General features: G+C 51.0%; 33 protein-coding genes, 2 tRNA genes and 1 pseudogene. 20 read left to right on the top strand and 16 right to left on the bottom strand.

Annotation, left to right across the window (positions count from 1 at the left end; all coding sequences use genetic code 11):
- Positions 1–745: 745 nt before the first annotated feature.
- Positions 746–997 (top strand): zinc ribbon domain-containing protein, encoded by a 252-nt coding sequence (locus BUC02_RS11765; RefSeq protein WP_073322810.1) that lies wholly within the window; start codon positions 746–748, stop codon positions 995–997.
- 49 nt (positions 998–1,046) lie between these two features.
- On the opposite strand, the gene BUC02_RS11760 is transcribed toward BUC02_RS11765, so the two are convergent.
- Both BUC02_RS11760 and BUC02_RS11755 read right to left on the bottom strand, forming a co-directional pair.
- Positions 1,047–5,018 carry a response regulator gene (locus BUC02_RS11760; protein ID WP_073322808.1) on the bottom strand — a complete coding sequence of 1,324 codons (3,972 nt, stop codon included), beginning with the start codon at positions 5,016–5,018 and terminating at the stop codon, positions 1,047–1,049.
- A gap of 12 nt (positions 5,019–5,030) precedes the next feature.
- On the bottom strand, positions 5,031–6,098 hold the full coding sequence (locus BUC02_RS11755; protein WP_073322806.1) for an HD-GYP domain-containing protein: 1,068 nt from the start codon (positions 6,096–6,098) through the stop codon (positions 5,031–5,033).
- Between the two features lie 262 nt (positions 6,099–6,360).
- Here BUC02_RS11755 and BUC02_RS11745 point away from each other — a divergent pair, with 262 nt between their 5' ends.
- Positions 6,361–8,157 (top strand): glycoside hydrolase family 43 protein, encoded by a 1,797-nt coding sequence (locus BUC02_RS11745; protein ID WP_073322803.1) that lies wholly within the window; start codon positions 6,361–6,363, stop codon positions 8,155–8,157.
- A 72-nt stretch (positions 8,158–8,229) separates the two neighbouring features.
- Here BUC02_RS11745 and BUC02_RS11740 read toward each other — a convergent pair whose 3' ends face one another.
- Complete coding sequence (locus BUC02_RS11740; protein ID WP_073322801.1) at positions 8,230–8,850, bottom strand: thiamine phosphate synthase; 621 nt, start codon at positions 8,848–8,850, stop codon at positions 8,230–8,232.
- Positions 8,851–9,028: 178 nt separating this feature from the next.
- Here BUC02_RS11740 and nifJ point away from each other — a divergent pair, with 178 nt between their 5' ends.
- The 3 genes from nifJ (at position 9,029) to BUC02_RS11725 (ending at position 15,637) form a co-directional block, all read left to right on the top strand.
- The gene (gene nifJ, locus BUC02_RS11735) at positions 9,029–12,598 is read left to right on the top strand and encodes a pyruvate:ferredoxin (flavodoxin) oxidoreductase (protein ID WP_073322799.1); all 3,570 of its coding nucleotides are present in this window, start codon (positions 9,029–9,031) and stop codon (positions 12,596–12,598) included.
- Positions 12,599–12,835: 237 nt separating this feature from the next.
- A tRNA-Asp gene (locus BUC02_RS11730) sits at positions 12,836–12,911 on the top strand.
- Between the two features lie 98 nt (positions 12,912–13,009).
- Positions 13,010–15,637: an FISUMP domain-containing protein gene (locus BUC02_RS11725; RefSeq protein WP_073322797.1), complete on the top strand. Its 2,628-nt coding sequence runs from the start codon at positions 13,010–13,012 to the stop codon at positions 15,635–15,637.
- A gap of 60 nt (positions 15,638–15,697) precedes the next feature.
- On the opposite strand, the gene BUC02_RS11720 is transcribed toward BUC02_RS11725, so the two are convergent.
- The 4 genes from BUC02_RS11720 to BUC02_RS11705 all read right to left on the bottom strand — a co-directional run bounded on the left by BUC02_RS11720 (position 15,698) and on the right by BUC02_RS11705 (position 18,241).
- Positions 15,698–16,621 (bottom strand): sugar phosphate nucleotidyltransferase, encoded by a 924-nt coding sequence (locus tag BUC02_RS11720; RefSeq protein ID WP_073322795.1) that lies wholly within the window; start codon positions 16,619–16,621, stop codon positions 15,698–15,700.
- 143 nt (positions 16,622–16,764) lie between these two features.
- Positions 16,765–16,837 (bottom strand) — tRNA-Lys (locus BUC02_RS11715).
- 108 nt (positions 16,838–16,945) lie between these two features.
- Entirely contained in the window at positions 16,946–17,407 is a 462-nt protein-coding gene (locus tag BUC02_RS11710) for a 23S rRNA (pseudouridine(1915)-N(3))-methyltransferase RlmH (protein WP_073322793.1), read from the bottom strand.
- Positions 17,408–17,512: 105 nt separating this feature from the next.
- On the bottom strand, positions 17,513–18,241 hold the full coding sequence (locus BUC02_RS11705) for a metallophosphoesterase family protein (protein ID WP_073322791.1): 729 nt from the start codon (positions 18,239–18,241) through the stop codon (positions 17,513–17,515).
- Positions 18,242–18,461: 220 nt separating this feature from the next.
- Here BUC02_RS11705 and BUC02_RS11700 point away from each other — a divergent pair, with 220 nt between their 5' ends.
- The 5 genes from BUC02_RS11700 (at position 18,462) to rpiA (ending at position 22,231) form a co-directional block, all read left to right on the top strand.
- Entirely contained in the window at positions 18,462–18,707 is a 246-nt protein-coding gene (locus tag BUC02_RS11700) for a DUF4160 domain-containing protein (protein ID WP_073322789.1), read from the top strand.
- Between the two features lie 2 nt (positions 18,708–18,709).
- Positions 18,710–19,111: a DUF2442 domain-containing protein gene (locus tag BUC02_RS11695; RefSeq protein ID WP_073322787.1), complete on the top strand. Its 402-nt coding sequence runs from the start codon at positions 18,710–18,712 to the stop codon at positions 19,109–19,111.
- A 64-nt stretch (positions 19,112–19,175) separates the two neighbouring features.
- Positions 19,176–20,378 carry an FISUMP domain-containing protein gene (locus BUC02_RS11690; RefSeq protein WP_175549859.1) on the top strand — a complete coding sequence of 401 codons (1,203 nt, stop codon included), beginning with the start codon at positions 19,176–19,178 and terminating at the stop codon, positions 20,376–20,378.
- 534 nt (positions 20,379–20,912) lie between these two features.
- Positions 20,913–21,542, top strand: a complete 630-nt coding sequence (locus BUC02_RS11685; protein ID WP_073322820.1) for an FKBP-type peptidyl-prolyl cis-trans isomerase — start codon at positions 20,913–20,915, stop codon at positions 21,540–21,542.
- Positions 21,542–22,231, top strand: a complete 690-nt coding sequence (gene rpiA, locus BUC02_RS11680) for a ribose-5-phosphate isomerase RpiA (protein ID WP_254794208.1) — start codon at positions 21,542–21,544, stop codon at positions 22,229–22,231. The genes BUC02_RS11685 and rpiA overlap by 1 nt, the downstream gene beginning before the upstream one ends.
- A gap of 130 nt (positions 22,232–22,361) precedes the next feature.
- On the opposite strand, the gene BUC02_RS11675 is transcribed toward rpiA, so the two are convergent.
- Both BUC02_RS11675 and BUC02_RS11670 read right to left on the bottom strand, forming a co-directional pair.
- Positions 22,362–23,000 (bottom strand): hypothetical protein, encoded by a 639-nt coding sequence (locus BUC02_RS11675; RefSeq protein WP_073322781.1) that lies wholly within the window; start codon positions 22,998–23,000, stop codon positions 22,362–22,364.
- Between the two features lie 330 nt (positions 23,001–23,330).
- Positions 23,331–23,555, bottom strand: a complete 225-nt coding sequence (locus BUC02_RS11670; protein ID WP_073322779.1) for a short coiled-coil protein — start codon at positions 23,553–23,555, stop codon at positions 23,331–23,333.
- A gap of 95 nt (positions 23,556–23,650) precedes the next feature.
- On the opposite strand from BUC02_RS11670, the gene BUC02_RS11665 reads away from it, so the two are divergent.
- Entirely contained in the window at positions 23,651–26,227 is a 2,577-nt protein-coding gene (locus BUC02_RS11665; protein WP_073322777.1) for a U32 family peptidase, read from the top strand.
- A 221-nt stretch (positions 26,228–26,448) separates the two neighbouring features.
- Here BUC02_RS11665 and BUC02_RS11660 read toward each other — a convergent pair whose 3' ends face one another.
- On the bottom strand, positions 26,449–27,033 hold the full coding sequence (locus tag BUC02_RS11660) for a ribonuclease H1 domain-containing protein (protein WP_073322775.1): 585 nt from the start codon (positions 27,031–27,033) through the stop codon (positions 26,449–26,451).
- Between the two features lie 45 nt (positions 27,034–27,078).
- On the opposite strand from BUC02_RS11660, the gene BUC02_RS11655 reads away from it, so the two are divergent.
- From BUC02_RS11655 to BUC02_RS11645, 3 genes are all read left to right on the top strand, one after another.
- The gene (locus BUC02_RS11655) at positions 27,079–27,627 is read left to right on the top strand and encodes a hypothetical protein (RefSeq protein WP_073322773.1); all 549 of its coding nucleotides are present in this window, start codon (positions 27,079–27,081) and stop codon (positions 27,625–27,627) included.
- Positions 27,627–28,499: a PHP domain-containing protein gene (locus BUC02_RS11650; protein WP_073322771.1), complete on the top strand. Its 873-nt coding sequence runs from the start codon at positions 27,627–27,629 to the stop codon at positions 28,497–28,499. Before BUC02_RS11655 ends, BUC02_RS11650 begins: the two co-directional genes overlap by 1 nt.
- Positions 28,500–28,633: 134 nt before the next feature.
- A complete protein-coding gene (locus BUC02_RS11645; protein WP_073322769.1) occupies positions 28,634–30,688 on the top strand; it encodes a hypothetical protein in 2,055 nt (684 codons plus the stop codon).
- Positions 30,689–30,731: 43 nt separating this feature from the next.
- On the opposite strand, the gene BUC02_RS11640 is transcribed toward BUC02_RS11645, so the two are convergent.
- The gene (locus BUC02_RS11640) at positions 30,732–31,490 is read right to left on the bottom strand and encodes a glutaminyl-peptide cyclotransferase (RefSeq protein WP_073322767.1); all 759 of its coding nucleotides are present in this window, start codon (positions 31,488–31,490) and stop codon (positions 30,732–30,734) included.
- Positions 31,491–31,537: 47 nt separating this feature from the next.
- Between BUC02_RS11640 and BUC02_RS11635 the strand changes: the two genes are divergently transcribed.
- From BUC02_RS11635 to BUC02_RS11625, 3 genes are read left to right on the top strand one after another with little or no spacing between them, the layout of a single operon-like run.
- The gene (locus BUC02_RS11635; RefSeq protein WP_073322765.1) at positions 31,538–32,104 is read left to right on the top strand and encodes a DUF4416 family protein; all 567 of its coding nucleotides are present in this window, start codon (positions 31,538–31,540) and stop codon (positions 32,102–32,104) included.
- 45 nt (positions 32,105–32,149) lie between these two features.
- A complete protein-coding gene (locus BUC02_RS11630) occupies positions 32,150–32,521 on the top strand; it encodes a DMT family protein (protein WP_072978379.1) in 372 nt (123 codons plus the stop codon).
- Between the two features lie 31 nt (positions 32,522–32,552).
- Positions 32,553–33,536: a M23 family metallopeptidase gene (locus BUC02_RS11625; protein WP_073322763.1), complete on the top strand. Its 984-nt coding sequence runs from the start codon at positions 32,553–32,555 to the stop codon at positions 33,534–33,536.
- Positions 33,537–33,606: 70 nt separating this feature from the next.
- Here the strand turns inward: BUC02_RS11625 and thiE are convergent, their stop codons facing one another.
- From thiE to BUC02_RS11605, 4 genes are all read right to left on the bottom strand, one after another.
- The gene (thiE, locus tag BUC02_RS11620) at positions 33,607–34,245 is read right to left on the bottom strand and encodes a thiamine phosphate synthase (RefSeq protein WP_073322761.1); all 639 of its coding nucleotides are present in this window, start codon (positions 34,243–34,245) and stop codon (positions 33,607–33,609) included.
- Between the two features lie 68 nt (positions 34,246–34,313).
- Positions 34,314–35,009, bottom strand: coding sequence for a hypothetical protein (locus BUC02_RS11615; protein WP_254794206.1), 696 nt, complete (start codon positions 35,007–35,009; stop codon positions 34,314–34,316).
- A gap of 286 nt (positions 35,010–35,295) precedes the next feature.
- Entirely contained in the window at positions 35,296–37,818 is a 2,523-nt protein-coding gene (locus BUC02_RS11610) for a glycoside hydrolase family 94 protein (RefSeq protein ID WP_073322757.1), read from the bottom strand.
- Positions 37,819–37,871: 53 nt separating this feature from the next.
- The gene (locus BUC02_RS11605; protein WP_073054279.1) at positions 37,872–38,468 is read right to left on the bottom strand and encodes a PadR family transcriptional regulator; all 597 of its coding nucleotides are present in this window, start codon (positions 38,466–38,468) and stop codon (positions 37,872–37,874) included.
- A 388-nt stretch (positions 38,469–38,856) separates the two neighbouring features.
- Here BUC02_RS11605 and BUC02_RS16765 point away from each other — a divergent pair.
- From BUC02_RS16765 to BUC02_RS11595, 3 genes and pseudogenes are all read left to right on the top strand, one after another.
- Positions 38,857–38,961 (top strand): annotated as a pseudogene (locus tag BUC02_RS16765) (prepilin-type N-terminal cleavage/methylation domain-containing protein); the annotation flags it as partial.
- Positions 38,962–38,970: 9 nt separating this feature from the next.
- Complete coding sequence (locus BUC02_RS11600; RefSeq protein WP_254794205.1) at positions 38,971–39,237, top strand: hypothetical protein; 267 nt, start codon at positions 38,971–38,973, stop codon at positions 39,235–39,237.
- Positions 39,234–39,581, top strand: a complete 348-nt coding sequence (locus tag BUC02_RS11595) for a type II secretion system protein (protein ID WP_175549858.1) — start codon at positions 39,234–39,236, stop codon at positions 39,579–39,581. Before BUC02_RS11600 ends, BUC02_RS11595 begins: the two co-directional genes overlap by 4 nt.
- Positions 39,582–39,749: 168 nt before the next feature.
- On the opposite strand, the gene BUC02_RS11590 is transcribed toward BUC02_RS11595, so the two are convergent.
- Positions 39,750–40,313 (bottom strand): hypothetical protein, encoded by a 564-nt coding sequence (locus tag BUC02_RS11590; protein ID WP_073322751.1) that lies wholly within the window; start codon positions 40,311–40,313, stop codon positions 39,750–39,752.
- Between the last annotated feature and the right edge of the window lie 102 nt (positions 40,314–40,415).

Here is a 40,415-nt window from a genome sequence, read left to right as displayed (position 1 = left end):
ACTCCTTAAACAACCTCGCTCCAATGGAGTATCGGTTGATGAGAACAGGGTGATTTTGTATACTTTAAACCAGTCCTAAAAATGGGTAGCTGACAATTTAAGTGAAGAACTAAAAAATTCTTCTTATTCAGAACTATTGGAAATGTTTTTCAGAAACGATTCTCTTATTGATTCAAGAACTGTAAACTATAATACTGATTCTTCAAGAACAGAAGAAAGATTCTATGTTGCGGATCTAGATGATAATTATAAATGTGAACTATACGATGAAGAAAATAATCTTCTATCTACTTTTTTATACAAGCCCGGCGAAAATGGATTCTCTATAATACAATCTAAAGGGGATAATTATACTGAAACCTATTTTATAAATGTAAAACAAAACACAACCACCCTCCACAAAACAGTCAAGCCCGTCAAAATCTCCCCCAAGGCCCGCTACTTCGACCTCCTCGGCCGTTATAAGTTCAGCAAATAAATCCTGGATCCTTCTCCCCGCAAGGGGGATCATGGATCACTAAGGGCTGAAGCCCAAGTGACCAAAGAGACTCCGTTACACTCTCCCCAAAGAGGATAACTCAACTTGAGAACTAAAGTTCTTAGTTTCGTATAGCTCAGGATGACACTTCACCACAAATTCATTACACACTCCACATTACACATCTCACACCCCATACCCCAAAGGGCCGCAGGCCCGACCCCATAGCCCACACCCCACATTTCACACCCCACATCACACATCTCCATGCTCTGCCCTCACTGCCATTCCGAACTCAAAGACAACGCCACATTCTGCCCGCATTGCGGAAGCGACGCCAATACCGGCTGGAAAGACGGCGCAGAATTTACCGACCTCGAAACGCCTGATTACGATGAAATTTTAGAAAATGAATTCGGGACGGACGAATTCGGCGAAAAGAAGAAAAAGGCGAACCCGTTCGCCATCGCGGCGGCAGTGATTGTAGCACTCGCGTTTATCGCGGCAATGCTTTTCTAAACTTGGCAATTAAAGATTGCTTCGACTCTGCGAGTCTCGCAATGACGTTTTAAGCTAAAGTCTTTTCGAGAGATTCCAGGATTTCGGACGCTTCGCTAAAGTCATAATCGTCCAGCAATTCCTTCAACTTATGAAGCAAAACTTCCTGGTTCGGCTCAAACGCAATATTTTCAATTCCATCCAGAATACGCTTGCACTGGGTCGAAGAACATGTATCCACAGCATCCTTTAACGCCTTGACCGCAGCCGAAAGCTTTTGCGCAGCTTCGGGGTCATGCGACTTTTGCACCGTCGTATTTTGTTCCGAGGCAATGTCGGTAAGCACAATCTGCAAATCTTCGATTAGCGCATGCAGTTTTTCTTCGAACACATTGTAATTGCCAAAATTACACTGTTTCTGTTCAAGTTCTGCTTCGAGCGAGGCCGCTAGATTCTGCACATGGGTAGCCCCAATCGTTCCGCAAAGGCCCTTGATGGTATGCACAATGCGGGTCGCTTCCTCGTAATGGAATTCTTCGATAAGCGAGCGCAAGTTGAAAGATTTTCCACCATAGTCGCGCACAAATCCCTGCAAAATCTTGAGGAACATGTTGCGGTTATTGTTGGCATGGTAAAGTCCCATTTCAGCATCAAAGTCACGCACTTTCTGGAAATACAAGATGAAATTCTTGTCGTCTTGCGACAAATCAGAATCATGTCCGTTGCTTGCGTGTGGCGTCTCGGCGGCCACCGGCAAAAATTTCGCCATTTCCTCGTACAAGACCGTCGGATCAATCGGCTTTACAATGTGTGCGTTCATGCCGGCATCTAGGCATTCCTCTGTATCTTTCTGGAAGGCGCGGGCGCTCATGGCCAGAATCGGCACCTTCTTGAAGTATTCATCTTCGCGGGCACGGATTTCCCTAGTGGCGGTAAGGCCATCCATAATCGGCATCTGGATATCCATGAGCACCATGTCGAAAGCGTCTTTCTTGAGCATGTCCAGCGCTTCTTTACCGTTATTTGCAATCATCGCGGTAAGGCCGACGCTATTCAGGAGCGACACCGCCAATTCCTGGTTCATCTGGTTATCTTCGACCAGCAGGATTTTGGCTTCTTTAAAGTAAATCTTGCCCTTTTCCTTCTTTTCGACCTTCTTGTAGGTCAGCGGGTAACCGAACGCTTCTTGCAGGGCGCTCAGGAGCGTGCTAATCTGGAGCGGCTTAGACACGTTGCTGTTAAAGCCCAGACTCTTGGCCGTATTCAGTTCGTTTTCGTCGAAATGAATCGGGTGCATCAACACCTTCGGAATCGACTTCATGTTTTCGGTCAAGCCATGCACAAAGTCAAAGCCATTCAAAATCGGCATGCCGTAATCAACCAGGAACAAATCGTACGGAGCCTCGCCCGCTTCTTCATGCGCCTGAATCAAATCCAGAGCTTCGTCTACGGAACTCGCTTCCTCGACCACGCAACGCAACTTGTTCAGGTAATGTCTTAAAATAACGCGTAGATTCGCGCAGTCATCTACCAAAAGCACATTCTTATTGGTAAAGCGATCTTCGTTTTTCCACTTGGGCTCCTCGCCCGCCTGCGGTGCAATCGGGAGCGTAATCGTAAAGAAGAATTGCGAACCTTCGCCCGCCACGCTCGAAACCTGGAGTTGCCCGCCCATGAGTTCCACCAACGACTTTGAAATCACAAGCCCGAGACCCGTGCCGCCGTACTTGCGCGTGGTAGAACCGTCAGCCTGCGTAAAGGCGCTGAACAGGCGCGAGAGCTGTTCCGGCGTCATACCGATACCCGTATCCTTGACACAGATATACAGCTTGACCATATTGTTCGCCTGCTGCAAAAGCTTGACACTCAGGGTAATGTCGCCCTTTTCGGTAAACTTGGTCGCATTGTTAATCAGGTTCGTGAAAATCTGCGAAAGCCTGAGCGGGTCACCCATCAAGATTTCAGGAATATCCGGGTCCACATCCACAATCAATTCTATCGGACGGCCAGCAATACGCACCTCGGCAAGAGCCGCCACTTCGCCAATCACATCTTGCAGCACAAGCTGCGTGATTTCCAAATCCTGCTTTTTCGCCTCAATCTTCGAGAAGTCTAGAATATTGTTGATAATTCCGAGCAAAGACTTTGCCGCATGGCTGATTCGGTCTACAAATCCTCGCTGGTGGTTATCCAGGTTCGTTTCCGAAATCAAGTGCGCCATACCGATAATGGCATTCATCGGCGTGCGAATTTCATGGCTCATGTTGGCCAAGAATTCACTCTTCGCCTGGGTCGCCTGTTCAGCAATTTCGCGGGCAGCCACCACTTCCGAAATATCAATCATCGAAAGCATGTAGCCCACAACAGTCTCTTGCACCTTCAAGGTACAACCTTCGCCACGGAACCAGGTTTCTTCGGTGCCGTTTTCGGGCTTGAGCATCAAGGAATCCTTCCAGACTTCGTCATTCTGGTAAGACTTGATCATGGCCTGAATCATCGATTCCGGGAGGCCCATGTCTTTCAGTTCATTAATCGAAATTCCGACAAACGAGCGCCATTCCTTGCCCAAGAATTCCGCCAGTTGGCGTGACATATATTTAATATGCAGGTTCTTGTCGAAAATAATCAAGATCGAATGATCGCCCGAAAGCATGATCGTATCCAAAATCGTATCTTTCTGGATTCCGCTCGTTTCATCGTTGATCATGATCAGGAATCGTGTTGCTCCATTGTCTTCGACAAGCGCCTGGAACGACATGCCCCACCATGCGACTTCCCCGGCAGCATTCTGTACCCGCACAATCGTCTTGCGTTCGCTAGCCAACATCTGACCGCCCATCGCCACGCGGTGCGCGAACTTATTGAACGCATCCGAAGGGAAGAACTTGAACAGGCTCTCTTCTTTCATGTCTTCGCCATTGTTCAAGAAATCAACCACATAGGCGCTGGCGTGCAAAATGTCAAAGTTTTCGTTGGTTAAAATGATGGTAAAGTTGTCACCTTTCCACAAAAGCGTATCGAAAAGCGTACTGGAATTCACGCTGTCATTCAAGTCTCGCTGAATATAGCGACGGAACAGCAAGTGCGAGGCTATGGCCGCAAGCGCGATCAACGCAAAGACAAAGACCGCTACGACGCCAAGAACCGTCGAGGCATTGTTGTCGATACTGGCAGCAATCTTGTTATGCTGACTCACGTGGATAATATAGAACGGCAACTGATCCAAAGGAGTCACCATGAAAATCAACTGCTGGTGGTGTTCATTTGTCTTTTCAAAGCGCAATATTCGCCCACTCATCAAGGTGTCCGAATTGAACTTGTCAGAAACTAGTTGCAACAAGCCTTCGACACTGTCCTGCAAGACTTTTCCGCGATTCGTTTCGTACGGGAAATACGTGAGGAGGTTATCGTTTTCGGTACCCACCAGCATGGTAACGCCGCCTTCTTCCTTGGCAAGCGCACCCATGGCCAGTCTCACCTTGTGAAGATTGATATCTTCGCCGACGGCTCCCTTGAATTTGTGATTGTTGTCCCAAATGGGGTAAGAAAGCGAAATGACTTGGCGGTTGAGGTTCTTGCGAATAGTCGGCCCCGTATAGGCAAGTCCCCTTTTGCGCGATGCCTCTAGATACCAGCTCTTGGTACGAAATTCCGTCTGGTCGCTTTCAAGCTTGATTCCCCGGCCCGAAATAAAGTCGCCGACAGTCGTCCCGTAATAAACGTCTACAATGCCGTCTGCACTTTGAGTCTGCTTGTACAAAATCGGCCTGATTGATTTTTCTTTCGTTACCCCCTGCACGCGCTTGACCGTTGTCAGGAACTTTTCTTCACGCACCTTCAAAAAGGCTTCGACTTCGGTCTGCACGCGTTCACGGAGGGCGGTTTCCGTATTCGCGACGGCAGAATCCACCAGCATGGAACGCACCGCATGCGAAAAAATAATGACCATCGCCACTGCCGCAAGCAATGTCGGTAGCATGTAAACCATAGAAATGCGGTTACGTAAACGGCGACGTTGGGCGTTCAGCGGGTTACGGGACAAGACCACTCCTTTTTAAGGATTTTCCTTAAAATGATCGTAAATCTCGGGCAACTTGGATTCAAGCGACATAAAGGCGTCAACGACATCGGGGTCAAACTGAGTACCCCTACCACCAAGAATTTCTTTAACAGCAACCTCATGTGGGAACGCTTCTTTATACGGGCGCTTCGAAACAAGGGCGTCGTACACGTCGGCTACCGACATCAAACGCGCACCCACGGGAATATCGTCCCCCTTGAGCTTGTTCGGGTAACCGCCTCCATCAAAGCGCTCATGGTGGTTCAGAATAATATCGGCACAAATCTTGACCAACGGATGGTCCTTGAGTTCACGCGTGGCATTCACCAGCACATCGTAACCCTTTTGGGCATGCGTACTCATGACCGCCCATTCTTCTTCGTCCAGGCGGGCCGGCTTGCGCAATATTTCGTCGGGAATGCCGACTTTGCCAATATCATGTAGCGGAGCTGCCGTCGCATAGTAATCGATATATTCATTGTTCGGAATCGCATCCTTAAAACGCGGATGGTCTCGCAAGGTTTCGGCAAGCATCTGTACCAGCACCTGCGTACGCTTAATGTGGGCTCCCGTTTCGGGGTCGCGGTATTCGGCCAGCGCACCGAGACTCGTCAGCATCACCTTGAGCGTTTTACGCAAATCCAGGGTCTTTTCTTCTACCAGTTCCTGCAAATGGTCACGCTGGTGCTTGAATTCCAACTGATTTTTAATGCGCAATTGCACCAAATTCGGGTGGAACGGTTTGGTAATGTAATCGACTGCACCCAAGTCAAGGCCAGTCTGCTCGCTCTTGGAATCGGCTTTCGCTGTCAAAAACAGCACCGGAGTATTTTCGACCAGCTTTTTTTCGTTCATCTGGCGGAGCGTTTCGTAGCCATCCATTTCTGGCATCATCACGTCAAGCAAAATCAGGTCCGGTTTGACTTTTTCGGTCAAAAACAGGCCTTTTTTGCCATCCAGGGCAACAAAAACGTCATACTCGCCGGATAAAATTCCTTCGAGTACTTCGATATTCGTCTTCGTGTCGTCAATTACCAAAATCTTTGCGCGCTTCCGTTCCATATAACCCTAATATAATGTTTAGTGGTCCAAATAGACCAACTCAACTTATTCCAACTTGGAATATGCCATTTTTTTTGAGAAAAAGCCCTTTTGCAACATTTTTATATGTTTCCCCCCTTACAACATGTGATATAATGTACAAAAGGGGTATGGAAAAAAAGTCAACATTCTTATTAAAATTGATAAAACGCCCTCTAAAAGTGGAATTATATTTATGGATGGTCATTAGCCTATACTTTTACAGGTTTGGAGATTTTTTGAGATGAAGCAAATTATACCGCTGGCAATCGCTTTAGCAGGGGCTGTTTTTGCACAAGAACCCGTAATAGCCCCGTTTTGGCAAACAGTCTTCTACTATGAAGTCGATTCCAACGCCAACGACCTCTACAACGACTTGAACCTCCCCGATACCATCAGGCAGTATACCCGAGTCCCTGCCACCTGGGAAAGCAGCGATACGCTATTCCTCGGACACGACGGAAAAATCAAGGGCCGTCTCCTTGGCGAAAACAAGGAAGTCACCCTGACGGCGACCATGAAGAACCTTGAATCAGCCTCCGGACAAACCGAAAAGAAGGAATTCACCATCTCAATCCATGGGTTCGAACCGTATTCCAACTATCTTTTCGTGTATTTCCCGGCAAACGACAACGAGAACATCTACTACGCGCTGAGCAACGACGGATTCAACTATACGGCGATGAACGGGGGCAAGCGCGTTGTGGCCGCCGATACGGTGAGCGTCAAGAAGGGACTCCGCGACCCGCACGTGATGCGCGGCCCCGACGGCTGGTTCTACATGGTGAATACCGACATGAAGAGCGCCGAGGGCTGGGCAAGCAACCGCGGCATCGTCATGATGAAGTCCAAGGACCTCATCAACTGGAAGCACAGCACGGTGCATTTCCCGGACCGCTACAAGGGCAAGAACTTCGCGAACGTGACCCGCGTTTGGGCCCCCGAGACCATCTGGGACTACGATCACGAGAACAAGGACGGAAGCAAGGGCCGCCCCCTCGTGTATTTCTCGCTTTTGACCAACGACGGGACCATTGAATTCGATCAGGTGTACTTTGCCTATGCGAACGAGGACTTTACCGACCTCGAGAGCGACCCCATCTTCTACTTCAGCCGCGGAAAATCCACCATCGACATGGACATTGTCTACAACCCGGCCGACAAGTACTACCACGCCTTCTACAAGAACGAGGGCGACGGCGGCATCAGCAAGGTCAGGGCGCTGGAACTCACCAAGGCGAACGGCACTAAGCCTGCCAACTGGTACCGGAAAAAGGACGGCCTGCAGCAAACAACCGAGGCCGTGGAAGGGGCTGGCATCTTCAAACTGATCAACCAGGGAACCTGGATTTTGATGTACGACTGCTACATGAACGGACATTACCAATTCACCAGCAGCACCGACCTCGAAAATTTCACTTTCGTCCAGAATACCGAAATGAAGGGCGCATTCACGCCCCGCCATGGAACGGTCATCCCCATTACGGCGGCAGAAACAGCTGCCCTCATGAAGGCCTTCCCCACTCCGGATTTCGAGCCGAGAGTCATCGAGGAGCCTGATTCTATCGGCGTTTGCGATGGCAAGAAGGTCGTTGCCCCGTGCAGCGGCACCAAGATTATCCCCTACAGCAAAGTCAATGACGGCGGCTGGAACGAAACGCTTGACCTGAAGGTCGCGAAGGGCGCTACGGTGCAGTTCGGCCCGCACCCGTGGGACGGTAAAATCTGGAATTGGGAAGGCCCGAACGGATTCAAGTCCACCACCCGCGAGAACACGCTCAAGAATGTGGATGGCGACTTTAGCGGTTACTACACCGTAACCTACACGAACGAGACCGGCTGCAAGAGCCAAGCCAAAATCAAGATAGTCGTAGACGATCCGGACAAACCGTACAAGGAAGACACGACGACAACCTTCATTTCAAAGGATTTACGCAACAACCGCGCTAATATGCGCTTGAACCGTAATCCGGTTTACTTTGACTTATTGGGCAATAGACTCAAGGCCAAGCCAAGAAACGCGGTTTATATCCAACGATAAAAAAGATGTGTAATGTGTGATGTGTGATGTGTGATGTTAATTAGTCATTTCACATTCCACATTTCACATTAGTCACATTGCTCTGCTGAGCTTGATAAAAGCGTTTACCGGGTCGGCATAATTCCAAATGCCGCCGAGAACAGAGACTCCCTGCACCGGGAGTTTTTTGATTTCGTCTAGCGTTTCGTGATCGATGCCGCCGAACGCGATAATCTGGGGAATTTTAGCGGAATCAGACGACGCAATTGTCGTTAATTTATTTGCAAGCGTTTCGACTCCGTGAGTTTTTACCGGTTCATACACCGACTGAGGCTGAAATACCGGCCCGACAAGCGCCCCGGCCACCCACTGCGGCAACTTTTCCAGCTGGTCCAGACTACGACAAAAGGCGACTGTATTCACGCGTTTCCAGCTTTCAGGCACATCTCCCAGCAAGGAGCCCGCCTCGGCAACGCACCCGCGCACGTCCAGGCGCTCCGCCAAATCGGGAGTGCCCCGCACCCAGATGCGGTCGCGGCAATCCATCGGGAGTGCCATGAGCCAGCGTTCGTAATCGCTTTCGGTGGCGTAAGGAGAGCCCCCTCGTCCGCGTTTCTGTAAAATCAGGCGCGTAAGCCCGCGCGAAAATATTTGCTCGATATCGTCAAATTCCGAAGCAAAATCGTCAGGAGATGTCGTAAGCCAAAGCCGCATGGAGCAAATATACAATAAAGAAACACCCCTAGATTTACGCAATTTTTCAAAAAATCCTTGTTCAATTCCCTTTAATCTTTATATTTTTCATCTTGGATTTTACGCTTTTGGCTCCAAATGGGCCGAAAGTGCACTTAAATCAGATTTTTTCGAAAAAACCTAAAAATTGGAGACACACATGGCAAAAAAGATGATTGCGTGTGATGGTAACGAGGCCACCGCTAGCGTAGCGTTTGCTGTTAGCGAAGTTGCGGCTATCTACCCGATTACACCGTCTAGTCCTATGGCTGAGCACGCCGACAACTGGAGTGCTGCAGGCAAGAAGAATATTTGGGGACAGGTTCCCCGCGTGTTTGAAATGCAGTCCGAAGGTGGCGCTGCCGGTACCGTTCACGGAGCGCTCCAGGCCGGTGCTTTGACCACGACCTTCACCGCTTCCCAGGGTCTTCTGTTGATGATCCCGAACATGTACAAGATTGCGGGCGAACTGACCCCCACGGTCTTCCATGTGACTGCCCGTGCCCTTGCCATGCAGGGCCTTTCTATTTTCGGTGACCATTCCGACGTGATGGCCTGCCGCCAGACCGGCTTTGCCATGCTCGCCTCCAGCTGCGTGCAGGAATGCCAGGACCTCGCTCTCGTGGCCCACGCTTCCACTCTCGAAAGCCGCGTTCCGTTTATGCACTTCTTCGACGGTTTCCGTACCTCTCACGAAGTGATGAAGATCGAAGCTCTCGAAGACGGCGTTATCCGTAACGTCATCGACGAAAAGTACGTGAAGGCATGCCGACAGCGCTGCCTCACTCCGGACCGCCCGACCATGCGCGGTACCGCACAGAACCCGGACGTTTACTTCCAGGGCCGCGAAACGGTGAACCCGTTCTACGCCAAGGTTCCGGAAATTGTCCAGAAGTACATGGACAAGGTCGCGAGCTACACTGGCCGCCAGTACCACATTGTCGATTACGTCGGTGCACCCGACGCCGAACGCGTGATTATTTCCATGGGTTCTTCGACCTGCACCATCGGTGACACCGTCAAGTACCTCAATTCCAAGGGCGAAAAGGTCGGTCTCGTGAACATCCGCCTGTACCGCCCGTTCCCGATGGAAGCCGTGGTTGCAGCCCTCCCGAAGACTGTCAAGAAGATTGCCGTCCTCGACCGCTGCAAGGAACCGGGTTCCGCTGGCGAACCGCTCTTCCAGGATGCCCTGACCGCAATCAGCGAAGCCGTGATGGCTGGCAAGATGGCTATGCCGAAGATGATCGGCGGCCGCTACGGTCTTTCCTCCAAGGAATTCACCCCGGCCATGGTCAAGGCCATCTACGACGAACTTGCCAAGGCCGACCCGAAGGCACGCTTCACCGTCGGTATCAACGACGACGTGTGCCACACGAGCCTCACCATCGACCCGAACTTCAAGCTGGAAAGCGACTTCTTCCAGGCCATGTTCTTCGGTCTGGGTTCCGACGGTACCGTGGGTGCCAACAAGAACTCCATCAAGATTATCGGTAACGAAACCGACAACTACGCCCAGGGCTACTTCGTTTACGACTCCAAGAAGTCCGGCTCCATGACCACCTCTCACCTCCGTTTCGGTAAGAGCATCATCGACGCCCCGTACCTGATTGGCGAAAACGAAGCCGACTTCGTGGCATGCCACCACACTCCGCACCTGGAATCCGTGAACATGCTGAAGTACGCGAAGGATGGCGCGACCTTCCTCGTGAATACCCCGCATTCCGCCGACACCGTGTGGGATACCTTCCCGCGTCCGGTGCAGGAAGCCATCATCAAGAAGCACCTCAAGGTGTACGTGATCGACGCCTACGCCGTTGCCGCGAAGACCGGCATGGGCCGCCGCATCAACACCGTGATGCAGACCTGCTTCTTCTCTAAGCTCGGTAACGTGCTCGATGCCGAAACCGCCATCAAGTACATCAAGAAGTACGCCGAAAAGACCTACGCCAAGAAGGGTCAGGAAGTGGTCCAGAAGAACTGGGACGCTATCGACGCCTCTCTTGCTAACCTGTTCGAAGTCAAGGTTCCTGCTACTGTCACCAGCACCAAGGAATTCCGTGCTCCGATCCACGGCAACGCTCCGAAGTTCGTGAACGAAGTCACCGCAGAAATCATCAAGGGCAACGGCGAACTTCTCCCCGTCTCCAAGATGCCTTGCGACGGCGTGTTCCCGACCGGTACCACCAAGTACGAAAAGCGCGACCTCGCCCTCAACATCCCGAGTTGGAATCCGGACGCTTGCGTGCAGTGCGGCAAGTGCGCCATGGTCTGCCCGCATGCAGCCATCCGCGTGAAGGTCGTTGACGAATCCGCAGTGAAGAACGCTCCGGAAGGCTTCAAGTACACTCCGGCCAAGGGCTTCAAGCTCGAAGGTTCCGAAAAGCCGGTATTCGCGATTTCCGTGTCCAGCTACGACTGTACGGGTTGCGGCGTCTGTACGCAGGCCTGTATCGGTAAGGACAAGACCGACGAGACCAAGAAGGCCATCAACATGGTGCCGCAGGAACCCATCAAGGTCCAGGAAGGCAAGTGCTGGGACTTCTTCGTCGATCTCCCGGAATTCGACCGCACCAAGGTCAACAAGAGCCTCGTCAAGCAGGCCATGCTCCTCGAACCTCTGTTCGAATTCTCTGGCTCCTGCGCAGGCTGCGGCGAAACCGCTTACGTGCGTCTCGTCAGCCAGCTGTTCGGTGACCGCATGGTTGTCGCGAACGCTACGGGTTGCTCCTCCATTTACGGCGGTAACCTCCCGACCACTCCGTGGGCAAAGAACAAGGAAGGCCGCGGTCCCGCTTGGGCCAACAGCCTGTTCGAAGACAACGCTGAATTCGGTCTCGGTATGCGCCTCGCTATCACGAAGCATGCCAAGCAGGCTTTGAGCCTCCTCGAAGCCGTGAACGTTCCTGCCGAACTCAAGGAAAAGCTCACGACCCAGAAGCAGGACGATGAAGCCGGCATCAAGGCCCAGCGTGAAAACGTTGCCGCCCTGAAGGCAGCCCTCGCCGGTGCTACCGACGAAGCATCCGTCAGCCTCCGCGACGAATTTGCCGATTACCTCGTGAAGAAGTCCGTGTGGATTTTCGGTGGTGACGGTTGGGCATACGACATCGGTTACGGTGGTCTCGACCACGTGATGGCCACGGGCGAAAACGTGAACATCTGCGTCCTCGATACCGAAGTGTACTCCAACACCGGTGGACAGGCTTCCAAGGCCACGAACCGTGGCGCAGTCGCCCTCTTCGCCGCCGCCGGTAAGCGCGCCGGCAAGAAGGACCTCGGCCTTATCGCCATGAGCTACAAGAACGTTTACGTGGGCCGTATCGCCCTCGGCGCAAACGACGCTCAGGCCCTGAAGGTTCTCCAGGAAGCGGAAGCACACAATGGTCCGTCGCTGATCATCTGCTACTGCCCCTGCATCAACCACGGTTTCGATCTCAACAGCCAGCTTCAGCACCAGAAGATGGCCGTGGATTCCGGTTACTGGACTCTGCTCCGCTACAATCCGGCTCTCGCCGCCGAAGGAAAGGCTCCGCTTATCCTCGACTCCAAGAAGCCGACAATCCCGGTCGCAGAATACATCTACACCGAAAACCGCTACAAGCAGCTCACCCGTAGCAATCCGGAAGTGGCCAAGAAGCTCGCCGACGACCTCCAGAAGGAAGTTGACGCCCGCTATGCATTCTACGACGCCATGTCTAAGGATACTGAAGGGCTGATCAGCCTGTAAGCCGCCTTCGGCGAGTAGACAGTAGGAAGTAGGCAGTAGACAGGGTTCGTCCAATCCAGTCCTGCACTTCCCTACCGGATACGAAAAATTTAAGACGAGAGTCAAGAGAAATCTTAGCTCTCGTTTTTTTTTTTGCATTTTTTCGTCTTTTTTCGCCAATATCCCTTGACAAAGCTGAACGTTCTTTTTATATTTGGCTCGTTCGGTTAGGAAACTGACTGAACGAAACAAACCACTGGGGTGGTAGCTCAATTTTGGTTAGAGCACCGGCCTGTCACGCCGGAGGTTGCGAGTTCAAGCCTCGTCTATCCCGCGAAAAAAGACCTTCTTTTCGGAAGGTCTTTTTCGTTTTTGTTCTCCCTCCCAAAAGTAATGTAAATATTCTATTATTTATTCAGTTACGGAGGATTTATGCGCAAAATTATACGCAAAAACAATTCCCTATTTTTTTTCATAAAGACAGCCCTTGTTTGTGCCGCTTTTTTTTCTGGAATAAGCCTGATTTCGTCATGCAGCGGCTACGGTTCAGAGTACAACGCCGAAAAAGATTATTCCGACCTATTTGACGACTACTATTCCTCCTCCAGTTATGACAGGTATAGTTCCTCAAACAACAGGTACTCCAGTTCCTCCGCCCGCTACAGCAGCAGCGAATTCGAGGTAATCCTCCCCTCGAGCAGCAGCTACTTCGACTCCACCACCATGGTGAAAACGATTGCCGATCTGGATTCCACTTGTACCGACGGCGAAAAGAAAACCGTATTGAAGGACTCCAGCTTGTACCGCTGCACATTCGGGGTTTGGTTCAAAGAAGTCAAGAACGTTCCCGAATGCACCAAGAAGAACGAAAACGAAACCTTCTACAAGAACGCCGCCTATGTCTGCCACAACGAGAACTGGCGCGAGCTGACCGCAATCGAAGCCAAGCTCGGTGTTTGCACCAAGGCTCTTGCCGGTAAGACAAAGGTCACCGACAACAAGACCTACAAGTGCGACAGCACTCTTTGGCATGTTTTGACCCTTTCTGAAGCTACGGGCGAATGCTCCTCCGCAAACAACGGCAAGACTGCATCTTACGGCGACACGAGCTACATTTGCCGTGGCACGACTTGGCAAAAGATGGTTCAAATCGAACTTGACTCGGGCGTGTGCAGCAAGGACCGTTTTGGCGAAATTCTACGCATAAAGCCCAGATCATCTTACTACGACACCACGTATTACATTTGCAACGATTACTCCTGGACAGCCACCACCGATCCTGAATACATCGTCGGCGCATGCGACACGTCCAAGACAGACAGCATTTACAAGGTGGCAGGCTATTCTTACGTTTGCGAAAACAAGGCCTGGCGTAAAACGACCAGCATCGAAAACAGCTACGGGCTTTGCAACAACAAAATGCAAGGGACACTGAAAAGCACGTACATTTGCGACAAAGGAGAATGGCGTACACCTACCGCCGAAGAATACTACGGCGCCTGCACCGATTCTCTCAAAGACGTCCTCTACACCTACAATTCCAAGACCTACGCCTGTTTCAACCTAAAATGGATTGAACTTCCAGCCCCTCCGGTCAGCAGCATGTCAATCTGCACCAAGAAAAATGCCGGCTCCATGTATAGGACCACCACTACCCCCAGGGCCTACTACCATTGCCAAGACTACGTATGGCAAAAAATAGATTCGCTCTCTTACACATACGGGATGTGCAGCAAGGATAGCCTCGGAGTCAGAAAAATCCCGCACAAAGATTCTCTCGGATACGAATGCAAGGAAACCGTTGCCGGATACAGCTGGACAAGGCTTTCGATTAACGACTATGCCGCCTGCACCGCGGCAACTCAAGACAGTTTATTGAAGGGTTACGTATGCGACAACGGCACATGGCGTCTACAAACCACACTTGAAAAGAGCATCGGCCTATGCACCACTAAAAACAACGGTGAAAGAAAAAAGTCAGGAACTAGTTACTACGAATGCTCTTCTGGTAGTTGGAAAGCCATTACCGAAGAACAATACAGCCTCGGCGAATGCACTACAGAAAACGACAGCGCTATTGCCGTTTACAAGAACGTCCAATACCTTTGCGCAAACCAAAAATGGATTACGCCAAATGAAGAAAACTACATTGCCACATGTCCTAGTGCGGTAGCCGGATGGCTGGTATCTTACAAGAACAGAATTCATCAATGCACTCCTGCTGATGGAGATCCTGCTAATGGAAATTACGCCTGGCGATATATTGGAGATATCGCAATCCAAGAAGGTCTATGCAGAGCCCAAAACCAAGGCAAAGTAGCGCTTTTGGACAGCACCTATTACATATGCAAAACAAATTGGTGGTCAATAGCGTCATTAGACGAAATCGCTCAAGCGACATCCTGTAGCGAAACATTCATATATAATCACATAAAATTCACCTGTTCCGGTGATGAATGGACTCCAGTCTACGAAACGGTAAAGGATTCCCGAGACGGGCAAAGCTACAAAGCCCTCCAGCTGGGCGAACAAACCTGGATGGTCGAAAACCTGAACTACAAAACAACGAACAGTTGGTGTTTCCAGAATATAGACCGCAATTGCGATACTTACGGAAAACTCTATACATGGAATGCGGCACAAACGGCGTGTCCTACAGGCTGGCACCTTCCCGATGCCTACGAGTATCGCGACATGCTGAAAAGCTTAAAATCCACCGAAATAAGAGACTCCAAGTACTGGCAAGAAAATTCATACGGCTATCGGGGCGAAACCAGTTTATTCAAACTCAGGGGCACAGGCATACGCACGGACAACGGTTCATTCGATTACGATCGCCGCATGGCGGGACTCTGGTACAAAGACTCTTCGCTTACGAACGCAGACACCGCTTACGGCTATATCAACGTAGTTACATCGGCGGTTCCATATGAGTATTACTCCTCCAGCTACTACCACCACTTCGAAATATCCGGAAACGTAGTCGTATCGGGATCCCCATCAGGGTACCGTTTTACAAAGGGAACCGGCCTAAACGTCCGCTGCGTAAAAGACGAATAGTCACACAAATGAAAAGCCGCTCCGTGAACCGGGGCGGGCTTCTTAAATGATTTAGTAAAATTACTCGTGCAGAATCACGTTGTCAAGCGTCTGGCCACAGACCTTGACGGAATCCCATAGCACGGCGTTGCTGATCGTGCTGTTCTCGATGACGCAGTCGTCGCCTACCGACACGTTCGGGCCGATGGTACTATTCGCAATCTTCACACCCTTGCCGATGTAGCACGGAGCGATCACCTTCACGCCAGGGAGATTTACCGAAGCGGAATTATCGATGCGCTTGAGCACATGGGCGTTGGTTTCGAGCAAGGTTTCTGCCAGGCCGCAGTCCAGCCACTTTTGCACCGGAGCCGTACGGAAATGGCAGCCCTTTTCGAGCATCATCTGCAGGGCATCCGTCAACTGGAATTCGTTCTTGGTGCGGATATTGTTATCCATCAGGTACTTGAGACACTGCTTGAGCACCTTGGAATCCTTGATGTAGTAGATACCCACAATGGCTTCGTCACTCACGAATTCCTGCGGCTTTTCGACCAAGCGGGTAATACGACCGGTACTGTCGGTCACGGCCACGCCAAAACGACGCGGGTCCTCGACCTTGTAGGTATAAAGAATATTTTCGTCCACATTATGGAGAATGGAAAGGTCCGCTTCAAAAAGGGTGTCGCCCAGAATAATCAGGACCGGTTCGTCATCATCCACGTAAGGCAGTGCGAGGCTGACCGCTTCGCCCAAACCCTGCGGGTTGGACTGGACCACAGCACGGGTCTTACCCCAAGCAGGACGTTTTTCCAAAAAGGAGTCTACAGCCTCGGCCTTGTAGCCGGTAATAAAAATCGTTTCAGCGGGCTTTAAGCTCAAAGAATCTTCAACAATCCAATCCAAAATCGTCTTGCCCGCTACAGGAAGCAGGCATTTCGGCACATTTTCGGTGTAAGGACGCAGACGCAGTCCGTTACCGGCGACGGGCAGAACAATCTTCATTAAATCCAATTCCTCAAAAACAAAACTTTTCACTCGCAATATAGCATTTTATATGGAACAAGGTTATGGGAAAATAATAATAATGTTGTAAACTAGTCCATAATACCAAAAAAGAAAAACCTCTCCGTGAGGAGAGGTCTTCGTGGATGATGCAGGGGTCGAACCTGCGACCCGCTGATTAAGAGTCAGCTGCTCTACCAACTGAGCTAATCATCCATAGTCGCTTAGGACGCGCACAATAATAGAATTAAAAAGGTCCGCTGTCAAGGGGTGAAAACGCAATTTTTCAAAAAAAATTTGGTTTGGGCGCGGGCGGTCATCAACTCACCTATGATGATACGGGTGGTTCTGCATGACCATCTGAACACGGTACAGTTGTTCGGCGAAAAGTACGCGGGCGTGGTCATGGGTAAAAGTCAGCGGCGAAAGCGACAGGAGCAAGTCGGCGGTCTTCTTCAAGTTTTCGTCGATGCCATAAGCCGACCCAATCAAAAACACGATGTTTCCCGGAAAACGGTCACGCAAGGTGTCCGAGAGCTTGACCGTGTCCATCAGCTTGCCTTCTTCAGACAAAATAACGCGCTTGTATTCCGACTTCGGGAATTTCTTGTCGAACAGGGCCGCCTCTTGGGCCAGCGCCTGCATGCGGTCGTCTATCTTGGATTCCTTGAGTTCCACGACTTCGAGCGGGAACACTCCCCCACGCAAACGCTTCACGTACTTGTCGACCTCGTCGGCAATAAACGGCGAACCCGCCTTACCAAAAACTGCTAGAACCCATTTCATTGTTTAGTAGGAAGTTAGAAGTAGGAAGTTGGAAGTTGGAAGTTTTATGTTTAAGAGTAAAAGTAGGAAGATCCTGTCTACCGTCTACTTCCTACTGTCTACTATTTACCTTCCCACGCTTAAACGATCTATGAGGAAACTCGGCATGCCGGCTTTTTTCATGCGTTCCTGCGTCTGGTACACGTCGTAGTCCACGCGAATCAGGCGAACACACTTGGTCTCGGTATCAAGCAGGCACCAGCAAGAACGCGGGTCACGGTCTCGGGGCTGGCCTACGCTGCCCACGTTCACCAGCAGGCGTTCCGTATCCTCGATTTTGTATTCATATTCGTCAAGAATCTTCGGAATGGCGTTCGGGCGGCTTGCGACAATCACCGGACTGTGCGTATGGCCCACAAAGCAGTAGCGGCCCTTGAAATGTTCAAAAGCGTCGAGGGCGTCTTCGAGCTCGGTCACGTACACCCAGTCCGCGGGCGAAAGCGGAGAGGCATGCACAAAGCAAATATCATTTTCTTCGCAAATGTACGGGAGCGTCCTCAAGAACGAGACGGATTCGTCAGACAAATGATTCTGGGTCCATTCAATCGCCTGCTTGGCATACGGGTTGAACCCGGCGCTGGATTCATGCTTGATCGCCACACTGTCGTGGTTACCGATAATGCAAATGTCCATATTTTCGCGAGCAAGACGAACGCATTCGTTCGGATCGGCACCATAACCCACTAAATCACCAAGGCAAACTTTCCTATCGACGTTGTTGTCTTTCATAGAAGCTATAACCGCTTCAAAGGCAACCGCATTCGAATGGATATCAGAACAAATTCCGTAAAGCATGGCTGTAATATAGTAATAAAACGAGTTTTGCTTTCATAGAAAAATAATATCAAGCGCCCTACTCCCCCAATCACGCACCTCCGCCCCGTTATAAAAATTTTACAAGTAGGAATGGTATCCAAAAGCGTCAAATAAGCGTGTATAGAAGAGGGACTCCCCCTATAAAAATGTTTAACCATTGCAGGATATAAAAATATATCCTATATTTAAAGGAGGCTACATGCCCAATTTGCTCACTATTTTCGGCCTAAGGTTTTTCTTCTATTCTCGAGAACACGAACCCGTTCATGTCCATGTAGAAAGCAACGAAGGTCTTGCAAAGTTTGAAATTCAAGGAGGAATTGTTAAACTTGTAGACAGCAAGGGAATGAGACACAATGAATTGAAACTCGCAGAATCGATTGTAGAAGAAAACAAGGAACATTTTGAAAATGAATGGGTCAAGTATTTTAAAAATCTGGAGTAACAATGTACCGTGAAGACATTGAAAAAATTGAACCGGTAAACGAAGGGCTACGCCTTACCGCAAAAGACGGGCGTACTGCAACACTATTTTTTGCAATGTTCGACCGTTTAAAACAGGCTTCTCCCGAACAGAGGCTTGATTTTAGAATGTCCTTTGGCGGACTCCGATGGGAATCCCTTGACGAGGATATTTCTTACGACTCCATTTTCGAACCTGAAAATTTTCCGCTTAGACTATCTACCGCACTAAGGCCCTTAAACATGTCAGAAGTCGCCCGCAGACTAGGGATTCAGCAATCCCTTATGGCCGCATATATGAACGGTTCAAAGCACCCATCACCAGAACGTCAAAAAATGATTTGTGACGAAATCCATAAAATCGGTCGAGAACTGCTAGAAGTCTAGATTAGATTGTCTATATTTGCACATGAATTTAGTTTGGTGGGATTTTTATAACCGGAGGTCTTCTGTGAAGATTTTTAACGCATTGCGCAAGCGCATAACAGCATCAGCTCAGCCATGTCAGTCTGCAAGCAGCCTGCCGCGGCATTCGCTTCGCATGTTATTGGCTCTGTCCATTCTCCTAGCCCTGCTTGCTGCATGTGGCGATGAATCCTCTTCTTCTGTTTCGCCGGAACCCCGCCAGTGCGAGGAACAGAGCGATGACTGCGATGACGTAAGTTCTAGCAGTGAAAAAATTTCCAAAAATTCTTCTAGCTCGCAAAAGAGCGCCGATAAGGGCAAGTCTTCTTCTAGCGAGAAGAATGCGAAGGAATCTAGCTCCTCGGCAACAACCAAGAATTCTTCTAGCTCCGTTGGTGGCGACAAGAGCAGTTCTTCAGTCAAAAAAGAAGATTCCAGCAGTAGCGTGGAGATTGCCTCTTCCTCTAGTGTAACGCCGGAGTCGAGTAGCACGGTAACCTCTTCTGCGGCGGTGGCTTCGAGCAGCAGCGTTGCGGTGCAGTCTAGTAGCAGCGAGTATGAGCCGTATAATCACTATGCTGATTTGGGATCCACTGTTGTTTCAAAAAGTGAATATAAGCAGTTTACGGACTCCCGTAATGGACGTTCCTACTATTATTTGACAATTGATGGCGTAGATAAGGATGGAAATCCTGCTTCTGTCACGGTTTTTGCTGAAAACTTGAACATTGGTGTGATGGTTGATGGTGACAAGGACCAAACGAACGATTTGGAAATTGAACGCTATTGTTATGACAACGACACTACCAACTGTGACAAGTATGGCGGCCTTTATCAATGGGCCGAAATGATGAAATTGTCTAGCGAATGCAACACAAAAAGCTGTGCCAATTTGATTAAGCCGAACCATCAGGGCATATGTCCGGATGGATGGCGACTGTTGACAGAAGATGATTTTTATATAGTCATGCACGCCAACGAAAATGATGCTGGTGCAAAAGGTGTTCGTGCCACTAGTTTTGGAGGCCTTAATTATAGCGGATATAGCTTGCTTGGGGCTGGATATAACTGGGCTTATGAGTTTGATAATATTGATGATGGTATTTATTGGCATTATCCTGAGCAGGCTGAAAAGAATCCTGATATAGGCTCTGTTGCTGGATCTACAGCTCGTTCATTGAATACCGCTTCTAGTAAGGTTGCCTATAAAACACATGGCTTCTCCGTTCGCTGTGTAATGGTCGAGTAGCCGTCCACACTTAACTGTAAAATTTTAATAAAAAACAAATAAATTAGGCCTTTCGTAAGAAAGGCTACTGGGAGTTATTATGTCCAAGAAAAGCGACGGCGAATGACTGGCCGCTAAGCGGACAGTAAAGGCCGAAGGCCGTAATGTGTCCGCGTGCGGAGCAGGCTGAGTCGGAGCGTTGCTTGCTAAGCGTTTTCTCGGATGGAAAGGTGACCCCGGAACAAGTCCGGGGTGACATCCGGGGTTTTTAAGGGGTGTCCCCTTAGGCGAGGGGGTGCTGGAAGACTTGCCTTGGATTCTATCGCTTCGCTCCAGAATAACAGGCTGCGCTCCAGGGTGACAACAAGGCAAGGCTGCAAGCAGGGGGACCCCTCCCCCACCCGTAATTAGGTTGAAAATCTCTCGTCTTTCGTCTCTCGTCTCTCGTCTAATTTCTATCTTGGCACTCCTTCGGAGTGCATATAGTACGGCTCGGATATGAAAACATGCGAGCACGTTTTCGCATCGCTCGCCTTTTGCTATATTTGGGCGCGTATGGAAATGATTCAAGACAAGCTGAAGGTCAGCATTGCCTATTCCTTGAAGGAACGCACCGGAAAGATTCTCGAAGAAGTGCCCGCGAGCTACCCGTTCGTGTACATTCACGGGGCAAACAACATTATTCCGGGGCTTGAAGACGCGCTGGAAGGCCGTCACTTGAATGAAAGTTTTAGTGTGGATATTCCGTTTGAACAGGGCTACGGCCCCTACCGTCCCGACTTGGTGATGGAGGTCCCGAAGGACGAACTCCGCGAGGTGGGCGAAATCTGGCTCGGAATGGAGCTCGAGATGTACATGGACGAGGACGTGCGCGAATTCCAGCTGCCGGAGACGGCAGACGAGTTCGTGGACGGGCTGAATCTGGACGACGACGAGGAATCCGACGGAATCTACACGATCAAGGAAATCAAGAAGGACACGGTGGTCGTGGACGGGAACCACCCCTTTGCAGGAAAGGACCTAACTTTCGACGTGACAGTGGTCGCTATCGAGCAACCGAGTTTTACCGAGCTCGAAAGCGGCTACCCCGACCGCGAAGAAGATTTTGACAATTTTGACGACGGCTTCGACGGGGCCGACGGCGAAGATTTTGACGACAACAACCACAACAGGAGATGGCGCTAATGGCATCGATGGACGAACTCAAGAAGGCTGCAGGCGTTCGCGCGGCAGATATGATCAAGGACGGCATGACCGTGGGTCTTGGAACGGGTAGCACCGCCGCCCACATGGTGAACCGCCTTGCCGAGCGCATCAAGACAGAAGGCTTGCATGTTGTGGGCGTGAGCACGAGCTGGAGCACCACGCTGCAGTGCCGTAGCCTCGGCATTCCGCTGAAGGAAATGGGCGAAGTGAGCCACCTGGACATGGTGATTGACGGTGCAGACGAAATCGACGACCAGCGCAATTTGATCAAGGGCCGCGGGGCTGCCCACCTGCTCGAAAAGATTGTGGCCTCGATGACGGACAACTACGTGATTATCGCGGACAGCGGCAAGAAGGTGAACAAGCTCGGCGAAAAGTTCGCGGTACCGCTGGAAATCATTCCGGGCGCAATCGCCGTGGTAACCGAACGCGTTAAAAAGCTCGGCGGCGACTTGAAGGTACGCATGGGCGCTCCGGGCAAGGACGGTCCGGTGATTAGCGATAGCGGCAACCTGATTGCAGACGCCAAGTTCGGCATTATCGAGAACCCGGACAAGCTCGCCCGCGATTTGGAACACATCGTGGGAATCGTGGGCCACGGGCTGTTCGTGGGCATGGCGACCAAGGTGATTCTCGCCGACGCCGAAAAGGGCCTGGTAGAGTTCTAGAAGACAGAGATGTGAAATGTGGGATGAGTGATTATTTATCATTCCTCATTTGTCATTACACATTTTAAATAAACTAAAAAATCCCTCGGCAGAACCGAGGGATTTTTTAGCGTTATAAACGCGTGCTCAATTAGTCTTCGTCGGCGAGTTCCGGAGCCTTCTTGATCACGTTGCGGCGGCCGTAGCGGACCTTGGACGGATCGAAGGTGGTTTCGACGGCTTCGACTGCGGGTTCAGCGGCAGGTGCTGCAGGAGCAGCAACCGGGGCTTCGACGGCAGGAGCGGCCGGAGTTTCAACCGGAATACGCGGAGCGAGCGGGCGGCGGGCTTCAGGAGCGGCGGCCGGGGCGGCTTCGACGGCGGGAGCAGCTGCGGGAGCCTGGGCTTCGGCAGCTACGTTCTGAGCTTCAACGTTCTGTTCGCGGCGGCCTTCACGGCGGTCGCGACGATCGCGGCGGTTGCCACGGTCACGCTGTTCATTGCGGTCGCGAGCGGGCTGCTGCTGTTTGTCGGTAGCGCGGTTGTCGCGATTTTCCTTAGCAGGACGGTCCTTGCCATTGTTGTTCTGGCGATTTTCCTTGCGTTCACCGCGCTGAGCCATTTCCTGTGCGCTGATCGGGCGACGGGAAGCCGGCTTCAAGTTCATGTCCGGGGTGAGCTTCTTGAAAATCGGGGTACGAAGCATGGTAAGGAGCTTGTTAACCTTCGTGAGGATAACGATGCACAGAATCACTGCAACGAGTGAGAGTGCGAGTGCGATGTATTCCATTCGGGGCACCTCATAAGTAAGGGTTGACCGCAGGTGCAGGCTGGAAATAAACCCGCAGGCGGTGTGGCTGGTTCGTGTTTGTGTGTGCTTAAAGCCATCTTACTAGCGCCTCCTGAGAGGCTTGACGGCGATAAGGTTTCGGGCAAATTGGGCCAGCGAAACATTAAGGGGTCGCCGCGAGGCGGCAGACCATGGTGAGCCACGGGCGCAAATATAAGAAAATTCGGATTTCGGAGTTCAGAATTCAGAGTTATTAGAGCTAAAAATTTCGTCTTTTTAGCCAAATCAGTTCTGAAATCAGAATTCCGGCTTCTGAACTACCTAGGGCGGTTAGAGGTGCATATCGAGCTTTTCCAGCGATTTTTTGACCGAATCGCCGTAAGCGGTCAGAGAATCGAGATTTTTCTGCAACGAATCTACCTGGCCCTGGAGCACAGCATTTTCAGCCTTCAGGCGGTTCATTTCGGCCTCAGCCGCCTCGTCGGTGCAGCCAGAAAATGAAAATACCGCGAAAACAGAACAGATGATTACAGATAAAGTAACAAAGCGATTCATGCAACAAATATAATAAAACTTCCTACTGCCTACTGTCTACTTCCTACTGTCTACTGCCTACTGTCTACTGCCTACTATTTTCTATCTTTCCCCACATGAATTCAAGCGCGCAGACATCGCCGGAACTGCTTTTACCGGTGGGAACCCGTGAAATGCTCGAAGCAGCCGTGAACAACGGAGCCGACGCCGTATACTTTGGAGTCCCCCACTGGAACGCCCGCGGCCGCACCGAAGACTTTACGTTTGACGACGTGCGCGACATGATCCGCTACGCCCGCATTCACGGAGTGCGCACCTTCTTGGCCATGAACGTGCTGGTTTTTGAGCGCGAGCTGCAAGAATTGCCTGAATTCCTCGAAAAAATCATTTCGCTTGAACCCGACGCCTTCATTATCCAGGACATCGGTCTTGCCCGCCTGATTCGCGCCATTTGCCCGAACCAAGAGATCCACGCCAGCACGCAGATGACGCTAGCAAGCGCCGAGGGCGTGAACCTGGTGAAATCCATCGGATTCAACCGCGCGGTACTCGCCCGCGAACTTTCGGTGAAAGAAATTGCCGCCATCAAGGCCGCCACCGATCTCGAACTCGAAGTATTCATTCACGGAGCCCTTTGCGTGAGCTACTCGGGCCAGTGCCTGACCAGCGAAAACTTCGGCGGCCGCAGCGCGAACCGCGGCCAATGCGCCCAAAGTTGCCGACTTCCCTACCGCATTTTCGTAGACGGTAAGGAGTACCGCGACACCGACGCCCAATACCTCTTTAGCACCCGCGACCTTTGCGCCCTCCCGAAACTCCCCGAACTTGAAGAAATCGGCGTAAATTCGCTCAAAGTCGAGGGTCGCCTCAAGAGCCCCGAATACGTAGCCGCCGTTTCACGCGCCTACCGTAAGGCGTTGAACCGGATTCCGCTTGACGCCAAGGACATGGAACCGCTCGAAGTGCTATTCAGCCGCGGGCTTACCACCGGTTGGCTCGACGGAGACAATCACCAGGAGCTGGTGAACGGCACCTTCAGCAATCACCATGGTATGGTCCTCGGGCAAGTCGTGAAGGCAGACCGCGGGCAGATTATTATCGGTCTCGACAGTGCAATCTCCGACGCCGGCGAAAAAGCCTGCTACCCGCAACCGGGCGACGGCATTCTGTTTGAAAATGCGGCTCTCGGCGTGAGTATCGGCAGCCGCCTCTACGCCGCGCAAGTCACGCATTTACCGCACGCCAAGCGCGGCGACCCCAAGCTCCTGAAGCTTGAATTCGGGCGTGAATTCGACACCCGCCAAATCGCCGTGGGCATGCAAGTTTACCGCAACGACTCGCCCGCGCTTGAACGCGAACTGCGCAAGACTTTTACCGACCGCGAACTACTCGCACGCTTGCCGGTCCACATGACGCTTTCAGGAAAAATCGGCGGCCCGCTCAAGCTTTCCGTTTACGACACGCCGAAAAACGCCGTCGAAGTCGAGGCCGATTTTACCCTCGAAGAAGCCCGCAACAAAGGAAACGATGCCGACAAGGCGCTCCGCGAACTTGCCCAAAAAGAACTTTCGGGCCTGAGCGCCACAGCCTACCAGCTAAAGCACTTGGACATTCAAGTGGACCGCGGCGCATTCATCCCCGGAAAAATCCTTCGTACGCTCCGCCAGGCCGCCATCGAAAAGCTCGACGAAAAGCGCACCGAATGGAAGGTTTTGAACCCGAGTGCAGAGGCCGGCAAAAAATTCTTGAACAAGACCCGCGACAAGTTCAAGTCCGGCGCAGCTAGCAGCGGTGCACCTGCCGCCAGCGGCACAACTTTTGCAACCAAGCGTCCGATTATCAGTGTCCTTGTCCGCAATCCAGACCAAATCGCTGCCCTCGAAGGCCTCGCCATCGACCGCGTTATCATGGATTTCGACTGGGGCGTCAAATACGACGAATCCCTGCAGCAAATTCGCGACCTCGGCTTTGCGGCGGGCATAGCGACGCTTCGCATCCACAAGCCGGGCGAAAGCCATTACATCAAGAATATTCTGCGGCTTTGCCCGGACTTTGCCCTGGTGCGAAACCTGGGAGCGCTCTCGATCCTTAAAGAAAGCGGGATTCCGCTCACCGGCGACTACAGCCTGAACGCTGCCAACAGCGCAAGCTACGACTGGCTCCTCTCGCAGGGGCTAACCACGCTCCACCCCTCCTGGGATTTAAACAGCACGCAACTCTTCGACCTTCTCGAAAACATCGACGGAGAGCGCCTCGAACTTACGCTGCACCAGTACATGCCCGCCTTCCATTCGGAATACTGCGCCTTCGCCCGCGCGCTTACCACGGGCCGCCGCTTCCCCGAATGTGGCAAGATTTGCACCAAGCACAAGGTGGAAATTCTGGACCACAAGGGCGAACGCCACTTTTTGCAGAGCGACGCCGAATGCCGCAACACGCTCTTTGTGGGCAAACCACAATCGGCCCTCAAACTGCTCCCCCGCCTCCGCACCGCAGGCGTGAACCACTTCCGCCTCGAAATGCTCACCGAAGACGCCGAAACCGTGCGCCGCAAGGTGCTCATTTACACGCAGGCCATCCAAGGTAAAATCTCTATCGAAGACGCCATCCGCGAAGCGGGCATTCAAGAAAAGTACGGCCTTTCCGAAGGCCAGCTCTTTAACGAAAGTACCTGGCAAGACCGCAAGAAATAACGCTCTTGCGCTTTTGAAAGAAGCCCCGCCGCACCTAGAATTGGCGGAGCTTCCCAACTGAAAATTCGCCATCGGGTGGATAGCAAATCGCCGACATTCGCCGGCGAATCAAAAATAGTCTTCAAAACTTTAAAAAAGGAACTTTGTACCGAATCTTGCAAACAACTGTTTGCAAAATGCCTCTTTTTTTACAATCAGGAAACATTTAAAGCGGCGGATGCCTACTTTTTCTTGGCGCGGGCAATCGCTTCTTTAGCAAGTTTATCTACAAGCTCGTTCCACTTGACGCCGGTATGGGCTTCAACCTTTTCAAAACTTACTCGGTGCAAGTATGGCTGGGCTGCCGCCACATAGCGCTTCGCGATATTGCTCTTTGCCTGCCATTCACCCTTGGCCCAGCGGGCAATGCCTTCGTAGTCGTGGCAAATCACGCCGCTCTTGTCGTTAGCATCGAGCCAGCGCATCGCCTGAAAAGAGGCCATGACTTCGCCGTCAATATTTCGGCTTTCGGCATCGAATGCCGTAATGCCGGAACCGCGGGCGATTTCCTTGTCGTTTTCGGTGACCACGAACGCCCAGCCCGATTTCGGGAAATTCGGCGAAAAAGATCCGTCCACAAATACGCGGATTCCATCGGGTACAGGAGCCTCCATTCCAGAAATCCAAGCCTCGGCCTCGGCACGCGAACCGAATGATTTAAAAAGTACACCCTTGACACCATGGGTCAGTTTTTCGCACTCAGCCCACGTCATGACGATTTTGCTTTCGTTCGGGGACTTTATCGCATAGAATTTCTGTTTTGGCATGGCCCAAAATTAGTATATTATACAAAAAAGTGCATTGGAGTTTAAGTGAAACCGTCACCGTATTTTGCAGATCGTTTACGTTATTTTTTCAAGCGTTTTTACAGTCCCGAAAAACTGTACCGCTGGTTTTTGGATGTAGCCGGAGATGACTCCGGAGAGTTCAACTTCCCGGCCGCGCTCCAAGGGAATCCAAAGACCGTCGTATTCCTTTCACGTGACATCGACAAGTCGACTGCATTTGTGAAAGGAATGCCAGACTCCTTCTTCAAGAACGCACTCCTTTGCTCCCCCGACACAATGCAGGTGCTGGTCTCGGCCAAACGTGCCAACGCAATCTACTATACCGAGCTTGAATGCCGCTATGGTGAACCGGCCTTTGAAGAACTGCAATACAAAATCAAGGATTTTGGCCCACAAGTTTGCATTTACCTTGGCGAAGTTTTTTGGCCTACACTGTACCTGGCAAAGAAAAGCGGCGCAAACTGCCGCATCGGGTTTACGGAAGAACATTGCTTTCCGTTCCTGAACGTATGTCTGAAGCCCAACAAGATGAGCGAAGCTGCCCTGATTAGTCAGTACTACGGGGTCAAGTAATGCAAAAGGGGTTTCCCACAATTATCACCGAAAACGGCGGGTATGCGGACCTCCACATGCACACCAAGCTTTCGGATGGTAACCTTTCGGTCGAAGAACTGCTCACCCTTTGCAAGCGCAAGGGTCTTCGTTGCATTTCCATTACCGACCACGACAACCTGGACAGCTATAACCTGGCTGTAGAACCCGCCAAGGAAATTGGCCTCGAAATCATTCCCGGCATCGAAATTTCGGCAGTGTGGCAGGGCAAGGATATCCATATTCTCGGCTACTTTTGCGATCCGACGAACCTCGCCCTGAACATGGAACTACAGGATTTCGCGAAACAGCGAGTCACCCGTGCGAAGGCCATCATCAAAAAATTGAACGCCCTGGGCATCGACATCACCTACGAAAAAGTCGTGAGCTACTGCAAGGGTAAAGTCATCGGCCGCCCGCACATTGCCATGTCCATGGTCGACGAAGAATACATTTCGAATTTCTCTGAAGCATTCACCAAATATTTAGGTGACGGCTGCGTAGCCTTTGTCGAAAAGAAGGGGCTGAACCCGCAACAGACTATCAAGCTCATTGAAAACGCCGGTGGAATCGCCGTACTCGCCCACCCCTACAAGTCGGGCCTTTCCGACGAGTTCATCGAGAACATGGTGGAATGGGGCGTACAAGGGATCGAAGTCTACAGCCCCGCCCAGAAGGGAGCTGTCGGCCGCAAGTACAAAGAAATGGCCCAGAAATTCGGACTCGTAGGCACCGGCGGTTCGGACTTCCATACCGAAGCTGGCGCATACCCTCCCAACTGCATGAAAATGCCTTACTCCGTGGTGAACGCCCTGCGCGAACGCCGTGAAAAGCTGAGAGCGGAATGGTACTAAAGAGAGTAGGAAGTAGGAAGTAGGAAGTAGGAAGTAGACAGTAGGAAGTAGACAGTAGGAAGTAGACAGTAGGAAGTTGGAAGTTGGAAGTTGGAAGTGGTTAGTGATGTAGAACGTTTAATGTGGAATGTGTGATGAATAATGATGAATTAAAAAATAAGAATGATACGAGATTGTTCTTTGTTCTTTGTTCATTGTTCATTCTTCTTTTCTTGGCGACATCCCTATTCGCAGAGCCGATCAAGCCGGATCCGTACAACCTCCCGAAAGCGCAGGATTCCGTTTACAAGACTCCCTGGGGAATAGACCCCGCCCCACGCGAAACCGACGCCGGCCGTTGGGTACTCCCCCTTCGCGGACTCATGCAGCGCACCTACGACATCTCCGGCCAAAAGTCCGAATGGGTGCTCGGCACCTCGATTCTCGGCGCACCGGAACTGGACGCCGACTTTTTGGGCATGGGTTCGATCCAGACCCGTTACCCGAGCAAGCTTGCAGGACTTTTTACCACACGGCTAGGTTACGACGCCACGACCCTCGGACTGAACGGTGAAAACGGAATTCTGACCGAAGAACGCAAGGGAGTCCCGGTCGACACACCCGTGACCGACCTCAACTGGGAACGCCCCGCCTTCGGCGGTAATGCGCTCCGCCTCGACTTCCGCAGGCTTGTGACCGATTCCGTTTCGCTTGAATTCGGACTCGCCAGCCATTCCGACGTCGATTCCAAGGAATACAGCTACCAGAACGTGACTCACTCGCCCTACTTCGCCATGGGCCGCGACTCCTCGCAAATACCCTTTGGCGGGCGAAACATCGCCATGAACAGTATGCACATCCAGCCAATTCTCACCTGGAGATTCGGATTCGGTAAGGCATTCGCCAAATTGAACTACATAAACCTTCGTAACGCCGACAACACGAACCACAAGGTTCTGCTTGACACGCTCGACAAGGCGGTTCGCACATTCCAGACCGACCCCTACGTCATCGAGACACACACCTTCGGCTACGGCGGCGGAGTCGAATTCTACCCCACCCGTAAGCTTACCCTTTCAACTGATTTCCAATACACCGAACACGATATCGAACTGGATTCGCTCGGCCGTATTTTCAGGAAAACGCACGAATACACTGACACCTTGGGCAGGCAACTCGTCGATTCGCTCTTCTACGACACCGTACGAACCACGAATTACCAATCGATGCTCGGAAACTTCGGCATCGCCTACCACACCATCTTCAATCCGGCTATCAAGTTCAAGTACGAATTCCTGAGCACCGACAACACGAGTGCAAACGACACGACGCGCACTTACTACCAAGACCGCGAAGTCGGCTACCTGGAACTCAAGGACACCCTCTGGAACAAGCTCCTGTTCCGCACGCAAACGGGCTTACAGCGCAACAGTTCCGTACGTGATTCCGTCGATATCGCTCCGGCCTACTCCGCCGACGTACTCGCTTTTTTGCCGTACCACCTGCGTGCAAGCGCCGGCTGGCGACACGACAACAAGTTCCCCGATGTAGGCCAGCTCAAGATTGACGAAACAGGCCGTCTGGCATTCCACCGCAAGGACCTCAAGTACGAAGAACGCGACCGCTACACCTTGAATTTAGGCTACCAGCAGCGCGAAGTCTTTTACGGGCTCGGCCTCCGCTACGAAAACGTAGACAACCTGATTAAGCCCCGCTGGGTCAAGCACGGGGCGGTCGATTCTACAGACGCCATCGACGACGTTTACACCTGGAGCAACATCGACAACGTGAACAGCCTCGACTGGATTCTGCAAGTCGGCTTTAGGCTTGGTAACTGGAAATTTTACCTGGAACGCGGCGAAACGCTCGACCGCAGTTTCAAGCTGATTGACACGCCGGAACTCTACTACAAGGGCTCCATTCACTGGCAAAACCGCTTTGTGCAAGACCGCCTGGGTGTGAGCGTGCGTGTAGACTGGCAGTGGTTCGGCGAACGCTACGACTGTACGATTGGCGAACATGGCGGGCCCGAACTGGAACTTATGAAGAAGTACCTGGCGCTCGATTTTGAAGCCCGCATGCAGATTCTTTCGTTCGAGCTCTACACCCGAATCGAAAACTTCAACCACAGCATTTACATGCCTGCGAGCGGCTACACGCCCGAGGGGCTGCGCTTTGCCTACGGCATCGTGTGGAGCTTCAAGAATTAAGAATTCAGATTTCGGATTTCAGAGTTAAAAAACAATTCCGAAATCAGAATTCTGAACTCCGAATTTTATAAATAAACGGCCAGTTCTTGCCGGTAATCCAAAGATTCTTGCCGTCGTAGGCGATGCCGTTCAGGACGTCTACGTCAGGGTGCTTGCGCTGGATTTCGGCGACCTTGCGGCTTAAATCCAAGTAGCGAATTACCTTCCCGCTCGGGAGAGATATGACAGCTATTGCGCCTGTCTGCCAGATGTTCGCATAAAGCGTATCGCCCACGATTTCAAGTTCGTTCAAGAGCTTTACCGGGCGACCGCCATCGGTCACGGGAATGACCCCCACCACGTAGAATCCGCCCAAGGCAATCTGCAACAATTCGCTGGAACCGTTACTCATGAGGAGTGCATTTTTCCAATAGGTCAGGCCCCAGCCTTCGGTAGGAATGCTGAATTCGCCCTTTTTCGCAAAAGGCTTGCGGCTGTAAATAAAGGCCTTCTTGGATTTCCAGGTCAAGTAGAAAATGTCGTCGCCCACCGCAATCGAGCCCTCGCCAAAATACTTGTCTTCAAGCCTGGCGGAATCCAGAATCTTGCCGTCGAGGGTGCGGCGGTACAAGCCCGATTTTCCATACAAGCCGGTCGATTCAATCAGGTCGTTGCCATCAAAGAACAAGCCTTGCGTAAAATGGGTCTTTTCGTGAGGAATCGAATCCACAATTTCGGGTACCACACGAGGTGCCTCGGCGAAGACCAATGTGAAATGTGAGATGAGAAATGAAGCTAGGATTAGTCGAAGATACAGTTTCATAGTCAGAAATGAATAATTAACAATTAAAAATTACTAAATTACGGCCCATGGGTGAACTAAGGACACCAGCCAAGGTCAAGATAATCGTAGGGATTCTTGCGAAAGATTCCCAGGCAGTCGAGGCTGTGCGCGACACACTCCGCAACCGCTTCGGCGAAGAGGAGCTTGCGCTCCCGCCGTTCCCGTTCACCTTCACCAACTACTACGTCGACGAAATCGGGAACGCCCCCGTGCGCGCCTTTTTCAGCTACGAAACTCTGGTCGACCGCGAAACCATCGTTGACATCAAGCTCTGGAGCAACGACGTCGAACTCGAAATTGCCAAGCAGAACGGCACGCCCGGTCTTCGCCCCGTGAACCTGGACCCCGGCTACATGACGCTCGGGCAATTCTTCTTAGCGACCACCAAGGACCAGCGCCAGCGCGTATACATGCAACGCGGCATTTTCGTAGAACCCACGCTATACTTCCAGGACGGGCACTTTCACGCTTTCGACTGGACCTACCGCGACTACCAAAGCGAAAAGTACATCCAGTACCTGGAACAAGTTCGTGCCCGCCTCGCCTACCAAATGAGCACCGGAAAGCCCTACCGTTTGCGAGCTAATCACTAACCACCAACCACTGACTACTGTCTACTTCCTACTGTCTACTACATCATGAAAGCCGGCATTTTCACCATTCTTCTCCTTTGCTGTTCCAACGTATTCATGACTTTCGCCTGGTACGGAAACCTCAAGCTCAAGGAAATGCACATCAGCACCGACTGGCCGCTATTTCTCGTAATCGTGGCCTCTTGGGGAATCGCCTTTTTTGAATACTGCATCGCCGTTCCGGCAAATGTCATCGGTAGCCGCATCAACGGAGGCCCCTTCACCCTGATGCAGCTTAAAATCATTCAAGAAGCCATTTCGCTAACGGTCTTCACCGTCATCGCGACAACGGTTTTCAACAACGAGGCGCTGCACTGGAACCACATCGTGGCCTTCGCCTGCATTATCGCAGCCGTTTTCTTCGCATTTTTAAAGTAAATTTCACTCACAAGAATTTTCTTTTGGTTAAATGAGCTTTTTGGGACTTCACAAGTGGATGGGTTTATTTGTCGCGATCATCGTGGCAATCTCTTTCACGAGTGCACCCGCATACGCAAAAACCGCAACCGCCAAAAAATCCGAAAAAGAAACCTCGGCCCAAACGACGAAAAAGAAATCCGACTCCAAAAAGTCCTCCAAAAAATCAAAAAAAGCCAAGCCCAAGAAGCCCAAGAAAATCAAACTCAGCGAAGACGACCCGAAAGCCTTCACCAAGGCCTTGCTCTACGACAAGCAGGGCGTCGAATACGAAATCGTCGAATCCAAAAAGAAAAAGCGCGAAAGGGCTAAGCAGCAAAAGAAGGAAGAAGAAGCCGCACGAATGGTCGACTCCTTCGACTTTTCGACAATCCTCCCGCCTATCACGCATGAGGCTCTCATCGGCTCGCCCTACGGCATCCGCAGCCACCGCCTGCACCGCGGCGTAGACGTCAATGTCATCAAGGACGAACCTGTCGTGGCCGCCTACCCCGGCGAAGTCACCATGTCGCGCTACAACAAGGGCGGTTACGGCCACTACGTACTCATTAAGCACCCGAACGGAATCGAGACTCTTTACGCCCACCTTTCTAAGCGCCTGCTCAAAGTCGGCGACAAGGTTTTCCCCGGCGATATCGTAGGCCTCGCGGGCAACTCTGGCAGGTCTTCGGCAGCGCACTTGCATTTTGAAATCCGGTTTGGCGAAGTAAACATCGACCCCACCACCGTCATCGATTTTCCGCATTGGTCGCTAAAGCCGGGTATCGACAAATTCTCGATGAAAAAGGCCCGCAACGATCACCGCAAAATCCAGGCTCAACTCCGCAACTACAACTTTTATGTTGTTCAAGCCGGCGACTCCCAAGGGGATGTCGCCAACTGGTTCAATATTTCAATCGAATCGCTCTGCCGCATCAATGATTTAAAGCCCGGCGCCCCGCTCAAGGCTGGGCAAAAGCTCCGCGGCAGCAAATGACACAATGACTCATTACAATGACTCTTTGTGTCATCCTGAGCAGAAACCGTTAGGTTTCGTGTCGAAGGATCTACACCGATTTTTTAAGCTCTAGAAAAGCTTGCTTCAATTCTCGCGTCGCGGTTTCGGGGTCCGCAGCTTTCATAATCGCAGACACGGCGCAAACGCCCGCAATGCCCGAGCCCTTCAGCACAAAGATATTGTCCTTGTTGAGCCCACCAATGGCATTCACCGGAATCGGCACCGCTTTCACCACGTCTTTCAAGGTTTCTACCGGTGTAATCACCGTTTTCACGTGAGTCGTGGTCGGGTAAATCGCGCCACATCCCAGGTAATCTGCGCCCTGCTCATAAGCTTCAAGCGCCTGCGGCACCGTCTTTGCGGTTGCTCCCACAATCGCGCCTTCGCCCATGAGCTTACGCGCCAAGCGAACCGGCATATCGGACTGCCCCACATGAACGCCCTCGGCACCAATCGCCAGGGCCACATCCACGCGGTCATCGATAATCAAGGGAATCCCGTAACGAGCCGTAATCTCGTGCGTCGCCTTAGCAAGTTCCAAGTATTCACGGGTAGACCGGTCTTTTTCGCGCAACTGAATAATCGTCGCCCCCCCCTTGCATGCAGCCTCCACCACCGGCAAAAAACGATCTTCCGGCACAGTCGTGCTATCCGTAATAAAATAAAGCGTCGTATCGAGATTCTTCATGCGCACAAAAATAAAAAATCCGATTCCTTCGAAGTGGACTTTTTAAAAGATAAGAGCTCTTCTAGGAATCAGCCCAAAAAGAGATTCATGGTAAACGCTAGGCGGTTCGCCTTGTAGGTTACATCGTAGCTGTACCTGAACTCAAGCCCCAAGCCTAAAACCGCGTTCATCTTGTACCTCACATAGGTACCTCCACCAAACTCGATAAAGCCGTAGTAATAGGGCTCGGCAAAGTCCGACTTCTCTTTTTTCCAGTAGCAGTCCGTATCGTCGTCCCAGCAACTATACGAATTAGAAACGTCATCTTCCTTATAGGGCACCCAGACATCGCCACCCCCCGCCATGTAGAGCGCCTCGGTGCGGGACGCAAACTGGAACAATCCCACAGACAGATTGGGAGTCGGCAAAATCTGTTCCATTACGCTAATACCGCCTCGAAACGCTTCAGGTTCACCATTACAAACAGCAATAAGCCTCCAGTCTGTCCACCCCATGATACCGAAATGGTCAAAGGCAGCCCCTAAAGAGATGTAGGGATTAAGGAACTGAAATCCAAAACCAAGGCCTAGATGATTCTTGAAGTGAAGGATCGATAAGCCAAAATCGAACGGCCATTCATTTTCTACGACATCTTCCCAGACACTGGGGCTATGTTCGTTTTCCGGCGTCTTCATCGCTGAATCGGACGTAGACGCCGTATATATCGAAATTGAGGATTCGAACAAGAAGCCGTTCATGCTGTCGCGATTCTGGTAGGCCGACATAAAGGCCCCCGCCGATGGCGGCCGCATCGAGCACCCCGCCAACAAAGCGAGAGAGACGCCCAACAACAAAATTATCAATCGATTAAACTTCACACCCTAAATATAAACACAAACAAAAGAAAAAGTCTGCTTCGTGAGAAGCAGACCCAAAAATCAAATTTGGATTAGAACTAAACTAATCCAAGAAACTCAGAGAGCCTAGCGAGAGCAGGAACGCTCGCCCGTAGCGTACAAAGCGTACGTGAGGGCGAGAGTGACGAACTATCGCGACGGCTATATGTGTTTCTTAACCCAAAGTGACAACGACCTTGTGCACACCCTTCGTAAAGATCGGGGCCACGTCGGCGTCAATCTTCTTGCCATCGACGATCATCTCGGCGACACCCTTGCACACGTGCTTCGGGTTCTTCACTTCGATTTCGTAGGTAGCGCCGCGGAACTTGCGGGTCACCTTGAAGCCGTCCCACTTGGAGGGGATGCAGGGGTTGATAATCAGGCCCTTGAAGCTTGCGCGAACACCGATGATGAACTGCGTCGCAGCCTGGTAAGTCCAGGAGCTGGTGCCGGAGAGCCATGCGTTACGGCCCATACCGAACTGCTTGTGTTCGTCACCGAGGATGTTCTGCGGATAGCAATACGGTTCAGATTCGAACTCGTCGAGCTTGGTGTTCTTGGCAGCCGGGTTAATTTGGCTGTAATACTGGAAGGCCTTGTCGCCACGGCCGAGAATCGTTTCGGCAATCATCACCCACGGGTTGGTGTGGAGGAAGATACCGCCGTTTTCCTTGGCTCCAGGAGGATAAGTGGAGATGCCACCCACGTTCGGGTCGAAGCCGCGGTAGCCCGGAGTAGAGCTCTTCACGCCGTTGGCGGTGTTGAGGAGCTTGTTCAAGCTGTCCATGCCCTGTACTGCGCGGTCGCCAGTAGCAATGCCAGAAATCACAGACCAGGACTGGCTGTTGCAGTAAATCTTGCCGTACTTGGCCTTGTTGGTGCCGTAGGCGTTGCCCTGCTTGTCGAACCAGCGGACCCACCACTTGCCGTCCCAAGCGCAGTCATTGAAGGCCTTCTTCACGTCTTCGTACCAGCCCTTGTACATTTCGACAGACTTGGTGTCGCCGAGAGCTTCGCAGATGTCCATCATTTCAAGGAGAGCCTTAGCATACAGGCCCGTGTTGAAGGAGGATTCTGCACCAAGCGGGAGGTTCATGCAGTCGTTCCAGTCGGCAAAGCCGAGGAGCGGAAGGCCGTGCTTACCGAGGTGAGTACGGGTAAAGTTGAGAGAGCGCTTGAGGTGTTCGAGCACGGTGCCCTTTTCACGCTGGGCGCGCTTCTTGCCAGCTTCGTAGAACGGAACTTCCTTCTTGAGGAGGTCCATGTTGCCGGTTTCCTTGAGGTAGTTGGCAATAGTGAGAACGATCCACAGGTGGTCGTCGCCGTACCAGTCAGCGTAAGCCGGGTTGCCGTTTTCGTCGAGCACGCCCTTCTTTTCGCGGGAGTCACCGGCGTTAGCTTCGTTGCCGTTGTCTTCGGCAAGGGCGAGCGGAGCGTACTGGTGCATGGCGTTACCCTCCGGACGCTGCACAGAGAGCAGGTTCAAGGCGAGTTCCAATGCTTCTTCCGGCATGTGGCTCATCACGCCCATAAGGTCCTGGCTGGAGTCACGGTAACCGATACCGCGGCTGGTGCCGTAGCCCAGCTGGTACAGGGACAGGTAGCGGCTCCAGTTCTTGGTAGTGTGGCACTGACGCGGATTGTGCACGTTCACCATGGAGTTGAACGCTGCATCCGGAGTCTGCACCTGGATCGTAGAGAGGTACTTTTCCCAGAACTTGGCGAGTTCGTCGAAAGCCTTGTCGACGTTCTTCAAGTCGCGGTACTTCTTGATAGCCTTAGAGGCAACCTTCAGGCTCTGTTCCTGACCGAGCTGGGTGCAGGTGCGGAAGGTCTTACCAGCGGCAATCTTGCCAGCGTGGATCATGAGAGCGGCAATGTTGTCGCCACGGTCGCATTCGCTGTTGGAAAGTTCTTTGTTGGCGAGGCTGAGCGGAGCGGCCCAGGAACCCATTTCGTTTGCGCCGAGGAACACGCGGCGGTCGCCATCGAAGCTACCGACCTTGCAGTTTGCAGTCACGTAGTTCACGGCGAAGTCACGCTTCATGTAAGCGTACTGTTCGAGCACCACGTGGCCGTCCTTTTCCCAGTGGCCCTTGAGGGTCATGGTCTGCGGAACCCAGTCGGCGTTGGTGAGCTGCTTTTCAGCTTCGAAGTGGCTGAATTCATAAACCGGGATAATGTCCACTTCCTTGGAAGCCTTGTCGAGGTTCGTGACCTGGATGTCCTGGAGGAGAGTGTTGGAGCCAGTCGGCACGAAAATCGTCACCTGCGTACGGAGGCCTTCGCATTCGGCGATCCAGCGCATGTAAGAAAGACCCACGTGGCATTCCCACTTCTTCATCTTGGTGAGAGTCGGAACCACGAACGGAGAGAACACGGTGTAGCCCTTGGCGTTCTTCACGCGGATATAGATGGTGCTGGCCTTAAAGTCAGAGCAAGGCATCTGGGCGATGTACTTGGTGATACGGTTCAGGGCCGGGTCGCCCTTGCAAATGAGGGTACCGCCAGTCGTATCGACGATACCACCAAAGTTCAAAGTACCAACATAGTTGCACCACTTGATCGGGGTTGCCGGCGTGGTGAGCACGTATTCTTTCTTGGCGTCGTCAAAGTAGCCGTACTTAGCTGCAGCCTTAGCTGTAACCTTCTTGGCGGCCTTCGGGGCGCTCTTCTTGGTCTGTTTTGTAGCCATTGTTTCTCCGTAAGAGGGGGTTGTTAAATTCCGGGTGTAAATATAGAAAAAAACTAGTCTTTCTTATTCACAAAATCGCGGTTTCCAAAGTTGATGTAGAAGTAGCCGTCGAGTTTCTTGTTGCGAACCGGATCGCGCAAGATTCCAATCGCTGCGCGCACGTACTTGAGTTCCACCAGAATGTGGTCGCGGCTCATGCAGTTCAGGAACGGGCCTTCGGCAAACAAAGTCGGGCGCGGTTCTTCGGCAATCATCTGTTCCAAACGTTCTACCTCTTTCACCAGACGGCGTTCATGCGCTTCCAGTGTGCGAATCAATTCCTTTTGTTCGGCACCGAACAAGAAGGCGAATCCGAGCGTTCTCGGGTCATCGTTAAAGCCGGTCAAATGCTTAAGCACTTCCTTGCGCAAGGTTTCCCTACCCTTTTCGGTAATCGTGAAAACCACACGTTCGGGGCGGTTGCCATCGCGTTCGGCACGACCTTCAATATCGCCATGCTTTTCGAGTGTCGAAAGCCTGTTGTAAACAGTCGAGGTGCTGAGGTTTGCCCAGCGGTCCAGTTCGCGGTTACGAACCTCGGTTATGATGTCGTAACCACTACGTTGCTTCTCGAGGATCAAGCCCAGAAGAACCAAGTCATAACGATTCATATTTTACCTTCTTCTAATTCCACAGAATTTCATCTGTTAGATTATTCCAACTTGGAATATAACTAAAAATTGCCATGTTGAGACATTTTTTTCCAAAAAAAAGTGTACACGCAGCTATCATTTTGGCCTATAACAGCAAAAAGAGCCGCGATTGTGGAATTATTTCGATTATACGAGCTTAGTTCTCTTTCAACGTGAACTCGCCATTTTCATACACCAACGAGACGCTCGTGGCATCAATTTTCTTCACTGGACATGCAGGGAAAACTCCAAGGTTATTTCGTTGCATGGTCCTTCGCCTTCTATGACGACAATACTCTCTGGAACGATTTTTTACGCAATGCAAAAATTACGAACGACACCTCATTACATGTCATAACCCCTGATATTGTGCAAATCGGAAAGGAGGCCACAATTGCCTTCTAACAAGTACAAAAAGGGAGTGACTTTAATCGAAGTGCTACTCAGTTTCGCCATACTCACCACTTCCGGAGTCATGCTAATGAGTTACCTGTACCCCAACAAGATGACACAAAAAGCATGGATCGACGACTACGGCCACAACCTAAGTAAACAGAACCTTTACCTAAACGAAGGCTTGGAAAAAGACACGATTCTCGTGCATAGGGACTCCATCGGTATAGAATGGGAAACCCTGATTACCGAGCAAAACTCCGGTGACGAAATCTGCTACAAGGCAATTTCTATCCGCAACAAAGCCGACACAACCCGAGCTCTCTATAAATGCGAATACAGGAAGAAGAAATGAAACGTGGCTTTACACTCATAGAATTAGTCGTCACCATAGCGGTTTCTGGCATTTTCTTCACCCTAGCCATGAACCTATACGTTCAGGCCGTCAAAGGTCAACTTGCCTTTACAAAGAAAGACGCCGCCTACATGCAGCGCACCGTTGACAACGCCCTAACAAAAAGGATGCTCCAAGAGCATCCTGGTAAATGTGTCAATGGAAAGTATATCCTAGATTCCGATACCGAAAATCCACACCTCTTTCACAACTTGCAATGCAAAGTGCTGAAAAGAGGGCGAATCGTGGTGTATGGGAATCAGGGAACATGGGTTGTGAAGACACAAGATTTTTTTATAAACTAACTATATATAATCTAAACAAAAAAAGTTAATATATACTCTCTATCTATAAACCTTTCTTCGCCTTGTACTTAGAGTCCACTAAGGGAGGATCCATTTTCAATGGAATCTAAAGAGTTAAAGTTTCCCAAATCATCATCAATTATCTCAAAGATGACTCAAATACACAAATCAATCTAATAAATTGAATTGTATCAACATATAGTCTGCAACTCGTTGCATCATACTGACATCACTAGAATATACAGGTCCTAAATGACCAACACGTAGAATGGTATCTCGATTGTGATTCCAAACAGCATATTCGCAATTAAAAATCGAATCTTTTTTGTAGTAGACATTGTTCATTTCCATATAGTATTCATTTTCAGAAAGTCGTGGAGGACTTTTCATTTTCAGAAGATCAATTGGAGTTCGCCACGAACTAGCAATATGATAATTTCGAATAGTATCATACTCAACATTATTTATACGGCGAAATTCAAATACCGGTAAGCTATCATTACCACACCAACCACAAAAAAAAGATTCTTTTTTATTCAAAGTCATTGCAACACCTTGAATAAACTTATCATTTTCTTCACTGATTTGTGGAGATGTCAAAACAATTCTATTAATTTTAAACTGAATTGGAGAACCTCCATATGGAGGTATGGAACTATACATTATACTACAACACCCTCCAAAAAAAAGTATGACCAGAAATGCAAGGACAGAATTTACACCTGCTTTCATTTTCACTGATTCCTATAAAAAAATGGAGTTGGCCTATGGTTATCTGGGCGTAGATTGTATATAGCATCTATAATTAAATTCATCGGTAAAAAAATGATGTAT

The sequence above is a fragment of the Fibrobacter sp. UWOV1 genome, assembly GCF_900142495.1.
GTDB lineage: Bacteria > Fibrobacterota > Fibrobacteria > Fibrobacterales > Fibrobacteraceae > Fibrobacter.
This window is presented reverse-complemented; position numbering and strand designations above follow the sequence as displayed.

Bases quoted from the DNA above. Each gene is read 5' to 3' on its own strand.
- BUC02_RS11765 (WP_073322810.1), top strand. From the start codon at position 746: ATGCTCTGCCCTCACTGCCATTCCGAACTCAAAGACAACGCCACATTC.
- BUC02_RS11755 (WP_073322806.1), bottom strand. From the start codon at position 6,098: ATGGAACGGAAGCGCGCAAAGATTTTGGTAATTGACGACACGAAGACG.
- BUC02_RS11745 (WP_073322803.1), top strand. From the start codon at position 6,361: ATGAAGCAAATTATACCGCTGGCAATCGCTTTAGCAGGGGCTGTTTTT.
- BUC02_RS11740 (WP_073322801.1), bottom strand. From the start codon at position 8,850: ATGCGGCTTTGGCTTACGACATCTCCTGACGATTTTGCTTCGGAATTT.
- nifJ (WP_073322799.1), top strand. From the start codon at position 9,029: ATGGCAAAAAAGATGATTGCGTGTGATGGTAACGAGGCCACCGCTAGC.
- BUC02_RS11725 (WP_073322797.1), top strand. From the start codon at position 13,010: ATGCGCAAAATTATACGCAAAAACAATTCCCTATTTTTTTTCATAAAG.
- BUC02_RS11720 (WP_073322795.1), bottom strand. From the start codon at position 16,621: ATGAAGATTGTTCTGCCCGTCGCCGGTAACGGACTGCGTCTGCGTCCT.
- BUC02_RS11710 (WP_073322793.1), bottom strand. From the start codon at position 17,407: ATGAAATGGGTTCTAGCAGTTTTTGGTAAGGCGGGTTCGCCGTTTATT.
- BUC02_RS11705 (WP_073322791.1), bottom strand. From the start codon at position 18,241: ATGCTTTACGGAATTTGTTCTGATATCCATTCGAATGCGGTTGCCTTT.
- BUC02_RS11700 (WP_073322789.1), top strand. From the start codon at position 18,462: ATGCCCAATTTGCTCACTATTTTCGGCCTAAGGTTTTTCTTCTATTCT.
- BUC02_RS11695 (WP_073322787.1), top strand. From the start codon at position 18,710: ATGTACCGTGAAGACATTGAAAAAATTGAACCGGTAAACGAAGGGCTA.
- BUC02_RS11685 (WP_073322820.1), top strand. From the start codon at position 20,913: ATGGAAATGATTCAAGACAAGCTGAAGGTCAGCATTGCCTATTCCTTG.
- rpiA (WP_254794208.1), top strand. From the start codon at position 21,542: ATGGCATCGATGGACGAACTCAAGAAGGCTGCAGGCGTTCGCGCGGCA.
- BUC02_RS11675 (WP_073322781.1), bottom strand. From the start codon at position 23,000: ATGGAATACATCGCACTCGCACTCTCACTCGTTGCAGTGATTCTGTGC.
- BUC02_RS11670 (WP_073322779.1), bottom strand. From the start codon at position 23,555: ATGAATCGCTTTGTTACTTTATCTGTAATCATCTGTTCTGTTTTCGCG.
- BUC02_RS11665 (WP_073322777.1), top strand. From the start codon at position 23,651: ATGAATTCAAGCGCGCAGACATCGCCGGAACTGCTTTTACCGGTGGGA.
- BUC02_RS11660 (WP_073322775.1), bottom strand. From the start codon at position 27,033: ATGCCAAAACAGAAATTCTATGCGATAAAGTCCCCGAACGAAAGCAAA.
- BUC02_RS11650 (WP_073322771.1), top strand. From the start codon at position 27,627: ATGCAAAAGGGGTTTCCCACAATTATCACCGAAAACGGCGGGTATGCG.
- BUC02_RS11645 (WP_073322769.1), top strand. From the start codon at position 28,634: ATGAATAATGATGAATTAAAAAATAAGAATGATACGAGATTGTTCTTT.
- BUC02_RS11640 (WP_073322767.1), bottom strand. From the start codon at position 31,490: ATGAAACTGTATCTTCGACTAATCCTAGCTTCATTTCTCATCTCACAT.
- BUC02_RS11635 (WP_073322765.1), top strand. From the start codon at position 31,538: ATGGGTGAACTAAGGACACCAGCCAAGGTCAAGATAATCGTAGGGATT.
- BUC02_RS11630 (WP_072978379.1), top strand. From the start codon at position 32,150: ATGAAAGCCGGCATTTTCACCATTCTTCTCCTTTGCTGTTCCAACGTA.
- BUC02_RS11625 (WP_073322763.1), top strand. From the start codon at position 32,553: ATGAGCTTTTTGGGACTTCACAAGTGGATGGGTTTATTTGTCGCGATC.
- thiE (WP_073322761.1), bottom strand. From the start codon at position 34,245: ATGAAGAATCTCGATACGACGCTTTATTTTATTACGGATAGCACGACT.
- BUC02_RS11615 (WP_254794206.1), bottom strand. From the start codon at position 35,009: ATGTCGGCCTACCAGAATCGCGACAGCATGAACGGCTTCTTGTTCGAA.
- BUC02_RS11610 (WP_073322757.1), bottom strand. From the start codon at position 37,818: ATGGCTACAAAACAGACCAAGAAGAGCGCCCCGAAGGCCGCCAAGAAG.
- BUC02_RS11605 (WP_073054279.1), bottom strand. From the start codon at position 38,468: ATGAATCGTTATGACTTGGTTCTTCTGGGCTTGATCCTCGAGAAGCAA.
- BUC02_RS11600 (WP_254794205.1), top strand. From the start codon at position 38,971: ATGAGTTACCTGTACCCCAACAAGATGACACAAAAAGCATGGATCGAC.
- BUC02_RS11595 (WP_175549858.1), top strand. From the start codon at position 39,234: ATGAAACGTGGCTTTACACTCATAGAATTAGTCGTCACCATAGCGGTT.
- BUC02_RS11590 (WP_073322751.1), bottom strand. From the start codon at position 40,313: ATGAAAGCAGGTGTAAATTCTGTCCTTGCATTTCTGGTCATACTTTTT.